Consider the following 57,671-nt stretch of genomic DNA (forward strand, 5'->3'; position numbering starts at 1 on the left):
CCGCACGGTGCCCTTGTCCGTCAGCAGACATTTGCTCCAGACGGGGGCCGAACGGTCTTCCAACTGTGTCCCAAGCCACAGAAGCATCTGCTCCACAGTGGGCTTCGCAGCGGCCGTGACAACGCCGAGCGCCGCCTGAAGTCCGGCCCGCAATTCCGCTTCCTTGCGAGGCTTACAGATCAACCCTTCCAGATCAGACGCCGCCTCCTGCCCGGCTTCCAGGGCTCCCCGATAGGCGCTCAGCACAGCGTCCGGCAGCATCTGCCAACGATCCAGCAGGGGACGGACGCGACTTTCTTCCATGTTCAGGGCGCGGATCCGCTGGAAGAACCGGTCGATCCCGATAGTCCCCGCCACTTCCGCCACGATTTTTGGAGCCTTGGCGAGTTCGTCTTCCATCGCCTCACGCAACGCCAGCGTCGTATCCGTATCTTCCATCAGGGTGAAATGCGGATCAACGGAGGCTTCAAGGGGGAAACGACGCAGGAGCGACTGACAGAACGCATGGATCGTTTCGATCCGCAAACCGCCCGGCAGATCCAGAACTTTCAGGAACAGCGCACGAGCCGCACGACGTGTCTCATCCGTATTGGGGACACGTAATTTCTCAAGTTCCCGACCCAGACGCTCATCCGGGAGCGACACCCATTCGCCGAGCCGGGACTGGAGACGATTGGCCATCTCGGCGGCGGCGGCTTTGGTGTAGGTCAAGCAAAGGATGCGGGACGGATTTGCCCCTTCGGCCAACACAATCGACCCATCATCCGCGTCCACTTCAAGGGGCAGCATCAGACGAAGCAGACGATCAATCAGCAGCTTGGTCTTGCCCGATCCAGCAGACGCAGACACGAACACCGATGCCATCGGATCAGACGCGGCAAGCTGTGTGCGATCAGCTTCAGCAATAACGTCAGCGCGGTTGCGGGTCTCGCTCATGAGTCGTCTCCTTCCGCATAGGCCGCGCGCCATTCATCCACCCGTGCCAACTGGGCGTAATCCGTGTAGCGCGGCACATGCCCGGCCCAGGGCTGGGAGCGATAGGGTTGATCGGGATGGTCATACTCCTCAATGAGACCGCGTAGTTTTTCCATGGCCTCGCCAATCAGGGCCGCCGCATCAAGGCTGGATTTCCGGCTCGGGACTTCGCTCTCTTTCCCCGGATCATCGCCGCCCGTCAGATGCCAGTACAGAAGCTGTTTCGTCTCGGCAGCCGGAACGCCTTCGAAAGCCCCCTTGGCCAGCAATGCCCCTTCCAGAACAAGCTGAACGGACCACCCACCTTCCACGGCTTTCCCGGTAGGCGGCGAACCGGTTTTGTAATCGAAGATCGTCGCCTTGCCGTCTTCATCAACGTCAATGCGGTCTGCCCTACCGCGCAGTTCGAACGGTGCACGTGCAGCTTCGATCTTGAACGACGCAGACACTTCCATATGCCGCGCGATGGCGTGTTCCTGTTCTCGCCGGGTGCGCTCCTGTATGGCAACCCAGTCTGCAATACGCTCCAGTCTTGGGCTCCACCAGCTGACCAGCGCAGGTCGCATATTGGCCTTGGCCAGTTCTTCTGCGAACGCACGCTTTAGGGATGCGGCCACATTCTGCGGCCAGCGATCCGGATAATCTTTGAGAACGCGATCCATGGCCTCATGCACAATCATGCCGAAATCCGCGTGTTCTGCACCTTCTTCAAGCGGCTTAAGCGCCTTCAGCTTCAGGACATGCTTGGCGTAAATGGCATACGGGTCCTGCATCCACGTCTCGATCTCCGTGATGCTCAGACGACGCGGCCGGAGTGCCACAGGAGGCCTTGGCTCTGGGGGAGCCACGGTTTCTGCACCATCCAGCGGCTGATCCATCGCCTTTTGCCATTCGAGCGCGGGATGCACAGGCAGTTTCTGCCCACGGCCACCCAGGAACGCTTCCATTCGCACCATCCAGCGGGCAGGCACACCCGGTGCACCGTCACGCCGGGCGGAACTGGAGAACACGACCTCCCCAGCGGCCAGAGCCGTTGAGACGAAATCATGAGCGCTGATGCCGATCTGCCGCTCAGGAGACGGCAGACCAACACGCGTTCGCATAGGTCGGCTCAACCATGGCCCCGGATCTGTTGCAGGTGGCCAGACCGTTTCGTTTAATCCACCCAGAACAACCACATCGAACGCCAGCAGACGTGCTTCGAGCACACCGAGAATGGTGACACGCGGATGGGCCAGTTCCACACCGCCACGATGCGCGCGCAGGCCCGTCAGCATCTGCCCGGCCATAGATGTATTCAAAAAGGAATCCAGATGCGCCAACCTTTGCGGTGGCAGGATGCCGGTATGCTGGATCAAAGCGGCCAAGTGGCGGGAGAGCGCCTCACCATCATCCCCCATCCAGAGACGCCCGCCCGGATGCAGTCCTTCTTCGGGCTCTGCAGTCAGTTCTGTTTCGGTCGCCGCTAAGGCTTCGGCGGTATGAATTAAGGCTTCCAGCAATTCAGGGAGTGGAACCGCGCCAGACAGGCCAAGCAAAGGCTCGAAAGCGGCTTCAATCCGGGCGATGAACGCTGCTGGCCCTTCCGGCTCATCAGGAGCATCCGCGCTTGCCCCATTGTCCGGGTCACGCTGGTTCTGGATATACGTCTCAAGCGCCGCCTTAAGGCCTGCGATACCGGGTGCAGGAGCGGGTCCACGCAACAACAAACGCTCCAGCCGACGGGCCGAGGCGTGACAGTTACCCGGTGTTCGCCCAAGAGATGCCAAAGGGTGTTTCAGAACAGAAAGCAGAGCCACCGGGGAAAGCTGCGCCTCGGCTGCCGTGGCGATCAGGCGCAGGAACACGGCGGTTGGCGTCTGCGCCAGAGGCTCACCGGCACTGTCATCAGCATAAATCCCGAACCGCAACAGCTCGGTTCCAACGCGCTGGGCAAGGCTACGATCTGGCGTCACAAGCGCGCAGGTCTGGCCAGGAACGGACACCACATTTCTAAGAATCAATGCGATGGACTGCGCTTCCTGCTGCTGATCCTGTGCAGGCAGCAGAGACAGGCCAGAAATATTCCGCGGTTTCAGATCCCGCCCCCAAGCCGTAATCCCCTGTTCCGGCAGCATGACGCCACGCATCAGGCGTTCTCTGGCCCGGTCCCTGCCGCCGTCCCAGTCCGTCAGATCGTCGCGTGTCAGCCCCAGATCCGTAAGAATTTCCTTGAGACCAGCCTGTGGGTGTGACGCAGGCAGCGCGTCCCACATCGCCTGAGGCAGGTCCAGATCAACCCCCGGAAGGATCACCAGTCCGGCCGGTAACGTCGCAACCGCCCCCAGCACATCTGAAACCGCTGCAGACCCATCTGCGAACCCGACCGCCCAGACAGGCGTGTGGGGAGGAACATGCTGCCACGCTGCCGCCTGCGCTTTCAGACGCGCAACCTGACGGGCGACGGGGTTCGACAAACCTTCTTCTTCTAGCCATTTCGGCCAGATCGTTGTAACGATTTCCAGAAATTTCAGCGTCTGCTGCCAGTGTTCTGAAAAGCGTTCTTCCACAGCGTCTGGCAGGCTTTTTGCCAGATCGACGCCACTGCGTTCGGCCTCATCCATCAGGTCCGCCAGTGCTTTGGCGAGAGGCCATGCCCGATCAATGCCTTTGGTTTTGTCCACTCCGACACTGACAATGGGCGTTTGCAGAATCAGCATGGACAGAACAGCCAGCCGTCTTTGTGGTTCAACAGCCGGGGGCAACGAGACATCAATCCCGATGGACGCCAGCGCCTCTTCATCTACGTCATTGATCGCAACGATGCGCGGCAGGAGGGATGCCTTGCCATCCAGCACGCGCAGAAATGCTTCCATCAACGCACGTCCGGCACGACGGCTCGGCACGAGCAGCAGGCCCGGACCGTCCGTTCCGGCAGCGGGGTCCTGTTTCAGCCATTCATGAGCGACCCGATCCAGAAACGGCTCGGTGCCAGCAATCGTCACAACGGTCATAGCGCAATCCCGCTCAAGCGCTCGTCCGGCCAGCCGGTCAGCTCCGCAAACCGTTCGTCTTCTGTCGCGCCCGAGGTGAGCGTCAGATGCAGTGCATTGGCAGGGAGGAGATCTTCGGCGCGCTCTGGCCATTCCACCAGCATAATGCCTTCACAGGCTTCATCCCAAGCCAGTTCATACAGCGCATCCGGCCCATCCAGCCGCCATAGGTCATAGTGGAAAACAGGCCCGGCAGACGTGTCATAGGGCTGAACCAGTGCAAAGCTCGGGCTTGGAACTTCCATCTGCGGATCACGGGCCAAAACCCGCAGAAATGCCCGCGCAAAGGTAGTTTTCCCGGCCCCCAGACCGCCTGACAGGGCAATGCAATCGCCCGGAGCGCACAGCCCAGCGATTCGGGCGGCAAGATGTTCGGTCGAGGACTGATCGGGAAGACGTATCTGCATCCCCGCAATGTGACGCCGCACGCCTCATCCATCAAGCGGTGGATGTTCTGCTTTCTGACAACAGGGCATTGCTCGTCACAAGCATAAGACATGACACAAAACGAAATAAAGTGAACGTTTTGTGATTATTTGAAAAATTCAAACAATCCTTATTGACTCTTTATTACATACACAGAGAAATGGTTTTTAACTTTTCAGTAACCATTCTGAACAAGACCATTCCAATCAGGGTATTTACCGATGACGTCCAACCTTCTGATCAATGAATTCATGTTCAATCCAAGTACATCGGGAGATCCAAACGAATTTATTGAAGTCAAAGGGGACGCCGACACAGATTACAGTGAATGGTCACTGATCGTTGTTGATGGTGACGGCAGCGTCGCGGGCAAAATTGACAACGTTTTTCAGCTCGGGACGACCAACAGCGCTGGCTACTGGGTGACGCCATACCAGACGAATGCTTTGCAGAACGGCACGCAAACTGTCCTTTTGGTCAAGAATTTCACCGGCAAGGCTGGCGATGATCTCGATACCGCCAATGGTGGGACGTTCACGTCCACGCCCTGGTCTGAGATTGGAGATACCATTGCCGTTTCAGACGGTGGCAGCGGTGATCCGACCTATGCTGGCGCTCCGGTTCTGACGGGTAAGCTGATTGCCGGCGCCTCCCGCATTCCAGATGGAACGGACACAAACAGCGCCTCCGACTGGGCAATTGATGACCCCTCACTGGCTGGTATCGAAGGCTACGGAACCACTGCCGCTGCGGGAACGGTTCTGGTTACACCGGGAGCCGCCAATGACGGGAGCGCTACAGGCGGTTCAGGAACAGGCACCAACACAGGTGGTTCTGATACCGGCACGGGAGGCTCTTCGGGCTCCGATACCGGGAGTGGAACGGGCACTGGCACCGGATCGGAAACAGGCGGAAGCTCGTCTGGCGGAACCAGCACCACGCCCCAGACTCTGACAATCCAGCAGATCAATGGCGTCGGCTATTACAGCCCGTATGCGGGCGCCAGCGTCACAACCACTGGCGTCGTCACAGCAATCGATACGAATGGCAGCATCGGCTTTTGGGTTCAGCAGGCCAGCAAAGACAAGGACAGCATCGGTAGCACAGGCATCTTTGTCTATGCGGGCAAGACAGCCACCCTTCCGACCGTGGGCGAAACCGTTACCATTACCGGAACCGTCACGAACTATTCCGGCACCTCCTGGAGCAAGTCCCTCACGCTGCCGGAGATCAATCTGGTCTCTTACACCGATACGGGCGCGACCTACGCAGAGATTGCTCCGACGGTCATTGGTCAGGGTGGCCTGACGGTTCCAGCCGCATCTTACCTTGGTGACCTTGAGCAGGCGATCGATCTTAACAAGAGCACGGCGTCTCTCAGCCCGGACACGAACGCTCTTGATTTCTACCGCAACCTCATCGGTCAGGTCATTACCCTGCATGATGTCGTAGCGACCGGCGCCACCGCGTCCAATGCCACATGGGTCGTGCCTGATAATGGTAATGGCCTCCTGACACCCACCGGTGCGCTTCAAAGCACCGAGAGCAGCATCAACACCCAGCGCGTCGAAATCTATTACGACAGCGGTGTCACGCCTGGTTCGGCCATCAGTGCCGAAGTCGGTGACAAGCTTGGCGATATCACGGGCGTGCTGACCTATTACAACGGCGTCTATGAACTGATCCCAACCACACAGGTCACCGTCATTCACACGGAAACGCCTGCACCGGTTACGACCTTCCACAAGGACGAGCAGAATCTTCTCGTCAGTGACTATAACATCGAGAATTTCAACGCTCTTGATCCGGCCAATGCAGACCGTCTGGCGCAGGTTGCCAAGATCATCGTACAGAACCTCGATAATCCTGACGTTTTAGCCATTCAAGAAATCCAAGACGACAGCGGCACAACCAGCGATGGTACGGTCAGCGCCGAGCAAAACCTCGCAGCGCTGGTCAAGGCAATCGCAGATGCCGGTGGCCCGACCTACTCGTGGGCGCAGGTTGATCCTGCCAATAACACGCAGGGCGGCGTCACGGGCGGCAACATCCGTAGCGTGTTCCTGTACAACGCAGACCGCGTCACGCTGAAAGAGCCCGTTACCACCATTGGCAGTGAGGAACTGAGCGGCACGTTCAAGAATACCCGCCTGCCACTGGTTGGAACCTTCGAGTTCAACGGCAAGGACGTCACGCTCATCAACGTGCATCTGTCCTCCCAGGCTGGAAGTTCGGAGCTTTATGGCGCGACCCAGCCACCGGTAAACCATGGCGGCACGACAGCGACGGTTAACAACCGTATCGCGCAGGCCCAGTACATCACGAACTACGTCCAGAACCAGCTTTCGAGCGATCCAACCGCCAAGATCGGCATCCTCGGAGACTTCAATGACGTGGCGTGGAGCGACGCCAATCAGGTCTATGCCAACGCTGGCCTGACAGACATGGAAACCAAGGAAGACGCGAGCAACCGCTACACCTACATCTACGAAGGTAACGCTCAGTCCCTTGATCACACCATCGGCACAGACGGGTTCGCCAATGCAGGCCAGTTCCAGACCCTGCATATCAACACAGGGCAGCTGGATGGTGAATCGGATCACGATCCGTCCCTGACCCTGCTGGAAATGACGGACTACAGCGCCACAAGCGGCGCAGCTCTGTCCGACGTTGCTCTAACGAATAGTCAGACCGCTGCCGTTCACAGCGGAAGCACAGCCTCGAACATCAGCGTTGGTGATGGCAGCCGCCTGGCACTTTATGCCGGCAGCACGACCAAGAATATCCATCTTGCCAGTGGTGCAAAAGTGGATCTGCCGGAACTCGCCTGGTCCAGCAGCACAACAGCAACCCTGACAGACCCTTCCACGCTGGAAATTTCCAACGGCACAGACACCTATACAATAGCCCTAGACAGCGATTACGCCGCCGATTTCTTCACAGTTCAGTCTGACAGTACAGGCGGCACCCTGCTCCTCGCCGAAGGGACGCCATGCTATTGCCGCGGCACGCTCATCCTGACGAACCGCGGGGAAATTCCCGTCGAGCAGCTTGAAATCGGTGATCTGGTTCAAACCCGCTCGAACGGTCTGCGGGCTATTCACTGGATCGGTCGCCGCAGCTATTCGGGTACGTTCGCCAATGGCAACCGCGACATCCTGCCAGTCATTTTCCGGAGCGGTTCTCTGGGCAACAATCTGCCCCAGCAGGATCTGTCCGTTTCGCCGCTCCACGCCATGTATCTGGACGGGGTCCTGATCCCTGCAGTCGCTCTGGTCAATGGCACGAGCATCCTTCAGGCAGAACGCATGGATGAGGTGGCTTATTTCCACATTGAGCTGGAAAGCCACGACGTTATCTTCGCGAACGGTGCAGAATCTGAAACCTTTGTAGACGACAGCTCTCGCGGCATGTTCCACAATGCCTCTGAGTATGATGCGCTCTATCCTGCAGCAGCGCAGGCTCAGGCCCGCTATTGCGCACCGCGTGTTGAAGAAGGCGCTCAACTAGCCACTATCCGGACGCGCCTGAACGCTCTTTCGACGAAAACACGTGTGGCAACGGGCGCTCTGGAAGGCTTCCTAGACGTCGTAACCCACACCCATATTGAAGGATGGGCACGCATTCCGGGCAGCACTGACGCCGTTCGTCTTCAGATCCTTGATAATGGGGTTGTTCTCGGCGAAGTCACTACGTCAACGGCAAGGCCAGATGTTGGTGGAGCCTGTGGCTTCCGATTTGACATTCCAGGCGGTCTGTCTCCGCTGGATCGTCACGTTCTGGAAGTGCGTCGCGCCACCGATCATGCTCCCCTGGGCAACACGCCCTGGATGATGGACCAGATGGAGCAAAAAATTCCACAGGCTGTTCTATCACCGTCGCCAGTGGCCCCTCTGGATGGCTTCATCGACATCGCTACACGCAATCGCATCTCCGGCTGGGCGACGAACCCTGCTGACTCCGAAGATGTCGTGACGCTGCAGATTGTCGATAACGGTGTGGTTCTCGCTTCCATCGTGGCGAACGGTCGTCGCCCCGATGTTGCCAAGAGCGGACGGCCCCTGCTCTGCGGCTTCGATGTGATCCTGCCCGGCGGCCTCTCCCCCCTCACACGCCATGTTCTGGAAGTGCGTCGGGAAGAGGACGGCGCACTTCTGGGCACACCACAGGTTCTGGAACCCGTAACGGCCTTCGACGCGGATATGGAGCAGACTGTAGCCCGCGCTGTGTCTGCCGCCGCTGACGAACAGTCCGGCGATCAGGTTCTGTCCTTCCTCCTTGGACAGGTGGAAAAACTCCGACAGTCCCGTGCTCTGGCCGTGAGTGGTCTGGCAGAACAGTCGCTTCATGCCACGCGCCGTCGCCGGGGAATGCCCACGAAGGCCACCACGCAACGCAAGCGCGCGCTCGTCATTGACAGCCTTCGCCCCGATGCCAAGCGGGATGCAGGGTCGCAGGCGATCCTGTCTCACATGATGGCCCTCGAAACTCTGGGTTATGACGTCTGTTTCGTAGCCGCTGACCAAATGGACATGACCGCTCCTCTGGACTCACTGCCGAGTGTAAAGGTGCAGGGGCTACCGTTCTTTGCGTCCGTCGAAGACGTTCTGCGCCGCCAGTTGAACAGCTTCGACGTCGTGTATCTGCACCGTGAAGATATCGCGACGCGCTACATGGCACTCGTCCGCCGTAACCAACAAAGAGCCTACGTCCTCTACAGCGTAGCAGACCTTCACTTCCTGCGTCTGGCACGTCAGGCCGCAGTGCAGGGCCGACCGGAACTGATGGCGAAAGCCAATCAGATTCGCGTGGCGGAATACCGTGCAGCTCTCCAGGCGGATGCTGTCCTGACGCACTCTGAAGCAGAAGCGGCCCAGCTTCGGAAAGATCTGCCGCAAGCCATCGTGCATGTGGTTCCATGGGCAACACCTGCGGCCAACAGATCGTCCACAAGCCACGACAGAAACGGCGTACTGTTCATTGGCAATTACGCACATGCCCCAAACAGTGATGCCGTGCAGTGGCTGGTGCATGACATCATGCCCGCAGTGTGGGCCATGGATCCGACCATTACCTGCACACTGGTTGGGGCAGAGATGCCAGACAGCATCCATGCTCTGGCCAGCGATCGCATCCGGGTTCTTGGTCATGTCCAGAACCTGGACAGCGTGCTGAATCAGGCGCGCCTCAGTGTCGCTCCTCTCCGGTTCGGGGCAGGCATCAAGGGCAAGGTTCTGGAAAGCCTCTCTGCGGGCGTACCCTGCATCATGACGCCCGTGGCCGCAGAAGGACTGGCGCTTCCGGAAAGCCTGCGTGGCCTTGTCCAGTCCACCAGCCAAGACATGGCCCAACAGATTGTGGCGCTGCATTCCGCCAAAACTCTGTCTGGCACCATTGAAGCCGGACAGACATACACCAGCGTCACATTCTCTGAAGGCGCTGTGACAACAGCACTAGGTATGGCACTTGAGCGGAAAGTAACGCTTCAGGCAGCAGGCTGAAGAAAAAGTCAGGACTGACCCAGGAGAGCCATCCATCGATCCATGATGGGGCCTTCCTGAAATTCCAGCGCTTTAAGGCGGCCCATGTCAGACATGGCCCGCCTTTTTTCATTCTGCTCCATCAGAGCCAGAAGAGCTTCAGCAAGTCCGATATAATCCTCTGGTGGCACGAGAATTCCTGTTTCCTCCGGCACAACCACTTCCGCCGGGCCGGTTTCGCAATCGAAAGCCACCACCGGCACTCCCGCAGAGGCAGCCTCCAGCAGAACCATCGGCAGTCCTTCGTAGCGCGATGAACACACATAGAGCGCGGCCTGCCGGTAATCGTCGTCAAGATGAGGGGTCGCGGGGGCAATCGTCACCCGCTTCAGGCACCCCGCCTGTTGCAGAAGCATGAGCCGTTCCGGTCCGTCTCCACGAATAAGCAGACACCAGCCTGCTCCGCGTTGATCGGCTTCTATAATCGCCCAGGCTTTCAGAAGGAGATCATAGCCTTTCTGAGCGGTCAGCCGACCTGCCGTCAAAACAAAACGAGAAGTCTGCGCATAAGCTGTCTGCCAGACCCGGGGGGCCATATTCGGAATAACTGACAGAGACGCTTTGAGGGATAGTCCTGCCTGCCAGAGCGCTTTGTCACGCGCCGTCAGGACCACCACATCATCAGCCCATCGTGCCGCAATCTGCCGCCCCCAGACCCGTTTGCGACGCCCCAGCGCAATGTTGAAATTGAAGTGCTCCCACACGATGCACCGACACCCGGCCAGACGGGCCGCAGCCACGCCATACAGAGCATGTGTGGCTTCCACGACAATTAGTGTGTCGATGCGGTGACGCTTCAGATAGCGCACCAATTTCCCAACAATTCGTGGCCAGGAGCTGAAAATTTTTACCGGCTTTTCAAACAGGGATTTTACGGGAATTCTGTCATCCAGCGGAAAGACGGGCGGGCCGTTTCCCACCAGTTCCAGCAGATGAACCGTCACATCCCGCTGAACAAGCCCGTTCATCACCGCGCAGGCAGAGCGTTCGGTTCCGCCTGTTGCATTAATATGTTGGATGACAAAGGCGCACCGCATGCGGGATGGTCTACCCCATTCAACTCAAAACGCCTAAGAAACAGATATGACGATTTCACCTCAAACCCTCTCCACCGACGTCGCAATTGTTGGCGCTGGTCCGACCGCCCTCTTCGCAGCCTTTGAATGCGGAATGCTCAAACTGAGCTGCGTCCTGATTGACGCGCTCGACAGTATTGGCGGTCAGTGCGCGGCGCTGTATCCGGAAAAGCCGATCTATGACATTCCGGCGCACCCTTCCATTGAGGGCGGCGCACTCATCGAAGCGCTGGATCAGCAGATTGCACCGTTCGACGTTCCCCGTCTGCTCGGCTCCCGCGTGGAAACCCTGACGGGCCACCGTGGGGACTTCACGCTCACCACAGCGCGTGGCGACACCGTGAAAGCCAAGGCTGTCATCATCGCGGCTGGAGCTGGCGCATTCGGTCCGAACCGTCCACCACTAGACGGACTGGAAGCGTACGAGCGCACAGGGGCAGTTCAGTACTACGTCAAGAAGCGTGCTGATTTTGCCGGTAAGAAAATTGTCGTTGCCGGTGGCGGCGATTCTGCTCTGGATTGGGCGCTGTCACTTTCAGAGGTCGCGGAGCACATTTATCTGCTGCATCGCCGAGACCGCTTCCGCGGTGCCCCGGAAACACTGTCCCGCATCGACGATCAGATCAAAGCGGGCCGTATTGAGAAGGTTGTCCCTTACCAGCTCCACGCCCTGCACGGTGCGGACGGCCAGCTTTCTGCCGTGGAAGTCACTACTCTAGCTGGCGAATCCCGCCATCTGGACGCTGATACGCTCCTGCCATTCTATGGCCTTTCCACGGATCTCGGCCCGATCGCGCTTTGGGGCCTGGACACGCATCGCAACACGGTTCCGGTCACCCCGGCGACCTTGGAAAGCAGCACACCTGGCATTTTCGCCATCGGCGATGTGGCAACCTATCCTGGTAAGCTTAAATTAATTCTTCAGGGATTTTCTGAAGGTGCGATGGCAGTTCATGCCATTCACGCCATAGTTCATCCGGATACAGCCCTGCACTTCGAATATTCCACCAGCAAGGGCGTTCCGGGCTGAAAAGCCGGGGGTAGACAACCGTTTCCGCTGGTGCTGATCTGATCGGTACCAAATCGAAAATACGGTTTTCTACCAATCGGAAAGCAGCAGAACTGTCATGAAAATCATCGTCATGGGCGCCGGCGTCATCGGCGTGACAACCGCCTGGTATCTTGCTCAGGAAGGTCATGAAGTTGAGGTTATTGACCGGCAGCCTGGCGTAGGGCTTGAAACGTCCTTCGCCAACGCCGGTCAGGTCTCCCCTGGTTACTCGACACCATGGGCCATGCCGGGTCTGCCGTTCAAAGTCGCCAAATGGATGACCAGCAAACACAGTCCGCTGATCATCCGCCCGCGCTTCGACACGGCCATGTTCCGCTTCATGGGCGAGCTGCTCGCGAACTGTTCGGAAAAAGCATACGACATTAACAAGAGCCGTATGCTTCGAATTGCGGAGTATGCCCGCGATAAAATCGACGCCCTGCGCGACGAAACCGGCATCACATATGACGGAGACCAAAAGGGTCTGATCCAGCTTTTCCGGACGGATGCCCAGGTCGAACACGCAGCCGAGGACATGCGTCTTCTGGCAGAAAGCGGCGTGGATCATCAGCTTCTGAACGTCGATGAAATCATTGCGCATGAACCAGGTCTGGCCCATGCACGCCATCGTCTGCGTGGTGGCTTGCGCCTTCCGGGCGATCAGACAGGTGATGCGCATCTCTTCACACGTCGTCTCGCTGCCATGGCAGAGCAGAAGGGTGTGAAGTTCCGTCTTGGCACCACGATTGAAGCCATCGAAGCGGCTGACAAATCCATCGTAAGCATTCGTACCAGCGCTGGCCGCCTGACAGCAGATGCGTATGTGCTGGCTCTTGGCAGCTACTCCCCACGCCTGATGAAGCCACTGGAGCTGCGTCTGCCGATCTATCCGGTCAAGGGATACTCCCTGACCATGCCAATCACAGACGAGAGCCGTGCGCCGGTATCCACGGTGAATGATGAAACCTACAAGGTTGCCATCACGCGCCTCGGGGATCGCATCCGCATTGGCGGCACGGCCGAACTGACTGGCTTCAGCTTACGCCTGAGCCCGGACCGTCGTGAAACGCTGGAACTGTCGTTCAACGAGATGTACGGCGGCGGCGACCTCTCCGCCGCCCGTTACTGGACCGGCCTGCGCCCCTGCACTCCAGATGGCACACCCATCGTCGGGCCAGCTCCGCGCTACGGCAATCTATGGCTTAACACCGGTCACGGCACGCTGGGCTGGACGATGGCAGCGGGCTCCGGCCAGATCGTTGCAGACCAGATCTCTGGCCGACAGACGGCCATTCCGTCACTGGATCTCTCTCTCGATCGCTACCTGTAAAACGATGCTGCTATCGGCTTTATAAAGCTGATAGCAGCATTCTTTCTCTGGCAGACCGATCTGACGTGATCTGCCAAAATCGGTTTTTAGCTATACTCTTCCGCTCAAGCGGACAGAAAAGCCTGAACGTCCTCTGCGGACACTGTGCCTTCGTGCTCAAGCAGCTCCTGCTTACCACCAACATGATGGGGCATCACCATCAACGGCGTTCCGTCATCCATAAAGCGAATACGCAACGTCTCCCAATCTGGTGCTACAAACTGCTTGTAAGCCTGCACTAAAGCGCATTGGTCGATACACCAGTTGGTCGGATTATCCGGATTGTAGGCAATTTGAAGATAATTATGCAGGAAACGGGCGATGTCGGGCACTTTCTCCGCATTCCCAAAGTAGGAGATGCCAGCCCCAAAACCCCACGGCTCTCCAAAAAACTGATGCCCGGCTTTATCGTATGCATAAAGGCGGAAGCCATAATCTGCCGTGGCTTTCATCTCTTCCCAGAGTGTCAAGAAATCTGACGGAAAGTAGCCATCACAGTCTGCGGTAATGACCGGACAGCTCCAGCGCTCGGCAATTTCCGGAAAAATCAGATATCGAATGGCCGTGTAGGTTGCACCGTCACGGTAGGTCAGCGGGCCATGCGCAAAGGTGAAATCAAGCCCATAGTCATGCACCGACAAGGCACTGGCTATTTCTTCCAACCAGTCCAACTGTTCACTCGTCGGGCTATCGATACCCAGACAGAGGCGGATGCGGCCCCCCTTCGATCGGGCCATGCACACTTTCAGCAAAGACAGCACTAGCTTGGGAATGAACTGGAAGTATCCAGTATCACATCCGAAAACTAGACAAAGCTCTGGCTGAACGTCCTCCTGCCCTGGAAGAACACTGGACTTCCAAGTCCACGCCGACGTTCCAAGACGGTCTTCCACGACTTTGTCTTCAAGGCCTGCAACTTCATTTTCAGGCAGCCACGAAAACACACCGCAATTATAGTGAATTGGCATGATCCCGGTTTCGATGGCTTGGGTCTTGGCCTCGCTATAATGCTTGTCTGCGGCAGCTCGATCCCCGGACAGCCACGCGTCATGCCCTAAACAAATCTCGCTCCAGTAACGGATGCCATTACATGTCTGCTCATGCCGCAAAAGCGCCAGGCCACGGTCTCGGCCTTTACTGAAACAGGACTGCTCAAACATCAGACTGTAGGCCTGCACCACATCCTGATTATTTGTTGTGGCCAACTTCTGGGAGAGCATCAGGGAATCAAAAAGAGGATCGAAGCCACTTCCTGAAACCTGTTGCATCAGTTCTGGGAGAAGAAGAAGCATGTTCTCTCCTTCTGCCATTCTGGTCTCAAGATACCCAAATTGCCTGATTATGCTCGGATCAGGGAACTGCTGTGCAAGCGCCTGAGACAGGTGCGCTGTCGCGGCAGCATGATCTCCCATCCGCTCCGACAGAATGGCCTGAAAGTAGATGAGATCAGGACGCTCATCATACAGTCGGGCACATTTCAAAAATTCCTGGGCAAAATCCAATCGCCCCTGCTCTGCGCACATCAACGCCAGATACAGAATATGAATGATTTCATGCGGAGCGACGGAAACTTTGAGAATTTGCCTGTTCAGCCATTCAGTTTCGGACGTTGAATCAATACCCATGAGACTCTCAGACAGGGCATTCAACAGTTGAGATAAGACTTTGGGCGGGCAAGATTCCAAGATCCAGACGGTCTCTTCGCCTTCAGTTTCCAAGAGAACGATATCATCTTCTCTCGTGGCCATCAGAGTTTCGAGAGGCCATGCTTGCTCCCCAATTACGAGAGAAAATTCACGAATATATGGGAGGTGCAAAGGCCCTTTCCCCATAGACCATCTGCGCGACAGCAGAGCATGAAGGACAGGAATGAGAGATGCCCGGATTGGAAGAAAGCTCTCCCAGTCCATGTGATGCCCCGTCCAGTCCAGATCCATGGAATTCCGGCTGGAGAGAAACTCTGTCCCCATCCTCAGAACGCACAAAGGACGTGTTGTGTCAGGCAGTTCGCGAAGCACGAGCCCAGACCGGGCAGGTGTCACTTCATAGCCGTCCTCTAACAGAACTGGTGTGACCACTTTTAGCAAGACGTCTGCAAAGGATGCTGTGCAGAGGCAGGCTTCCCTGCTGGCAAGCAGTGTTCCATGCCAGGACAGAAGATAAGAAGTCATGAAATCCAAATCCGGAAAATTGACGGGACGATAATCTTGAACGCAACAAGTCTGGGGTAACCGTACAGTAAAAACAAAAAAAGCGGGACCAGCCTGCGCCGATCCCGCTTTCCTCTACTTACCACCCGGTAAAACCGGGTAAGCCGCCATTAGTTGGACGGTGCTGCTTCATCCGTCGTGGAGGCAGCAGCGGCAGCCTTCTTGTGCTTCTTGTGGTGGTGCTTCTTGTGATGATGCTTCTTCGTGGTGCTCGTCTTGTCAGACATTGCGGCATCCGTGGATGCTGCTTCCGGAGCGGCGGCAGGCGCAGCCGGCTCTGCTGGCGCGGCAGGAGCCGTAGGAGCAGGCGTTGCTTCGACCGGAGCAGACACTGGATCAGCGAAAGCCGGAGCAGCTGTCAGGGCCAGAGCAGAAACGGCGGCGATTAGGGAACGATTGAAAAGGCGCATCTGAGAACGAAGCTCCAGAGAACTGAAAAACGGACCACATTTCAGAAAATTTGAAGTGGCCATGCTTTGAAATTAGCACCAGTGCGCGTCTTCGTCGTGCATTAACTTTATGAAATTTCAGGGGGATAGAGGTTCCTCTTCGCAAAGACGCCTCAATTCCGCCAAAGTCCCGTCGAGGACTTTCTGATTTCTTGCCTCTCGACTCTCAGCCATAAAAAAACGCGCACCGGAAACCCGGTGCGCGTTCTTTAAAATCTATTCCCTGATGGGAAAGATCAGCTTTCGCGGCTCTTGGAAGCGCGCTTACGCTCGTTCGGATCCAGGTAACGCTTACGGATACGAATGGCGGACGGCGTCACTTCAACCAGCTCATCGTCTTCAATGTAGGCGATGGCCTGCTCAAGGCTCATACGGCGCGGCGGCGTCAGAAGCAGGGCTTCGTCCTTGCCGGATGCACGCATGTTGGTCAGCTTCTTTTCACGGACCGCATTGATGTCCAGATCGTTCTCGCGGGAGTGCTCACCCAGGATCATGCCTGTGTAAATCTTCTCGCCAGCGTCCACGAACATCGTGCCACGATCTTGAAGGGCGAACAGCGCGTACTGCGTTGTCTGACCGTCTTCAGCGGAGATCAGCGAGCCGTTACGACGGCCTTCGATCGTGCCGACATACGGCAGGTAACCATGGAACAGACGGTTCATGAGGCCGGTGCCGCGCGTGTCGGTCAGGAACTCACCGTGATAGCCGATCAGGCCACGGGACGGGATCAGGAACGTCAAACGAACCTTGCCACCACCGGACGGACGCATGTCCTGCATCACACCCTTACGCAGGGACATCTTCTCGACGACAACACCCGAATACGGCTCGTCAACGTCGACCAGAACTTCTTCGAACGGCTCTTCACGATCGCCGGTCTCTTCGTTTTCACGGAAGAGAACGCGCGGACGACCGATCGTCAGCTCAAAGCCTTCACGACGCATCTGCTCGATCAGAACGCCAAGCTGAAGTTCACCACGACCGGCAACTTCAAAAGCTTCGCTTTCCGGGCTTTCCGTAACCTTAATGGCCACGTTGCCTTCGGTTTCCTTGAAAAGACGGTCACGGATCTGACGGGACGTAACCTTCTTGCCTTCACGGCCACCCAGTGGACCATCGTTGATACGGAAGGTCATGGACAGGGTCGGCGGATCAACCGGGCGGGACGGCAGCGGCTCGCTGATGGACGGATCAGCAATCGTGTCCGGAATCGTTGCTTCGGACAGACCAGCAACGGCCACGATGTCACCGGCTTCGGCTTCATCAACCGGCACACGGTCCAGGCCACGGAAAGACAGCAGCTTGGTCAGACGGCCTGTTTCGACAACCGTTCCGTCCGGACGCAGCACGCGAACAGGCATGTTCACCTTCGCACGGCCCTGATCGATACGACCCGTCAGGATACGGCCAAGGAAGTTGTCGCTCTCAAGGATGGTTGCAACCATGCCGAAAGGCGCATCCTTGTCGACGTTTGGCGTCGGGACGTGGCGCAGAACCAGATCGAACAGCGGGGACAGGTCCTTCTTCGGTCCTTCCAGCTCAAGATCAGCCCAGCCCTGACGGCCGGAAGCGTACAGCATCGGGAAGTCGAGCTGGTGCTCGTCAGCGCCCAGGGATGCGAACAGATCGAAGATTTCTTCGTGCACTTCGTCCGGACGCGCGTCGCTACGGTCGATCTTGTTCACGACCACGATCGGGCGGATGCCACGGGCCAGAGCCTTGCCCAGAACGAACTTCGTCTGCGGCAGAGCACCTTCAGCGGCGTCAACGAGGATGATCGCGCCATCTACCATGCTCAGGATACGCTCGACTTCGCCACCGAAGTCAGCATGGCCCGGCGTATCAATGATGTTGATACGCGAGTCTTTCCAGACAACGGACGTGCACTTGGCAAGAATGGTGATGCCACGCTCGCGTTCGAGGTCATTGCTGTCCATCGCGCGATCAGCAACGTGCTGGTTCTCGCGGAAAGAGCCGGACTGCTTGAGGAGCGCGTCAACCAGCGTGGTTTTGCCATGATCGACGTGCGCGATGATGGCGATGTTACGGATTTCCATTTGGTCTTCCAGACGGTGCATCGAAGATGAGAATTTGCGCCGTCTTCTGCACCGAATCCCGCGAATATGCAAACTCTGTCGCAGTCTTTTCGTAAAGGGGCCGGGTTGAGTGAGGCGCAAAGCTGGTCCACATCTTCGGAAAACACAGTCTTTCCGCGAGAAGAATCCACCATGTCCGACCATCATCCAACGGGGCCTTCCGCCCCGGGAACTGACGCCCTGAGCCAGCTTGGCCGTAACACGCCTGCCGCAAACAGCCCGGAAGAAGCCGTTCTGGAGCGTGTGCCCTCCCCTCATCAGGGTCGCAAATACGTTGTGCGCTTCACGGCACCGGAGTTCACATCTCTTTGCCCCGTGACAGGCCAGCCGGACTTCGCGCACATCGTCATCGATTATATCCCGAGCAAATGGATCGTGGAGAGCAAGTCTCTCAAGCTGTACCTGACCAGCTTCCGCAATCACGGCGCTTTCCACGAGGATTGCTCCGTTGCGATTGCCGAACGCCTTGTCGAACTGCTCGATCCGGAATGGCTGCGCATCGGAGCCTACTGGTACCCCCGCGGCGGCATTCCAATCGATGTCTTCTGGCAGACAGGTGAACCGCCAGTAGGCGTCTGGATTCCCTCACAGGACGTTCCCGGCTATCGGGGCCGTGGCTGAGACATGACTGAAGCGGCTGCCATTGCCCGTGCCCGCGGGCCTATCACCCAGGCACGGCTGGCGGTTGATTTCAGACGGATTGGCCTTGAACCCGGTATGACGGTTCTGGTTCATACGGCCATGAGCCGTATTGGCTGGATCTGTGGCGGGGCAAGAAGTGTTATTGAGGCTCTTCTTCAGGTTGTGGGGCCGGAAGGCACGATCGTCATGCCTGCGCAGTCTTCGGACCTGAGCGATCCCGCCGGATGGTGTGATCCACCCGTTCCACAGACCTGGTGGGACACGATCCGGGCCAGCATGCCAGCGTTCGATCCCCGCACAACCTCCACGCGGGGCGTTGGCACCGTTGCCGAGACCTTCCGCACGTGGCCTGGAACGCTCCGAAGCCTGCATCCGCAGGTTTCCTTTACAGCCCGGGGGCCACGGGCTGCAGACATCCTCTCCAGCCAGCCTCTCGAAGACCCGTTTGGCGTTGTTTCCCCTCTCGCGGTTCTGAACCAGTGCGGCGCTTACGTGCTGATGATCGGCACAGGCTGGGAAACCTGTACGGCGCTTCATCTGGCGGAACGCCTCTCAGATCCGCACGGCCCCACGTTTGAAGACGGAACTGCTCTGCTGGTGGATGAGGAACGTCGTTGGGTCCGGTTCCGCATGCCGCAAACGAATGTGGAGCGCTTTCCGGCCATCGGGGCAAAGCTAGATGGGCAGGCCATGCTGCAACATGGCCATGTCGGGGCGGCCCCCTCGCGGCTGTTTCCAGTTGCGCAGGCGGTTGATACGGCCGTGGAAATATGGAGCTTACCGTCCCCCTTATGATGTAACCGGGATGCGTATTTCAGTCCGCCTGTGCGGGCTCTTTCTGAGGGCCAGCACAATGAGAACCACTCCATAAACAAGCGCCACACCATCCACACTCGCAGCCAAGGACGTAACCTCTCCCGACGTCAGAGATCGTGTCATGTCCGTCAGGGGGATCAGCAGGGTCAGCACGCCAGCCGCAGTTATAAGGGGACGAAGACTTCTCGTTCCGCCCCAACACGCAGCGACAGTGAGGCAGATGAAAAAGACCGCGTAAAACAGGGCCTCAGCTGCCTGGTAGTGGCCTCCTTCTGGCAAGAAAGGCGCGGCAGCAAGAACTGCGGATACACCGCTGATGCAGCCAATCATGCAGCCTGTTGTCAAAGCCGAAAGGCAGCGCGTTCCAAAGCTGTCTTCCGCCAGACCAGCCGAACGGTCACGGCGCCTGCGTGATGAGATCCAGAGCTGATTGCCTGAGTAAAACAGGAATGCTCCACCAAACCCCAAAACGGCATAGCCCCATCGGATCAGCCACCCTCCGTAAGTCCCGAAATGCAGAGCGTAGATCAACGTGAGGGCCTGGAATGCCGGCTTCTGATGGTTGGGCAGAAAATCAGTTGAGATCAGGCGCCCTGTGTAAGGATTGACCTCGCCATACCCCCCATCCGGCCGACGGCTGATCTGTGCCGCATCCTGTACCGTCACGTGCAAAGACAGCTTCCCGCCCCGGCTGGAATAGGCCAGCGTGTCCGGCTCAAGCCCCGGAACCTGCTTTCGAAAGGCATCGACAATCGCCAGTGGCTCAAGAAGTGCCTGAGGCCGGTCACCTTGGTGCGAGTGATTTTTCTGAGGCAGATGCGTAGACACTGCTGGCAGAAACAGGGTTTTCTCCAACGCCATGATGGGCTGATGAAATGCAAACCCAGCAGCCGTTGCAGCCATCACGATGTGAAACGGCAGCGAGCAAACACCCAGCAATGTATGAAAATCGAGCCACATGCGGCGCAGATTTTCGGTCAGTCTGACGGCAAAGAGATTACGGACCAGAGAGGGCAGCAGAACAATCGTGCCCGACACAAGCGCCACAGCATACAAAAGCGCCACAATCCCCATGATAAGGCGCCCATATTCCCGGTTCAGAGGAAGGCCTATTCTTTGATGCAGGATGTTGAGGAAATACCCGACCTGCGAGGGTGTTCTCGTCTGGGTAACGAGTGTGCCATCTGCGGCCAGACCTGCATAAACTGTCCGTGCAGGCCCATGGTCCCTGTCTGATGAGACAACCCACATGAGGCTCGATGGACTGGTCTCATCCGGATGCAAAACCACAGTATGGTTGGCAATCATGGACGGATCTGCCGTCTCGGCCTTCTGCACCAGTTCGGACAGGCGATCAGCCGGAACCGGGGCTGGCAACGTAGCTGTGCGAGAGGCCCAGTTCCCCAGCGGCAATTCAAACATCGTCATGCCGCCTGCGTAAAAGGCGATGAACAGGAACAGCCCTGCCATAATGCCCACCCAGCTATGAACATTCCGGTAAAGCCGAACGACATCTCCGCGAATCTTCATGCCATGACACCATGCAGCAGGAAAAACAGGACCCACACCACGGCGTTGACGAGAACCAGCGTCAGCCATGCATGACGGGGGGAGCGGAACAGGAAAGAAAATGCCACCACAAGCCCCCAGACAGGCCCGGGAAACCAGCGCAAAATCTGGGATGCTGCGGTTTTAAGCTGGGCATCGGCGTGAAACAGCAGCCCCAGGATGCCCATCAGACCGATCGCCAGCGTGGCGCCGAGTATCAGTCCAGCCAACACCTTCCCGATCCATCCTGTGCCATCCAATGGCTTGGGCTGCGTCGTACCACTCACAATGTGCGCCCCTGAGGCCTGAAAATCGCCAGTGTAAGAGGCAGCAGAATACACGCCAGCATCAGCACGGTTCCGACGATCAGCAGTGCGGTCAGAAAATGCATTCTCAGGCTCATCCCCCCCACAGCAGCCAACAGGCTGAGCAGCCCCGGCAATAAGCCCTCACGCGGCGAAAGAGAGCGGCGCAGCAGACACTGAGACGGTACAGACAGGTAAAACAGTCCAGCCGCGAGACTTGTCAGGACTACAGAAAGGAGTTCGAACACCACCGGTCGCTCACCAACGATAGGACAGAGTGACGAAGACTGCCCGCCCTGGCGCCCACGCACAAGCAACCGAGCGCGTACATGCGGCGACGTAGTGGCGGTTTGCAATATTGGTGCCGTTGAACTGAATTCCGAAGCGCCGATAATCGATGTGCGCCTGCAAATCCCAGACAAGCTGGCTTGGAACCGTGAAGGTCGCAGGCAGTGCGCCTGCCGTATTGCCCGTATAGCGCACACCAGCGCCCAGACCCGTCACCCAGTTTCGGGCCAGATGGAAATCACGCTTCAGGAACAGGGATGCCATGTGAGATGGGATGGCCACGGGGCGCTGGTTTTTCTGGGCCGCGACGGTCGTCTTCGTGATGCGAGGGTCCTGATAGGTGAACGACGCCAGCATATCGATCTTGTAAGGAAGTCGACCCACGCCTTCCGCCTCGAAGCCCCGTGTTCTCTGTTCGCCCGTCTGAATGTCATAGGTCGAATCAGCTGGGTCAGTCGTCAGAACATTGCTTTCGACCAGATTGAAGAAGTCAGCCGTTAACATGAAATCTTCGCCCCAGGGCGTGCCATGTGGGGGCTTGTATTTCAGACCAGCTTCGATCTGCCGTCCGCGTGTCGGCAGAAAAGGCGTGTTCTCACGTGTCGTTCCAACCTGCGGCTGAAAAGACGTTGCATAAGACACATACGGCGCCAGACCGATGGCGGATTTGTAAAGCAATCCAACACGCCCGGTGAAGGCATTGTTCTGCTGAGGGGTCTGCTCCCCCGTCCGATTATTGACCGTCAGGCTTTGCGTGAAATCCTCACGGCCAGAAAGCGTCAGGTAGAAACGATGCCAGTCTGCCTGCTCCTGCGCGTACAGGCCGGTTTGTGTTTCTGTCTCGTTTGTATTGGTAGTCGTACCGTAGGTCGGCCAGGAAATCGGATTGTAAACGGGATTGTACAGATCAAGAGAGGGCGCTGTCTTTTGCCCGCGACGGAACGCCATGAAGTCACTGCGAAAATCCACACCGACCAGTAACTCATGGTGAACAGGCCCCGTCCTGAGCTTCAGGTTTGAGCGCGTATCCAGCGTGACATTGTTATAGTTTGAGGATTGCAGCAGAGCCTGACGCGTCAGAGTTCTCTGGTCAGCAGACAGGGCAACAGCCGTCACATATCGATATGACGCGTCAATATGCGCGTAACGCATGTTCTGACTGATGGTCCAGTTGGGCGTCAGATGACGTGTGAAGCTGTAGCCGATGGAAGCCTGGCGCTTTGAGTAAACATCATAGTCTGCATCGCTATTCAGGAAATTGCGCGCAATATAGCCGTATGGGCTCGCATAAAGCGTTCCGTTTGCGGGAAGAAACTGGGACGTGGACCCGCCATCGACCTGCTCATAACTGGCAAGGATCGTAAAATCCGTCTTGCTGTCCGGACGCCAGCTGACGGAAGGCGCGACATAAATCTCATTGTTCTTGATGTTCTTGGCATACGTGTCGGATTTTCGGATCAATCCGTTGAAGCGCCACAGGAGTGTCTTGGAGGCGTTCAACGCTCCACCCACATCTGCTGCGCCCTGAACACGACTGTAAGACCCGGTCTGGAATGTCACCTGATTCTGCTGATTCAACCGCGGGCGTTTGCTGACAGCATTGATAATGCCGCCAAGCTGTCCCGACCCATACAGCGCGGACGAGGCACCACGCAGCACGTCCATCTCCTCAAGGCCCCACGGCTCAATGCTGTAGGAAAAAGACGTCGTCGCGTCCGGCGTCCGTGTGCCATCAAGGTAAATATCCGGCGAAAATCCACGGATTGTTCCGAAATAGCCGCGTGGATCATCCTTTGAGCCATAATCGGAAACACCAGCCGCATAGCGAACTGCTTCGGAAATACTCCGGGCGTTCAGCATCGTCATGCGGGCCTGCGTAATGACGGTCAGGTTCTGGGGCACGTCTTCAAGTGGCGTGAATGTCTTGGTCGCAGCATTTCCGCCAGCCGCTAGCAACCCGACATGACTGCCCTTCACTTCCAGACGCTCTTCCCGTGACAGTTCAGGGGAATGATCCGCATGCCTGGAATGTTCAGCGGCTTTTTCGCGTCCAGAAGGAGGGTGCTGATAATGCCTCGGACGTTCCTTCTCCGGCTCCTGCGCAAGCACCAGACCCGAAGGCAGCCCCAGCAACATCGTTGCACAGGGAATAAGACACGACCGTACCCGCATCACAAAATCTCCGAAAAGCGAGCGCGGAGATAACACTAATGATAATTATTCTCAACAACGAAAAATGAGGAATTTCGAAAAAAACTTCGAAATTTCCATCACTTTTTCAGATCATGACCTACAGGTCATATCCCTGTAACCAAAGCAGGCGAATGGTTACGCTTCAATTCCCAACTGACCCTGGAAGTACAGTAACGGGGCTTCATCACGAACGGTGATGGACGTGGGCTTCGCCATGAACAGCGCATGCGTGCCACCCTGAAACGTCTCGACGAGTTCGCAATGCATCTGCACCAGTGCGCCATCGATGAAGGCCGTGCCGTCTTCCGCCCGCACCACAACGTCTGACCCGAATTTGTCCGCCGTTCTGCTAGCAAACAGCATAGCCACATCCTTGTGGCTGTTGTTCAGGATGCTCAAACCAAAACGTCCGGCTTCAGCAATCGCTTTATAAGTCGAGCTGCCACGATGCAGGCAGATCAGAAGCAGGAGCGGATCAAGGGAAACAGATGTCAGGGCGCTGATGGTTGCACCCTGTTCGCCTTCGCTTCCCTTGGCGGTCACAACTGCGACACCCGTTGCGAAATGGGACATCGCCCGGCGAAAGTCCTGCTCATTCAGTGTCGTCATGACAACTCTCCTGCCATCGTCGGAATTTTTGGTTCCGGCACCATTACAGGAGAACTCTGACCGTCACCAGAAGCCAAGGAACCGCTGGACGCTCTCTTTTTTCAGAAACGGGCAGTCATCGGATGCGCGCCCATACGGCCATCTTCGCGATCAAGTTTCTCAATCGCGGCCATGTCACTCTCCGTGAGGGTGAAATCGAAGACGTCCAGATTTTCAGCCAGTCTCTTTGGGTTCGCTGATTTCGGGATCACGATCAGACCGTTCTGAAGATGCCAGCGGATAATGACCTGAGCGGGCGTCCGACCAACACTCCGGGCAACCTCCCCAATCGTCGCGTTCTCCAGCACCTGCCCTTTCCCGAGCGGGCGCCATGATTCCGTGCGGATATTGTGCTGTTCGTTAAAGGCCCGCAGCGCCTTCTGCTGGAAAAACGGATGAAGCTCGATCTGGTTGACCGCCGGAACGACGCCAGTTGCATCCATAATACGCGACAGATGGTCTGGCTCGAAGTTGGACACTCCAATGGACTTCACGCGCCCCTCTCTTTGCAAGGTCACGAGTGCCTTCCATGTTTCCACATACTGGCCCTGCTCCGGCATCGGCCAGTGAATGAGATACATATCCAGAACCGGACGACGCAGCAGCCGGCAGCTCTCCTCATAGGCACGAAGCGTATTGTCGTAGCCCTGCTCGTCATTCCAGACCTTCGTCGTCACGAACACATCAGGATAATCCGCCAGAGCTTCACCAACGCCATCTTCGTTCCGATAAAGACGCGCTGTATCGACAGAATGATATCCGAGCTTCACAGCCTCCCGCACAACCGTTGCTGTTTCTTCAGGGGGCGTCTTCCAGACGCCCAGCCCGAGCTGCGGAATGACCCGGCCATCATTCAGTGTAATTCTTGTCTGGTTATCCAGATATGGCACCTCATCGTTCATCAGAAATTCCTTTTCAAATCTTGTTCTTACATATCAAACGCCTGATCGGTCGGCTGAGTTCAGGCTGGCACCACGAGCTGTGAAAGCTTGCGGGCCAGAGCTTCTGTGCTGAACGGTTTCACAAGCAAAGCACAGCCGGGTTCAAGCAGTCCTTCATCCAGAATATTCTGCTCCGCATAGCCCGTAATGAACAGAATTTTCAGATCGGGAAATCTGTCTCTCATGCGCGCAGCGAGTTGCCGCCCATTCATGCCCCCTGGCATACCAATATCCGTAATCATCACGCTTGGCTGAACGCCATTCGAAAAACGATCTGACAATTCCAGAGCTGAAATACCGTCCTCTGCCGTCAGAACTCTTGCACCCAGATCTCCGACAACGTCACTCACAATGAGGCGTACGGCTTCCTCGTCATCCACAATCAGCACCAGCTTTCCAGACAACCGTACTGACGCCGTTTTCGTCAGAATATCACCGTCCGGAACATCTGCTGGTAACACAGTGGCAGGCCCGTTGTAGCGGGGGAGCCAGAGGCTGACAGACGTTCCGTCTCCCGGCCGGGACCTGATCTGGGCTTGCCCACCAGACTGACGGGCAAAACCGTAAATCATGCTCAACCCCAGGCCTGTCCCTTTCCCTAGAGGCTTGGTCGTAAAAAACGGATCAAACGCCCGTTGCAGCGTTTCTTCCGCCATCCCACAGCCGTTGTCCTCCACCTTCAAAAGCACGTAGTCACCAACAGGCACCCCGGCTTCGTGGCTGGCTACAGACCCCAAAGTTGTATTAGCGCTCACGATCCGTATGGTCCCGCCGCTCTCCCGCATCGCATCACGTGCATTGATACAGAGATTGAGCACAGCGTTCTCAAGCTGGTTAGCATCAACCCGTGTCGTCCAGATTCCTGGCTGCAGATCAAACTGAATAGACACCAGTGGGCCAACGCTTCCGCGAAGAAGGGTCTCAAGACCACTGACCAGACCATTCACATCTGTCGGCACGGGGTCCAAAGGCTGCCGACGCGAGAACGCCAACAGACGGTGCGTCAGTGAGGCCGCACGTCGCACCGCGTCCTGCGACGCCGTGATATAACGATCAAGACCAATAGTGCGGCCTTGCGTCAGTCGGGTTTCAAGCAGCTCAAGACTTCCGCCTATTCCCGCAAGCAGATTGTTAAAGTCATGAGCGAGACCACCCGTTAGCTGGCCAACAGCTTCCATTTTCTGGGACTGGCGCAACTGCTCTTCCAGATCATTGCGCTCGGTGACATCACGGCCAACACCGTAAATGGTGTCCCCTTCATTATTGAAGTTCCAATTATAGAGCCGCCATGTGCCGTTCCGGTGCTTCATCCGCACGTCCAGCGCGACATCGGACCAGGGCGTGCTGTGTCGAACCCGATCGAACGCCTCACAAACCGCAGCCTGATCATCCGGATGACACAGGGCTTCAATCCTCAGCCCGATCAGACCTTCCTGTGTATAACCCAACGCCCGCAACCAGGAGGGACTGACAGCCATGTAGTGACCACTTCGGCTGATGATAACGAACAGGTCCTTGGCGATGGTCCAGAGGCGGTCACGTTCCCGCGTTCGCTGGCGGATCCGTTCCTCCAGCATGACGTTCATTTCACGCAATTCCTGCTGGGTCTTGGCCTGGCGCATGGCGGCATGGGTGCGATCCGCCACAGCACGGGTGAAGACGATTTCTTCTTCGGTCCAGACATGCGGAACAGTGGAATACACGCACATCACACCCACGAGCCTGCCAAACTTGAACAGGGGCACATTCAAAAGCGCGCGAATGTTGAGGGTTTCAAAGCGTTCGACACGCTTAAGCGTCAAAGTGTCCAGACGCACATCTGAAATTGCGACAGTACGCCCGCGAGCCAACAGAGGCCCATAATCGCCATAGTCACGGAACGCGTGGAATCCACGGATAGACGCCTGACGTTGGACATGACTGCCTGACCCCAGCGTCACTGTCCGCATTGCACCAATCAGCAGACCCGTTCCCGCCTCATCGACGGTTCCGTAGGCGGCGCAGCTTACGGAAAGTTCGCGACACAGGATCTGCGCGGCGACGCCTTCCATCTCATCAGCATTTTCCAGTGCCCTCAGGCGATCTCCAAGCTCCACCAGGGCTGCCTGACGGAGGGCCTGTCTCTTGCTGTGATCAATATCCAGCACGATGCCGGGAAAACGGAGCGGTCGCCCGTCTTCAGTCAGATCGCAACGACCATTCCCTTCAAACCATCGCGGGCCGGCCGGTGTGTGGACACGGAATTCGAAATCACATCGCCCCCCTGTGTGGAGGGCGTTTGTGATTGCGGCCGCTACACGCCCCTGATCTTCCTGCTCGATAGCAGCATAGAACGCTGTAACAGGAACGCCCTGCTCCAGTGCTTTTGCATCAAGGCCCAGCGTTTCAGCCAGACGCGTATCCCCGATCACGAGAGAAGAATTGTCATCCCACATCCATGTTCCGGCAATGGCGCCTGCATCCAGTGCAAGCTGAAGCCGAAGACTGGACTGATTGACTTCCGTCAGATCACGCCCCGTCGCCAGAAGCCGCTGGACGTCCCCGTCTTCTCCAAAAATCGGGGTAACGGCCACATCCCAGAAGCGGCGGTTTCCCCGCATGGTATTGGCATAACCCTGAAAGCGTCCCGCCTCTCCACTCAGTGCCGTTTTGACGGCCTGAGTCGCCATGATGCGGGCCTGCCCCCGCCACAGATCAACCCAGGGAACACCATGCAGGATAATCGGGCTATCGAGTTCCATTGCCTCGATGCCACCTGCATTGATGAACCGGATGCACCCATCCATGTCCAGAATATGAATGCAATCTGGTGAACTGGAGAGAAGAAGATGGGTAAAGGCTTCGCTGGATCTGAGCGCCTCAGCCACGGCAGAGGCGTTTGAAACGTCCATAACCACGCCGACAGAGCACAGATCATCGTGACCCGGCCGATCATCATCCCGCCAGCCACGAATAAGCAGATGCCGCACCATTGTCGGACCCTGCGCATGTGAGACCACGATGCGGAAACGGAATTCGAAAGTGCCTTCTTCCCGCAATTCGTCTTCTGCAACACTTTCATATGCGGCGCGGTCATCTGGGTGGAGGCAGGCATATGCATCTTCCAGCGAAAGCCCCTGCATCAGCAGTTCGGGAGAAAGCCCCCAGATCTGGGCAAAGCGCTCATCTCCAAACAGAAGCCGACGCGTCAGATTACAGCGGAAAAAACCCATCTCCGCGGCTTCGGCCATTCTTCTGATACGCCGATCCAGCCGATGAAGCTGACTGGCCACTCCGGAGCCGTCTGCCACCGGAAATGACCTGGCAATATGGCGCGCGCAAAGGGCCTGGACATTCTCCAGACCTGGCGTTTTCTGCCTGACACACAGCCAGACTTCAGGAGAGCTTTCATAAACGGGAAGACGGCAAACAGCCTCAGGATTTTGACCCTCAAGCTCGGCAAGAAAGTGGCTGTCTCCACCAGAGACAATAACCCACTCCCGATCATGGTCACGGAGAACCAGAGCAGCAGCTCCACCACCCAGACTGACTGCCAAAGCCAGTAGATGCTCCGAGAAGTCTTCAAGGGCTGTTCTGATCTGATGCACGATCGAAGGAGGAAGAGCGTTGCCGCTGGCTTGCGCTACTTCTGAACCGGCCATCATGCTGTCTCTCCCGGTCACGCCGCTTTTCCCGGATGGACGAGGGCCGACCTCACACTAACAGATCTTCACAGGAGCGCAGCCTCCCGCCAGAGTTCTTTTCCATAAAACCTTTGCGACCATCAAGAGCGTGCTGCGTTTCCTTCGCCATGTGCCATCCGATGAAGAAGGAAACCCGCCATGCTTGGAATTGATCTGAGTGGTCGTACAGCCCTTGTCACAGGGTCCACTGGCGGGATCGGGCTCGCCATAGCGCGGCGCCTGGCAGAAGCTGGCGCAACCGTCATCATCAACGGCCGCAAACAGGAAAGCGTAGACAAAGCGCTGGACGTTCTGCGGGAACGTATTCCTGGTGGCACTTTCCGCAGTGTGGTGGCGGATGTTGGCACTGCCGAAGGGTGTGACACGCTTGTGAACACTGAAGGCGCTGTTGATATTCTGATCAACAATGCCGGAATTTTCGGCCCCAATGACTTCTTCAAGACCACGGATGAAAGCTGGCAGAAGCTGTTCGAGGTCAACCTCTTTTCCGGTGTCAGGCTGGCCCGCGCCTACATGCCAGGCATGAAAGAGCGTAACTGGGGCCGTGTTCTTTTTATTGCGTCGGAATCTGCAATCAACATTCCGGTGGAAATGATCGACTACGGTGTCAGCAAAACGGCCATGCTGGGTCTTGCCCGCGGTCTGGCCAAGGATATGGCGGGAACGAATGTCACGGTAAACTCCATCCTGCCAGGACCGACACTTTCCGAGGGTGTGGAAGACATGCTCAAGGCCCAGAACCCTGACAGCACTCAGCCTGTGGAAGAGCTTGCGGCGGATTTCGTCCTGAAGCACCGCCCAAGCAATATCCTTCAGCGCATGGCAACAGTTGATGAAGTCGCGAATATCGTTGTTTACGCAGCATCGCCCCTCGCCTCTGCCACGACGGGTGCAGCTTTGCGGGTTGATGGTGGAACGGTCGATACGATCTAAAGACCCGAATTGAGAATAATAAAAAAGCCCCGGCGCCTTTCGACGTCGGGGCTTTTTTATGGGCCGTTACAGGCTCAGCCGCGACGTGCAGCGGCCAGCTTCTGATCGGTGCGATACTGGCTCAACGCATACACGGACCAGATTGCAGCCGGAATCCAGCCAATGACAGTCACCTGAAGGAACAGGCAGATAATGCCTGCAAACGGGCGACCAATGGTGAAGAACTGAAGCCACGGCAGAAGCAGGGCAAGAATGAGACGCATAAGATAGTCCTTTCCTAAAACAGGGTCCGTCATTCTTCGTCAGCTCTGACATGGATGCAATGTTTCATCCGCCATGTCCGCCCTCAGGCACACTCACCAGCTTCACGACAAATCAGTTCCAGCAGCAGCAGAGACCGACCGGTGACGGTGTATTCATGCTTCTGGTCAAAGACTTCTTTCTCGATCTCGCTACCAGCGTCTGGCTGGTTTGTGTCCAACAGAAGCTTCCACCGGCCTTCTCCTGTCTCTGGCAGTATGAATGGAACGGCGTCTTTCCATCCATTAAATACAAGCAGCACAGTCGCATCTGACCCGCGTCGCATGATGCCACTCCGCTGGCTGCGGCCGTCGATCATCAGACCAAAACACTGATCGTGCCCCCAGTCTTCCGGCATCATCTGATTGCCACCAGCAGTCAGCCAGGTGAGTTCCTGAACATCCAGCTCTTTATTGTAAGCCTCCGTCAGAAAGCGCCCGCGCCGGAGAATGGGATACCGGCGCCTCAATCCCGTTAAGCGGCGAACAAAATTCTGAAGTTGGGCGCCTTCTTTGCCGATCTCCCAGTTCAGCCATGAAATCTCACTGTCCTGACAGTAGGCATTGTTGTTCCCCTGTTGCGTCCGGCCAAATTCGTCACCGGCCAGAAGCATCGGCGTTCCCTGTGACAGCAGCAGAGTGGACAGCATGTTCCTGCATTGGCGCCAGCGAGTAGCATTAATATCCGGGTCTCCTGTCGGTCCTTCCACGCCATAATTGAAGGATCGGTTATCGGGAGAGCCATCCTTACCCTCCTCCCCGTTCGCATCGTTATGGCGCTCGTTGTAGGAGACGCAGTCCATGAGCGTGAAACCGTCATGAGCCGTGACAAAATTCACGCTGGCCCATGTCTGACGTCCACTGTGATTGAAACGGTCCGGGCTGGCCAGAAGCTTGGGCGCCAGCGCGCCAGACTTGGCCTCGCCACGCCAGAAATCACGAACAGTATCCCGAAACGTGTCATTCCACTCCGCCCAGCCCGGCGGAAAATTCCCAACCTGATAACCACCCGGACCAACGTCCCAGGGCTCGGCAATCAGTTTCACATGCGACAACACAGGGTCCTGCCGGCAGACGCGCAGAAACGTTGCATCATTATGGAAACCATCTTCCTCGCGCGCAAGTATTGTTCCGAGATCAAACCGAAATCCATCAACACCCATTTCCTTGACCCAATATCTTAAACTGTCCGCAACAAAGCGGATGCAGTTCAGATGCGTCAGGCTGAATGTATTTCCGGTTCCCGTTTCGTTTATGTAATGTCTCTTGCTGTCCGGCATAAGCCGGTAATAGGAAACATTATCCAAGCCCCTGAATGAAAGCGTAGGACCAAGCTCGTTACCCTCCGCTGTATGGTTGTAAACAACGTCGAGAATAACTTCGAGGCCCGCTTCATGGCAGGCACGCACCAGAGCCCGGAACTCCTGAGCCGCATTATCAGGCTCTGCTGCGTAATGGCTTTCGGGGGCAAAAAAACCAATCGTATTATAGCCCCAGTAATTTCTAAGGCCCTTATCCGCCAGAAATTTGCTGTTGACGAAGCTTTGAACCGGCAGGAATTCCACCGCCGTCACGCCCATATCCCGAATACTTTTCAGCAGTTTCGGGTCTGACAGTCCGGCATAGGTTCCCCGCAGTTTCTCGGGCACGGCAGAGTTCTGACGGGTATACCCTTTCACATGCATCTCGTAGATGACCGTATCTGTCCAGGGTGTATCGGGATGGTCAAAATGCTGCGGCGTCGGGTCAATGATGATGGCTTTAGGGACGAATGCAGCACTGTCTGCCGTGCTGAAACTCAAATCCTTGTCCGGGCTGTCCAGCTCATAGCCAAACAGGGAAGGATCCCATTTAAGATCCCCATGAAATGCTCTGGCATATGGATCCAGGAGCAATTTATTCGGATTGAACCGGTGCCCTTCGTCGGGCTCATAAGGCCCATGAACACGGTAACCATATAACTGCCCCGGCTTCAGATCCGGGATCCATCCATGAAAAACATGATCGGTATATTCAGGCAGACGGATCCGATCTGTCTCGCGTGTTCCGTCTTCATCGAACAGGCAGACTTCAACAGCTTTGGCGTGGGCAGAAAAAACGGCGAAATTTACCCCGGAATCGTCATAGGTAGCTCCGAGATTATTAGGATTTCCTTCCTGTAATCCCTTCTGACGCGAACCGCTCATTTTGATTGTTCCAGCAAAAACGCAAGTCGGTTTTCCTGCCCCATGGCAGAGCCGTGCAGCTTTTGGGGCGATAACGCTGGAAGGGCTTCTGACACGACTATAAATTATTTGTGAAGGCGTTTCCAACAGCATCCATCAGGCGTTGTTTCATCGACAAAGCCAAAAAATATCCAACTCCGCAGGATAGCGAGAGGTGTGTGTGTGATGACGCAGAATACGCCCGCATCAGCTGTGAGAGAGCTGCAGCTTCTTTCCGTAGCGGCGGAGATTTATCCGCTGATCAAAACCGGGGGACTGGGAGATGTCGTTGGCTCACTGCCAGCGGCACTTGAGCCTCACGGGATCAGCACACGCACCATTGTGCCCGGCTATCCGGCAGTTCTGCATGCACTGTGCAACCGCAAAGAAACAATCCGGATCGATAATGTTCTCGGATATTCCGTTATCCTTTGGGAAGGCCGCACCGATGGAGGCACGCTTTATGCCGTGGACGTGCCGGATCTCTACAATCGTCCCGGAAATCCATATCTTTCGCCAGACGGTCAGCCCTGGAGCGACAACGGCATCCGTTATGCGGTGTTATGCCGAACGGCCGCATTAATTGCTTCCGGATTACTACCGGACTGGAAACCAGACGCAGTTCTGAGCCACGACTGGCATGCCGGGCTGGTTCCCGCCTATCTGCGCTATATGGAGGGCCCGACGCCGCCGGTCGCCCATGTCGTACATAACCTGGCGTTCCAGGGGCTCTTCCCCCGCGAAATGCTACACGCGTTCGGTTTGCCGGAGTGGTCTTTTACCTTCGACCAACTCGAATATTACGGCCAGATCAGCTTCATGAAAGCCGCTCTTCAGTTTTCAGACCGTCTGATCAGTGTGTCACCAACCTATGCAGAAGAAATTCAGACTCCTGAGGAAGGAATGGGGCTGGATACCGTCCTGCGGGCACGTTCCAACGCCCTAACCGGCATTCTGAATGGCGTGGATCTTCGGGAATGGAACCCCATGACCGATCCCTCCGTCTTCTTTCCTTACGCGGTTGGAGACATCATCGCGCGCCGTGCGAACAAGCGTGTGTTTCAGGCTGAGTTTGGCCTTCCCCAGAAATCGGATGCTCTGCTTCTCGGGATGGTCAGTCGTCTGACCACACAAAAAGGGGCTGACCTTCTCGCAAAGCTGGCCCCTCGCCTCTTTCAGGAGAATATCCAGCTCGCAGTTGTCGGTGTGGGTGATGAAGGCATCATGCAGGAGTTTGCGACCCTACGTAGCCGGTATCCGCAAAATTTCGTCTGCCATCTGCGGTACAGCGAGACACTTGGCCACAGACTGCACTCTGCGGTCGATGCATCCCTGATCCCTTCCCGTTTTGAACCCTGCGGCCTGACGCAGTTTCATGCCCTGCGTTACGGATCAATCCCGATTGCAGCCCGTGTGGGCGGGCTGAGCGACACCATTATTGATGCCAATTCAGCCGCTGTATCAGAGGGCGTCGCAAACGGAATTCTGTTCTCCCCCACAACAGAGGACATGCTCTATCTGGCAATCCGCCGCGCGCAGGCACTGTTTCGTCAAAAGGCTGTCTGGGCACGAATGCAGCGGAATGGTGCCCTGCACGATGTGTCCTGGAATGGCAAAGCCGCCCAATACGCCCGCCTGCTGCAGGACATGACCGGCCATGAAACAGTCATGACAGAGCCGGGCAGTGATATCGCCCCACGCCGCGCCGATCCGGCATCTGCACGTCCACGGCTGTCACGGCAGGTCGCACGGATGCCGCGCACCGCAGGTGACACAGCGACGTCTTCACTTGTTCCATTCACGCCCCGTACGGGCACCCGTTCCTGAAGGTATTTTTGCATGATGGCTCGTCCGGTCGATCCCGTTCTTCAATCCATGACAGACGCACTTATGGCCGGGCAGTGCAGTGACCCCTTCGCACTCCTGGGCCGCCACCGGGATCATCGCCAGGATATTGTGAGAGTCTTTTACCCCGATGCTGTGGAAGTCCATCTCATGGTGGAACAGGCATCAGGGCAGGTTTTGGAAAAGACCATGCGTCGGATCGATGATCGCGGCCTGTATTCCGCCACGCTCCCCCGCTCCGCCCGCTATCGCCTGCGTATCCGCTGGGCCGACGCCTGGCAGGATACCCATGATCCATACAGCTTCGGACTACTTCTGGGCGACATGGATCTGTACCTTTTTTCGGAAGGGAAACATCAGCAGATCGACCGGATGATGGGCGCCATTCCCATGGCCGTTGAGGGTGTAAATGGCGTCCGCTTCGCAGTGTGGGCACCAAATGCCAAACGTGTCTCCGTCGTTGGCGACTTCAATATCTGGGATGGCCGCCGGCACTGCATGCGCCTGCGTCATGGGTCTGGCGTGTGGGAATTATTTATTCCTGGAGTGCACGCCGGAGAGCGTTACAAATACGAAATAGTCTCTCAGGATGGACACGTTCTTCCTGCCAAAGCCGATCCCTATGCCAAAGCCGCAGAACTGCCGCCTGCCAATGCCTCTGTTATTGCGGCACCAGATGACTTTGTCTGGCACGACGCGGAATGGATGAGCACGCGCGCGGCCAGACATGCCAGTCAGGCTCCCATTTCAATTTACGAAATTCATGCCCCCTCATGGCGTCATCCCCAGCATGGCAATGACATCATGACGTGGGAGGAGCTTGGTGATGTGCTCATTCCGTATCTTCAGAATCTGGGATTTACTCATCTCGAGCTGCTCCCAATCGCGGAGTATCCTTATTCCGGGTCGTGGGGATACCAACCGCTCAGCCTCTATGCACCTACTGTGCGCCATGGTTCACGCGCCCAGTTTGCCAACTTCGTTGACCGTTGCCATCAAGCCGGTCTCGGCGTCATCATCGACTGGGTTCCTGCCCATTTCCCTGCCGATCAGCATGGGCTGAGCCAGTTCGATGGCACACACCTGTATGAACATGCAGACCCGCAGGAAGGCTATCATCAGGACTGGCACACCCTGATTTATAATTACGGACGCAACGAAGTCTGTGGTTTTCTGGCGGGGAGCGCCCTGCACTGGCTGGAACAGTTCCACGTCGACGGTCTGCGCGTCGATGCTGTCGCGTCCATGCTGTACCGGGATTACAGCCGCAAGGAAGGAGAATGGCGCCCCAACATTCATGGAGGGCGCGAAAATCTGGAAGCGGTCAATTTCCTGCGCCATCTGTCAGAAACTCTGGAAGACCTCCACCCTGACACAATGCTGATCGCGGAAGAATCAACGTCCTGGCCAGGCGTGACAGCGCCCGCCAGAACAGGCGGCCTGGGCTTTACCTACAAATGGAATATGGGCTGGATGCATGACACGCTGCGGTACATGGAGCTTGATCCGCTCTGGCGCAGTTACCACGCAAACGACATCACTTTCGGCATGATCTATGCTTATTCGGAACGTTTTATCCTGCCACTTTCCCATGATGAGGTTGTTCACGGCAAAGGGTCTCTCCTGACCAAAATGCCGGGAGATGAGTGGCAGAAACATGCCAATCTGCGCGTACTCTATGCCCTGATGTGGGCCTATCCGGGCCGAAAACTTCTCTTCATGGGCGGAGAGCTGGCTCAACCGCACGAATGGAATCATGAAGGTGAGTTGGCGTGGTATCGGCTGTGGGACGGGTATGGCCGCGGCATGCATGAGACGGTTCGTTCCATCAACACGCTGTATCGCTCCTACCCTGCCCTACATGCTTCCGATGATGAGCATGAAGGGTTTCAGTGGCTCGTTGCCGATGATATCGCCAACACCGTTTTTGCCTGGCTCAGACAGTCTCCAGATGCACGCCCTGTTCTTGTTGTGAGCAACATGACGCCTGTTCCGCGCATGAACTACCGCATCGGCGTTCCATGGCGCGGTGAATGGCGAGAGCTCCTCAATACAGACGCAGCCCATCTGGGTGGAAGCAATCTCGGCAATCATGGGCAGGTGTATGCCGAGGATATTCCTGCCCACGGCATGCCACACTCTGTCGAACTGATCCTCCCCCCTCTTGCCGTGCTTTATCTTTCTCCAGCTCCCTGAGACAAAGGACGCAGCGCATGTCTTCCTTCAGGTTTAAAAACCGCTTGGGTGCAGAACTCATCGCTCCCGATCGGACACGGTTCACGCTCTGGGCTCCCTCCTGTGAGAGAGTCTTCGTGGAAGTAGAAGACCTTCCGCCCATCGCCATGAGGCGACACGCAGATGGAACATTCGTCGCTGAAGCACCTTGTGGTGCCGGGGCACGATACCTCTACCGCGTCCGCGACAACGTCACGGTTCCTGACCCGGCCAGCCGCTTTCAGCCTGATGGCGTACATGGGCGAAGCGAAATTCTCGACCCCGATTTTTATGATTGGAAAACACCCGACTGGAAGGGGCGCCCGTGGGAAGAAACGATAATTTATGAGACTCATCTGGGTCTTGAAGGCAATTATGAGGGCATGAAAGCCCGCCTTCAGGAACTGGCGGATCTGGGCATCACAACGGTTCAGTTCATGCCGGTCAACAGTTTCAGCGGTCACTGGAACTGGGGATATGATGGCGTTCTGGTTTATGCCCCAACGCCAGCTTATGGACGGCCTGAAGCCCTGAAAGACCTGATCGACCATGCTCATTCACTGGGTCTGATGGTCTTTCTGGATGTTGTGTACAATCACTTCGGCCCAGATGGGAATTACCTGCTGGAATATGCAAAGGGCTTCTTCGACCCGCGCTACGACACGCCCTGGGGTGATGGTATCGACTTCCATAACCCAATCGTAGCGGATTTCTTTATCGACAATGCGCTTTACTGGCTGATGGAATATCGCTTCGACGGCCTCCGCATCGATGCCGCATGGGCCATTACGGATCGACAATGGTTTTATAAACTTCGGAGCCGCATTCACAAAACCGTCGAAAAGGGCCGCCATGTTCATTTAATTCTTGAAAACGAGAATAATGACGCGGGCCTTCTCCGCGATGGTTATTCTGGACAATGGAGCGAAGACTGGCACCACACCCTGACCGTCATGCTCAGCGGAGAGGACAAAGGATTTTTCCTGCCGTTTCATCACGAAACAACCGGCCTTCTTAAACGTGTCCTGACAGAGGGGCTTGCGTGGCAGGGCGAATTTTTTCCGCCGCGCCAGAAAACGCGTGGCAGTCCGAGCAGCGATTTACCTCCAACAAAATTCGTAACGTTTTTACAAAACCACGATCAGATCGGTAATCGCCCTCTGGGGGAAAGATTGATCACCCTTTCTGACCCCGACGCCTTCAAAGCCGCCTATGCGCTGCTTCTTCTTTGCCCCATGACGCCAATGCTGTTCCTTGGGGAAGAGTGGGGCTCAAAAACGCCGTTCTATTTCTTTTCGGATTTTCACGGGGCCATTGGCGAGAAGGTCCGCCGTGGGCGCGAAGAACAGTTTGCCGAATACTGCAACCTGACGGACCCGGACATTCTTGCGACACTTCCGAGCCCCACTGACCCGAAAACATTTCGAATTTCTCGCCCGGACCGAGCCGAACGGGACACACCGGAAGGTCAGACATGGCTTGCCAGAACAAAAGAACTTTTGGCCTTACGCCATTCCAAAATTACGCCGCACCTGAAAGGAGCTTACAGCGCGGGAGCCGATATTCTGGGAGAGAAAGCTGTCATTGCCTCCTGGACTCTTGAGGACGGCAGCCTGCTGACCATCGCCGTTAATCTGGGGACAGACACTGTATCGGTCCCCGAGCCAGAAAACATCTTTTACGAAACTAGCCCTAAACGAGCATCCCAGACACTTCCGCCCGGAACGCTCGTTGCGGCACTTGGTCGCGCCTTTTAACGAGGACGACCTACAAAATTACAGCGGACGGTCGCCCTGGCTGGACGCTGTTTTTTCGTTCAGCCAGCCGCCTTGGAATCCCGCGCGCTTTAAGCCATCACGCAGATAAGGATTCTTTTTCATCGTGTTCCACACGAAGCCACTGCGCCAGTTTTCCAGCATTAGCAGAATAGGTCCCTGATCAATGCCAAGCTGCTGCCCGTCGACCCAGTAATCATTCTTGTCTTTGAATGACGGGTTGAAGGAGTCCAGGAAGCCATACTGATTGTAAATCCGGCTTCCGTAGCGCTTACGCATCTCTTCCAGTGCAGGAAGAGCAATTTCAGGCGCGAAGGCAATCGATCCACCCGCGGCTGTTGGTGCAATGGTGCCATCGTCGAGAATGTAATCCCGGCCAGCACCACGTGCACTGTAAGCAAGGTAATGGCGATGCTTTCCGTCATAATCCTGCTGAATGTCCCCGGGGCCATCACAGGCGGTCAGACCCCAGATATTGGCACCGTAGTCCTTCCAGTCTCCGGGATTCGCCTGTGCGTAAGCGCGCTGCGCGTACACGGCTTCACGCCCGTTCTGGAAATAGTCATCATCATGCTTGCGATTGAAATCGTCCTGAATGCCACGGAAATCAATCCAGGATTCGCTGTACTGGTGACCAAAGAGTGGTGCGAAATTCAGCAGCTTATGGCCCTGAAAATCTCCCCATTGTCCGTCGTAGGTTGCCGTCCAGGTCTTCCATGTTTCTGCTGGAAGGGGATGCGTTGGCGATGCAATGGCCAGAAGATAAATGATCAGGCCTTCGTTATAGCCCTTCCAGTCCGTCGTGATGAACGTGTTGGGCGGCGACCATCCCATGCTCAGCCAAGGGCCATGCGCTTTCATCCACGTCCAGTCGATACGGCGATACAGGCGATCGGCAATGTCGCGGATTTCTTTTTCCTGCGCAGTATCCCGGTCATAATAAGACTGGGAAAACAGAACGCCGCCCATAAGAAGTGTTGTGTCTACACTGGAAAGTTCAGACCAGTCCGCGACGCGCAAGCCGGTATTGGGGTCCAAAAAATGGTAGAAAAAGCCTTTGTACCCTGCCGCCCCTGAAACCTTGTCGTTCTGCGGCAGACCAATCAGAAATCTCAGGGTGGTCAGCGTGCGGTCCGCAGCCTGTTGGCGGGTTATGTATCCGCGCTCCGCTCCAATTCCATAAGCCGTCAAACCGAAGCCCACACCCGCAATGCTCGCAGCGCCATTCGGCAGCGGAGAGCGATCAGGGATCAGCCCATTCTTGGGGTTGGCCGTATCCCAGAACCAGCGGAACGTCCGATGTTCCAGATCTTCCACAAAAGTCTGATCGGCCGCCGTGAGGGATGGTGGTTTGTCGGCCTGCGGTATCGCCGCACCTGCTGCGATGGCAGATCCTGAAAAGAGGGCAAGGTGCACAACCCCTGCCGCTACTCCAGTCCGGAGAAAACGGGAGGATGAAGCACAGAACTTTTGTCCTGCACGTCGTGCTGTCGAGAGAAACCTGCTGCCTGGCGCAGGCTGCATCCGAAAGTCAGTGCTCATAGGCTCACCATAAGCGCAGAAGATGCATCACTTGAACGTGGTGTTACATCACAACGGCGTGATGTCTGCGAGGCTTGGAAAACTGCCAGAAATATCGAAAATTATCCACTTGGAAATTACGAATCCCGTACGATTTTGCAAGCTTCCGTTACATGGCCGAGTCCCGGATTCCTACTGCCGTCAAACTTCCAGCAAACGAGCCGCAATTTCTGCCGTAACGAAAGCTGCAATCATTTCAGGACGCTTGTCCCGGACGCCGAAATCTCCAATCGGGCAGACCAGTTTATCAATCTGCTGTTGCGGGATGTCGATTGCCCGGAACGCACTCTCAAAGCGTTTGCGTTTCGTACGAGAGCCGATCATCCCAACGTATCGCAGATCATTTCGTGCCAACGCTGCACCTGTAATGAGGGCATCCAGAGTGTGACTTTGTGTCAGTACCAGAACGCCCGAACCAGCAGGCGCTGCATTCAAGGTGCTTTCCCAGTCTGATGTGACCTGTGCTTCGACTGTTGGCGGAACAGGCCCGAACTCATCTTGCCGCGCATCAACCCAGACAAGCCTGAGGGGCAGAAGCGCCAATGATTTCGCCAGCGCTCTCCCAACATGTCCTGCCCCGAACAGAATCAACTGAGGCAGCGTCTCCCGCTCTTTCCAGGCCTGACTCTCAATGTCATCCAGGTTTCGTATGCGCTCGATGCTCACCGTCACAGCGCCGCCACAGCACTGGTTGATGGCAGGCCCCAGCGGGATATGACGTTCCAGATGATCGTCACCATTGGTGAGGAGGGCCCGGGCATCCGCCATGCAGTCCCACTCCAGACGTCCCCCGCCGATGGTCCCAACCTGCTCGCGTTGTGTGAGGAGCATATAAGCCCCGGCCTCACGCGGCGTGGACCCTTTGGCGACCAGAACCGTGATTCTGGCCACCGCCTCCCCCGCATCACGCCAGCGGCGGATGGCTTCCAGCATGATCAGTCGATCTCGCCACGCAGGCTCATGGCAGTCCGCAGAACCCGTTCCGGTGTGGCGGGGGCATCAAGCTTCGGGCAGGTCTTGTAATCATTCAGGCTGGCGAGAGCGTCCGAAATGGCCTGAAGAACTGCCACGCCATGCACAAAAGGAGGCTCCCCAACGGCCTTGGACCGGAAAATCGTCTCTTCCTGGTTCGGGGCATTTTCCAGCAGTTCCACATTGAAAATCCGTGGCCGATCGGAACAGGCCGGGATCTTGTAAGTGCTGGGCGCATGGGTCCGTAGACGACCCGCAGTATCCCAGACCAGCTCTTCCATCGTCAGCCAACCCGCGCCCTGCACGAAACCACCTTCGATCTGCCCGACATCAATTTCTGGATTCAGAGATTGCCCGGCGTCATGGAGAATATCCACGCGGTCCATGGTGTTCTCACCCGTCAGCAGATCAACGGACACTTCCGCACACGCCGCACCATAGGCGAAGTAAAAAAATGGACGTCCCCGCCCCGTTGCCGGATCCCAGGAGATCTTGGGCGTCTTGTAGAACCCGTTGGAAGACAGGGAGATACGGGCGAAATAGACCTGCCATGCCAGTTGCTGGAAGGTCATGACGTCTGACCCGACATGCACGCCATCTGGCAGGAACTGCACGTCTTCTTCTGCGACATTCCACTTTTCGGCAGCAAACGCGATCATGCGGCGCTTGATCTTGGTGATGGCATCCAGGACTGCCATGCCGTTCAAATCTGCCCCGGAAGACGCCGCCGTTGCAGACGTGTTGGGGACCTTGCCGGTTGTAGTGGCTGTGATGCGGACCCGGTCGGACGTCAGACCAAACTCACGCATGGCAATCTGCACCATTTTCGTGTGCAGACCCTGCCCCATTTCGGTCCCGCCATGGTTCACCTGCACGGAACCATCCGTATAGACATGAACCAGCGCACCAGCCTGATTGTAATGTGTCGCCGTGAAGGAAATGCCGAATTTTACCGGCGTCAGGGCAATCCCGCGCTTGATGTAACGGCTGGTTTTATTGAAAGCGCGGATCTCTTCCTTGCGCTTTGCATAATCGCAGCGCCGTACCAGTTCCGTGACGATTTCCCGACTGATCGAGTCTTCCACCGTCATGTGATACGGCGTGATGTTCCGATCTGTCGTTCCGTAGAAATTGCGCAGCCGCACCGTCACAGGATCAAGCCCCGTCGCAAATGCGACTTCCTCGATCACGCGTTCTGCCGCGACAATACCCTGCGGGCCACCAAACCCTCGATAAGCCGTGTTGGACTGCGTGTTGGTGCGCAGTGGTTCGGAACGGAACCGTACATCCGGATAAAAATACGCGTTGTCCGCATGAAACAGCGCACGATCCACAACAGGGCCGGACAGATCGGCGGACCAGCCACAGCGAGCGGCCAGAACCATATCGACTGCCAGAATGTCCCCGTCATCCGTAAAGCCGACATCATAATCCACAACGAAATCATGCCGCTTGCCGGTCATCATCATATCGTCGTCACGATCCAGACGCATCTTGGCAGCCTGGCCGGTCAGATCAGCCGCAATGGCCGCCAAACAGGCCGCAGCATTGGCCTGCGTTTCCTTGCCCCCAAAGCCCCCGCCCATCCGGCGCACTTCAGTCGTGACCAGATGATGCGGCCGGCCCAGAACACATGCCACCAGATGCTGCGTTTCAGACGGATGCTGCGTGGAAGACCAGACGCGCATTTCCCCAGCCTCACCTGGCTGAGCCAGAGCGGCCTGCCCTTCGAGGTAGAAATGCTCCTGCCCGCCCATCGTGATATTGCCGGACAGACGGCGCGGCGCGGCAGCCAGTCCGGCATCCACATCACCGCGCTTCATGACCAGTGGACGCCAAACCAGATCGCCGCCAGCTTCACGCGCCTGAGCAACGTTCAGGATAGCGGGCTTTTCTTCATACTCGATCTTCGCAAGCCGCACGGCCTGACGGGCAGCCTGCCGGGACGTCGCCACTACGGCAAACATCGGCTGGCCCCAGTAATAGACATGATCCGTGGCCAATAGGGGCTCATCATGCGCATGAACCGGGCTGATCTCGTTCTCGCCCGGAACATCCTCTGCCGTCAGAACCCGCACCACACCGGGCGCAGACCGCACCGCGCTCAGATCCATGGACACGATCCGCGCATGAGCCTTGGTGCTCAGCCCCGGAACGACATGCAACATGCCTTTCGGCTCCGGCATATCGTCGATGTAGTTCGCACGCCCTGTCACATGCAGGATCGCACTTTCATGCTTCATGCTGGTGGAAGCCGCGCCCTGAACCATCGGCATCTTGCGAGCTTCAGACATGGGCCAGCCCTCCCGTACGGGCCAGACGCGCCTGTGGGCCGCCCGTTGTTTCCTCAAAGAAGCGCGTCAGCAGATTCGCGGCGACTGTCCGGCGATACCAGTCTGTGGCGCGCATATCCGTCAAAGGCGTGAAGTCCTGTGCAATCGCGGCTCTTGCGGCATCCAGCGTCGCTTCATCCCACCGGCGGCCAAGCAGCGCTGCTTCAGCATTCGCTGCGCGCTTCGGCGTTGCTGCCATCCCACCATAGGCCAATCGGACGGACGTAATGATTCCGTCTGCATTCCGGCGCATGAAAAAAGCCCCCAGAACCGCTGAGATATCCTGATCGAACCGTTTGGAAATCTTGTAAGCGCGGAACTGAACGTCCTTTTCAGGAACCGGAAGGGTAACGGCCTCCACAAACTCCCCGGGCCGCCGATCCTGCTTTCCATAAGCAATGAAATAGGCTTCCAGAGGCATGGAGCGACGTTCATTGCCCAGTCGCAAATGCAGGGTCGCACCAGCGGCAATAAACATCGGCGGCCCGTCACCAATTGGCGAACCATTGGCGATATTTCCACAGACTGTTGCGCTGTTCCGCACCTGCGTTGAACCCAGACGACGGATCATCTCTGCTGCATCGGGAAGGAGGTCTGCGATAAACGGCTTGGCTTCCTGATAAGTCACGGCAGCACTGATCGTCAGGCCTTCATCAGTGCGCTCAATCTTCCGTAACTCAGGGACACGGCCGATCGAGACGACATGCCGCAGTTGCTTCATGCCTTTGGTCACCCACAGACCCACATCCGTTGCCCCGGCGACAATCGTGGCCTCGGGATGCTGCACCAATGTGTCGGCCAGAACATCTACAGTCGCCGGAATTGTAAGGGTGCCTTCTGCGCCAGACACCTGAACGGTTTCACCGTCATTCAGGGTTGTGAGACGCTCCGTAATCGTCGCAACTTGCGCATCGAAACGGTCAGGGCCGGCCGACATGGACTGTTTCATGGCGCGCACGATCGGCGCATACCCGGTGCAGCGACAAAGATTTCCAGCCAGAGCATCGTCAATCTGGGCATCATCAACAGTTGCACCAGGCGTCTTGCGATACGCGGCCATGGACATGACAAAACCTGGCGTACAGAAACCGCACTGCGAACCGTGCTGTTCCACCATAGCAGCCTGCACGGGATGCGGTGCATCAGGCGTACCGAGGTCCTCAATCGTATAAACCTGCGCACCATCCAGCATGCTGACAAACTGAATACATGCATTCACAGCGCGCCAAACGAGCCGATCCTGATCCAATCGTACGACCAGCACGGTGCAGGCGCCACAGTCGCCTTCGTTACAGCCCTCTTTCGTTCCGGTTTTGCCACGATCTCGTAGCCAGTCCAGAAGAGTCAGGGTCGGGTTCAGGCCACTCAGAGTGCAGTGCTCATCGCCCAGATAGAATTGTACAGCCTGTCTCATGATCCTTGCCCTCCATGAGGCAACACGCGCAAAGCAAAACGGAAGAAGGCTGGCTGGACTGTCAAAGTTCGACCCTGGTGAAGATGGGGAAACCCCGAATATGAAAATGGGAGACTAGCAGAGTCCTGCACTGAAGAGGGTGTTGCCGTCCATATCCAAGATACGCATAACGCGTTGCTTTTTCGAGAGCACAAATAACGCCTACTGACACACAAGACCGAGCTCACTTTTCACTTCGCTATGCAGCAGCTTTAAGCAAGCCATTATGGCTGTTGCAGCGCGCCGCCTCAGAGAAGACCTTTCAGAACAGACCAGAGTTCGGGCTGCTCCACAGCACTGACGGTAAACCTCAACATGCTCGACGGTGCCTGCGTTGGAGAAAATAATGTTCCAGGCGCCAGAAGCATCCCTTTTGCAGATGCCGCCCGCGCAACGGCCTCAGAATCCTGCCCACAATCCGCCCAGACGAAAATACCCGCAGGCGGAAGATACGGCAGCGTAAGACCACATCCGATGAGCGCATCCGCACATTTCTGGCGCGCCTGATTGACCCTCTGCCGGAGCCGGGAAAGATGCCGACCGTAGTGTCCATCTTTCAGAAGACGCGCCATGACGTTTTCTCCCAGTTGCGGCGTACATAAACCAGCCAGAAGTTTTAGGTCCGTCAACCGCGCCACAATATCCGGACGGGCCGCCAGCACACCTACCCTTAGACCGGCCGCCATCGTCTTGGCATAGCCTGTGACGAGAATAACCCGTTGCAGGCGGTCCATGGATGCAAGACGAATAGCAGTTCCATCATGGAAATCCGCGTAGGTATCGTCTTCCAGAACCATGAAGTCATATTTCTCGGCCAAACGCAGGATATCATGCGCCGCTGCGGCTCCGAGAGTATATCCCGTGGGGTTGTGAACAACGCTGTTAATCAGGAAAAGCTTCGGTTTATGCTCCGCAGCCAGACGCTCCAGAACCTCCAGATCCGGCCCTTCCCGTCCCCGCGGCACACTGATGATTCTCGCCTCGTAAGCCGCCAAACGACCAAAAATCAGAGGCCAGCCCGGCTCCTCAACCAGCACCGTATCTCCCCGCTGGACCATCAATCTCAGCACAAGATCAATTCCATGCGTGACACCCGCCGTCATCAGCAGATGATGATCCGGATGCGCAGCGATGCCTTGGCCGCCCAGCATGGCCGCAATATGTCGGCGTAACTGCGGGCTCCCCTGCGGATGGCCGTACTGCAGTAACCCCGCAGAATCTTCCCGTGCGGCAGCCCGAATGGCGCTGGCGATCAGATCCGCATCCAGCCAGTGAGGTGGAAGAACACCAGATGCCGCAGTCAGACGATTAGACTGCCCGGTGCCGAACATTTCGCGCAAAAGCCATGTCACATCGAGCTTTGACTGCTCCGGGGGCGCCTGCGTTATGGCTTCCGCAAAGACTGGCGGCTCGACGGGTGAGCGCACGAAATATCCCGCGCCCGGCCGTGACAAAACTAGCCCGCGCGCCAGAAGACGCTCATACGCTTCCATCACCGTATAGCGACTGAGCCCTGCGCTTTCGGCCATTTTGCGAACTGACGGCAGGCGGCTGCCGGGCCTGAGCCTGTGTGTCTCTATACGCTCGGCGAATTCAGTTTCGAGTTGCTCAACGAGCGTTGTGTCACCACCACGGACGGGCTTCCAGAGGGGAAATGTCCCATGCTGAGCTGGCATTACTGTCATGGTCAAACCTCCGGAACAGTCTGAAAGAATCCTGTTCAACTGTACCGGTACTGTTCCGGTAATCCTTGTCATAGTGATCAGGATAATCCCGTCTGCAACAGGAAATTCCGTCATGCCGACTTACTGGCAGGCTTTTGCGCCTCTCGTTCTTTTCACGTTTGTCGCATCCGTTACGCCCGGTCCCAACAATATGATGCTGGCGTCTTCCGGGCTGACACACGGTTTCCGCCGAACGATCCCACACATGCTTGGGGTTGCGTTGGGGTTTGTCCTGATGGTGGTCATTCTCGGCCTTGGTTTGGGAAGCCTGTTCGAGCATGCACCCTGGTTTTACGTTGGCCTGAAATATGCCAGCGCGGCTTATCTGCTCTGGCTGGCTTGGAAAATTGCCACATCCTCAGCAACGCCCGAAGCCAATGGGAAAGGAAAACCCATCAGCTTCCTGCAGGCTGCTGGTTTCCAGTGGGTCAACCCGAAAGCCTGGGTCATGGCCGTCGGTATTGTTGCGGCCTATGTTCCGAAGGAAGGGTTCTTCTTCAACCTTGCCATCGCCGGCGTCATCTGTGGGTTGGTGAATTGCCCTTCCGTCGCGCTCTGGGCTGGCTTTGGCGCAGGCATGAGACGGTGGCTTCATCGGCCGCTTCTGTTACGGAGCTTCAACTATGCGATGGCTCTGTTACTGGTCGCTTCCCTTTACCCACTGGCTTTCGAAACGGCCTCTCGCTGAGTTTCAACGTCAAAGAGGGTAATGGCAGGCGACCTGCCGTCCCTCACCGGACGGCTGAAGTACAGGACGTTCTGTTGCACAACGCGGCTGGGCAATCGGGCAGCGGGTATGAAAACGACACCCTGATGGCGGATTGACCGGGCTAGGCACGTCGCCTTGCAAAGGCGGCGGCAAGGCCCGATCCGGGCGCGGAACCGCATCCAGCAATGCTTTGGTATAGGGGTGTGCCGGCCGGTCCAGCACATTCAGGCCGTTTCCCTCTTCCACAATACTGCCCAGATACATGACAGCAATCCGATCTGCCATTTGCCGGACAACGGACAGATCATGAGAGATAAAGATGCATGCCACGCCGAGAGAAGCCCGCAGATCCCCAAACAGATTGACGATCTGAGCCTGAACAGAAACATCCAGTGCGGAAACGGGCTCGTCTGCGACAAGAAGCTCCGGCCCTAACGCCAAAGCGCGGGCAATGTTCAACCTCTGTCTCTGCCCCCCGGAGAACTCATGCGGGAAACGCCCGGCGACTGACTGTGAAAGACCCACCTGATCAAGCAGTTCCGCAACGCGCTCCCTAACCCCATGCCGACGATGAATGCGAAGGGGCTCGGCCAGAGACTCCCCCACCGTTCGACGTGGATTGAAGGCAGCAGAAGAATCCTGAAAGACCATCTGCATTCGCGCGCGCCAGGGGCGCATTGCGCGATCGGACAGCCCGGAAATTTCCTGCCCGTCGAACAGAACCTTGCCAGATGTCGGCTGTGTCAGACCAATCAGAGTACGTCCCAGGGTCGACTTTCCGCATCCGGATTCCCCGACGAGCGCCAGAGCTTCTCCTTTCCGCACCTGCAGGGAAACACCCGAGACAGCATGCAGCACACGTCCCCGGCCAAGACGGTAAGATTTCTCCAGATTGCGCGCTTCAAGCAGAACACTCATGCCGCATACAGGACACACGCCACGCGTCGTCCCTCCTCGATTTCAGTCAGCGGCGGACGCACGGCACATTCTGACCGAACGAAGCTGCATCTGGGAGCAAACACACACCCAGTTGGACGATTATCAGGTGTCGGCGGCTGACCTGAAATAGTTGGAAGCCGTTCGGGTCTGGGACCGTCCAGGGGTGGAATGGCCGCTAGCAACGCCTGAGTGTAGGGATGCAAGGGACGATCCAGAACATCCCGAACCGGGCCATTTTCAACCACCAGTCCCGAATACATAACTGCCACGTGCGTGCAGGCCTGCGCGACAACACCCATATCGTGCGTAATCAGCATGACCCCGGCGCCTTCTTCCCGGATTTCGCGCAGCAATGTCAGGATCTGAGCCTGCACGGTAACGTCAAGCGCTGTCGTGGGCTCATCGGCAATCAGCAGGGCCGGTGTGCAGGAGAGTGCCATCGCAATCATAGCACGCTGGCGCAGACCGCCTGACAATTGATGAGGGTAACGCTTTGCGGCCATGGCCGGATCGGGCACACCCATCCGTTCCAGCAGCTGCACCGTCCGTGCACGGGCCTCACGTCTGCTGACGCGATGATGCAAACGGATCTGCTCGTCAATCTGCGCCCCGATAGACCTTACTGGCAAAAAAGCCGTCATCGGGTCCTGAAAGATCATCGCAATCCGCGCGCCCCGAAGTTTACGCATAACCTTATCCGGGAGGTTGACCAGTTCCTGTCCAGAAAAGAGGATGCTCCCTGATGCTTTCAAACCGGGAAGAAGCCCCATGACGCTCATGGCCGTGAGGCTCTTGCCCGACCCGGATTCCCCCACGACCCCCAAAGCCTCGCCAGCATTCAGACGTAATGAAACACCTTCAAGGAGCCGCGTACCATCGGGCAGGTTCAGCTTCAGGCCCTGAATATCGAGCAACTGTTCAGCGTCCATGCTGACCATCCCTGATACGCGGATCGAGGAGCGCATACAGTCCATCCACCAGAGCATTCGCGATGACAACGAACACGGCTGCATACATGACCGTCGCCATGATCAGAGGCAGATCCAGGGTGGCCAGAGCCTGATAGGTCAGACGTCCCACGCCCGGCAAAGCAAACACGACCTCTGTCAGCAACGCTCCGCCGCCTAGCAACTGGGCAAAATCCAGACCGAAGAGCGAGACATAGCTTAACCATGACAGTCGCAATCCATGCCAGAGCCACACACGTGCCGGCCCTGCGCCTTTCGCTCTTGCCGTGCGGATAGAGTCTTCTCCCATCGCACTCAGAAGTTCGGATCGCAGGATGCGGGCATATAGTCCCATGAAGGAGACCGAGAGCGTCAGCGATGGAAGAAGCAGGGATTTTGCCCAGCCGATCGGACTTTGAGAGAGCGGCACATATCCCAGCGGAGGCACCCATCGAAACAGCCACGTATCGTGCCAGCGACTCTGGGTGAACAGATTGATCACCTCCCCGAGCCAGAAAACCGGCATGGACAGCCCGATCAGACCCAGCACCATCAGGAGCCGGTCCACCCAGCTATCCCTCAGCACCGCGGACGCAACACCAATCACCAGAGATCCCACAACCCAGAAGAAGGCAGCCCATACAACGAGGGACAGCGTTACCGGCGCCGCAGACACCACTTCGGGCACGACTTTCTGACCATGATTAACGAAAGACGTGAGATCTCTGGTGACGAACAATTTCTCCATCATGCGCACGTACTGAACAGGCAACGGGCGGTCGAACCCATATTCGGCGCGGATCCGCGCCATGACCTGCGGGCTAGCGCCTCTCCCTGCGATACGTGCAGTCGGGTCTGCTCCGGGAGTGGCGAAGAAAATGCAGAATACCAGAACAGAAATACCGAAAATCACCAGCGCCATCTGTCCGGTGCGCGACAGGAAACTGCGTATCATCGACCAGTTCCCTTCGGATCCAGATGATCTCGAAGGGCATTCCCCAGAACATTCAGGGCCAGCACTGTCACGACAATCGCTATGCCCGGCGCTATGGCGACAATTGGCCTCGTATAGAGAAGGCCTTCTCCATCCTGAATGAGCGTTCCCCATGACGCTGCGGGGGCTTGCACACCAAGAGACAGAAAGGACAACGCCGATTCCGCCAGAAGGCAAAGAGCCATGACGAGAGGCCCGAGAACGACCATCGAAGGCGCAAGACTGGGCAGAATTTCACGTCGGAGAATACGAAAATCCGAGGCTCCCATCCCCCGGGCAGCCATGACGAATTCTGCTCGTGACAGACTCAGGACACGGGCTCGCAATGGGCGGGCGGCATACGGCACATAAACCAGCGCAATAATGCCTATGGGAATCAGAAAGCTATCGGCAGCAAGCGTTATAAACCCCAGATGAAGACCGTGCCCTACCGTTACAACCGACAGTGAAATGGCAAACAGGTAAACCGGGATAGCCCACAGGATATCGAGTAACCGGGACAGGACGACATCCACCCAGCCCCCGAAATATCCGGCACAAATACCGATACTTCCCGAGAGGCACAGACACAGCACTGCGGCCGATGCCGCGATCAATAGAGAGCTTCGACCGCCATACAACAGGCGAGACGCAACATCCCGTCCCTGGGAATCAGAACCCAGCATATAGGCGCCCGGTGACCAGTCCGGCCCCAGAGGCGTCAAACCCAGATGCAGAGGATTATCATTCGGCTGCATCAGGTCCAGTGACTGGCCGTGACGTGTGGTGGTCCCAGCAATGTTGGAAGAAAACGGGTCCACTCCCACCATTTGGGCGTAGAGCGGAGCACATAAGCTCGCCAGAATGACGAACCCCAACGCCGCGACCGCAAGAGCAACGCCTTTCTTGACGGAAAGCGCGCGGATCATTCGCAGAAAACCGTCTCCTCCCACACACACTCCCATCTGCCGATCTGTTCAGCCTACCGTTCTAGCGGACCGACAGGGGAAGAGAAGAGGTGTAAAGGAAGAAACGTAAATCGTTTATTTCAGATCGGCCTCAGAACGGACCGTGCATGCTGTGAGACCAGGCGGCGCAGGGCGGACAAATCTGTCAGGGTCTGGTTATGCAGCCCGCGAACGCTGTCATGGGCGGCATAGAAGCGGCGCGCACCCGTTGCGCTGACCAGAATGGCAACGCCGAGAAAAATACCATTGATTTCGATAACTGTGGAACCAAGCATGACGTCGAACCTTAAAAGCGCCCGACATCTATGTGCTGTCGGGAAATTACGAATGAGAAGAGAAAGAATTCCGGCTCGCGGAAAGTCGGCAACACGGGGGTTGCCAGCAGCACATTCGACACATCATCAGGATGCCCTTCCGGTGGATCAGTTCATGCTCTCATAACGGATGAAACGTCAGATCGTCAATATATTACGATAAACAATAAGTGATTCGTAAAATTATATATTATATTACTTTTATATTTAGTTTTTTAAGATCAAATTCCGTCCTGCCCTTTTCCACGTCCTGTGATACAGAAACGATATGAACAAAAAGGCCTTGTCTTCCCCCGCTCCCTTCGAAGGTTATGCCGCTCCGCGCGGTAAGGTTTACAACTCATTCCTGGAGACAGTGGGGGGCACGCCGCTCGTTGCACTGCCCCGCCTGACGGAACAGGAAAAGCTGCAGGGGCGCCTCCTGCTGAAGCTCGAGTTCTTCAACCCGCTAGGCTCCGTCAAGGACCGTATTGGCGTTGCCATGCTCCGCGATGCCGAGGCCCGCGGGCTGATCACGCCAGGACGGACAGCCCTCATTGAGCCGACATCCGGCAATACAGGCATTTCGCTTGCATTTGCGGCTGTTGCGCTAGGCTATCGCCTGATCGTCACCATGCCGGAAAGTGCCTCCATTGAGCGGCGCAAGATGCTGCGTCTCATGGGTGCGACAACCGAGCTGACACCTGCAAATGATGGAATGGCCGGTGCCATCCGTCGGGCAGAAGAACTGATGGAAACGCTGCCTGACGCGTGGATGCCAAGTCAGTTTGAAAACGACGCCAATCCGGCAGTTCATGAGCAGACAACCGCGTTGGAAATCTGGAACGACACTGCCGGGCAAGTGGATATGGTTGTAGCCGGCCTGGGCACTGGCGGCACGGCTTCCGGAATTGCGCACGGCCTCAAGAAACACAACAAGGCGATCAAGGTCTTTGGTGTAGAACCACGGGAAAGCGCCGTTCTACATGGTGATGAACCTGGCCCCCACGGTATTCAGGGTATTGGCCCCGGATTCCAGCCGGATACGCTGGATCTGCGGGCACTGGATAGCGTGATTGAGGTTTCAGAGCAGGAATCGCTTACAACAGCGCGTCTTTGTGCCGCCGTCGAAGGCATTCCCATCGGAATTTCCTCTGGCGCCGCACTCTATGCTGGCATGACTTTGGCCAAGAAAACCGCCAATCGCGGCAAGACGATTGTTGTTATCGCCCCGTCTTTTGCGGAGCGTTATCTCTCCACACAGCTTTTCGACGGGCTGGCCTAAGAATGTTCAATAAAATAACTTTATAATATAGTTATTTTATTGAACTCTGATTTATGTTCGTTATTAATCCAGATCACAAATCCTGATCGGGAATTGTCTCCCGGTCAGGTTTCTGGAGGCTTTGGGCATGAACCTTTTCTCTGGCCGCGCAACTGCTCTGGACCTAGCAGCGAGTGCTCGAGCGCTTTCCTTTCAGCACTCGTCTGAAGAGACGGTTCTTGCCGCCGAATTCCATCACATCAAAACACAGTTCACGCCTTTGCTCGTGCCAGGACTTTTCGGTTCCGGACAGCACCACTGGCAGACCCGATGGGAAACTGCCTTTGGCCTGCCTCGCCTGCATCAGGCAGACTGGGAAAATCCAACACCGGAAGAGTGGGACGCTGCACTGACGCAGGCCATTCAGCAGGCTGAAAAACCTGTCCTTCTGATCGCCCATAGCCTTGGTGCGGTCCTGACCATGCGGTGGCTCACACAGCATGAGTCATCCAATGTCGCTGGTGCGTTCCTCGTTGCGCCAGCGGATATTGAACATACGACGCACCCGGAAGCATCTCGCATCAACGCGTTTGCTCCACTCTCAGAGGCTCCCTCTCCGGTTCCCGTCGCCATGATGGCCAGCCGGAACGATCAGTGGCTTTCCAACGATCGTGCCCGGCTACTGGCACAACGGTGGCAAGCCGAATTTACGGATGCCGGTCTGACAGGACATGTGGGGAGTAATGATTTTCTGGGGCTCTGGAGCCATGGCGCCAGAACGCTTATCTCCTTTGTTCAGCGCCGCCTCACGACGCCGGCTCAGTGAGAGTGTGGTTTCCAGCGGTTCAGAAGCAGGGAATTACTAACGACCGAGACTGAACTCATGGCCATGGCTGCACCCGCGACAATCGGGTTCAGCATGCCCAGTGCGGCCAGTGGCAGACCCAGAACGTTGTAGATAAATGCAAAGAACAAATTCTGCCGGATCTTCGAAAGCGTAGCCCTGGATAGGGAAATGGCATCAAGAACAGCCGCCAATTCACTCTTCATAAGCACGACATCTGCCGTATCCAACGCAACGGCAGAACCGGCCCCGACGGCAAAGCCCACGTCCGCTGCGGCCAGGGCCGGTGCATCATTGATGCCATCCCCGACCATCCCCACAACGGCACCTTCAGCGCGATATTTCGCCACGCTTTCAGCCTTGTGCTGCGGTAAAACGCCAGCGAGGTAATCATCCACGCCAACCTGCCGCGCAACAACAGCTGCGGCACGCTCATTATCGCCCGTCAGCATGACAACCTTGATTCCACGCGCCTTCAGTGCGGTGACCGTTGAAATGGCATCCGGGCGAAGACCATCCCCCAACGCGACGATGCCAAGCAGGTGTCCTCCCGTGGCGACCGCAATTACGGTCTGCCCTTCATTTTCGAGCGCCGCCACCGGAAGAGCATCCAGGCTGTAGCCGGCCTGCGTGAGATAGCGCGGAGATCCGAGCAAGGCTGCCTCTCCGTCAATCTGTGCCTCAACGCCCAGACCTGGGATGGCCTTGAACCCATCCACACTCAAAATCGTCGCATGGTGAGTTGAGGCATAGTCCACGATAGCCCGAGCCAGAGGATGCTCGGAATTCTGCTCCAGAGAGGTGGCTACGGCCAGCAGACGGTCGGCCGAAACCCCGTCAGCAGGATGCAAACGGGTGACAGTCGGACGACCTTGCGTCAGGGTTCCAGTCTTATCGAGAATGATTGTCGTAAGTTTCTCGGCTTGCTCCAGCGCATCTGCATTCCGGAACAGAATACCATTCTGGGCCCCTCGCCCTGTCCCGACCATGATGGCCGTCGGTGTAGCCAGACCAAGCGAGCAGGGACAGGCAATGACGAGCACAGAAACCGCTGAAATCAGGCTCCATGTCATGGAACCCGTCACCAGCCATCCGATCAGGAAAGTCGCGACAGCGAATGCGACAACGGCGGGAACAAAGATACCGGAAACACGGTCTGCCAGTCTCTGGACATTTGCTTTCGATCCCTGCGCCTGCTCGACCATGCGAACAATCCGCGCCAGAGCGGTATCCGAGCCAACACCTGTTGCCTTCACCCGGAGCATACCGTTGGCGTTGATCGTACCGCCGAAAACTTCACTCCCGGCCTGCTTCAGAACCGGTAAGCTTTCGCCCGTCAGCATGGCTTCGTTCACATCGGACGCACCATCCAGCACTTCGCCATCCACCGGGACACTCTCGCCGGGCCGGACGACAAAGATATCTCCGGTGTGCATATCAGCTACCGCACGATCAACCAGAACACCGTCCCGCTCGACATGTGCGGTTTGCGGCTGAAGCTGCAACAGGCTTTCAATCCCCGCACTGGTACGCACTTTGGCACGCGTTTCCATCAGCTTGCCGAGTGAAATCAGAGTGATGATTGCACCGCTGGCTTCAAAATAAACTGGCTGGGGCAAGTGCAGGATCGCGACGACGGCACTAAATAGATACGCGATGCTCGTTCCCAGAACGACCAGCACATCCATGTTCGCCGATCCGCCCCGAACTGCATTCCAGGCCCGGCGATAAAGATGAGCGCCACAGACGAACTGAACCAGCGTCGCACTTACAAACTGAACAGCAAGCGGGACTGTCTCCATACGCCCCAGCAACATGCCGAACATCTCAATGAAAAGCGGTAGTGCAAGTACGAATGTCAGCAAAAAGCGGTTTCGCTCCCGACGCCACACAGCTTCACGCTTTGCCTTCGGATCTTCGCGCTTGCCTTCATCCAGACGAGATGCCCCAAACCCAGCCTTGGTGATTTTGGTCGCAAGATCGTCAGGCGTCACAATGCCTGGAACATAAGTGACATGCGCACGCTCGGCAGCGTAATTTACGCTTCCCTGCACGGACGGCATCCGGTTCAGAACCTTTTCAATCCGCGCAGCGCAGGCAGCGCAGGTCATGCCCGTGATTGCGAAGTCTACACTCTGCTCATCCACCGAGAAGCCGGCTTTGCGCACTGCGGCAATAACGTCCCCGACTGTGGTGCCCGAGCCTTCCAGTTCGACCTGCGCACGCTCAGACGCAAAATTGACGGCTGCCTGAACACCATCCTTGCGGTTCAGAACTTTCTCGATCCGCGCAGCGCAGGCCGCACAGGTCATTCCACCAACTGGAAAACTGACCGTTTGTGACATCTGGGACTCTCCTGAGCGGACCGAATTCGCGAAGCCACAGGCTCCAAAACAAAGGGGAATAATATACCCCCATATGGTATTATAAAAGACGCTGAACAGTTACGCTTTTTTCGCGAAGAATCATTTCCTGGCCATGAAATGCTTTAAGGGCTGCGTGATGCGCAACACTGATGAGGGTGATGTGAGGCAGGCGTTCAAGGAGGCGCGCATAAAGATCAGCCTCGTTCTTCTCATCCAAAGCAGACGTTGCTTCATCGAGGAACAGCGTGGACGGTCGAGCAAGAAAAACCCGAGCAAATGCCAGTCGTTGCTGCTCTCCCGGAGATAACACGTCTCCCCAGGCCGCTTCATTCTCCAGATCTGGCATAAGGACCGCCAGATTTGCCGCCAGAAGCGCCTCTTCACAGGCGTCACGGGCATAGCGATCCGGGGTTGCTGGATAGCTAAGGGCTTGAAGCAAAGAGCCAGCCGGAACATAACTGCGCTGAGGCAGGAACATGGCATCGCGCATGTTAAAAGAAATATGCCCTGTCCCCTGCGTCCATAGTCCGGCGAGGGCCCGTAGCATGGTGCTCTTCCCTGCCCCGGATGGCCCGCTAATGAACCACCGCTCTCCCGCAGGAATATGGAGGCTTCCTATATCCGCGATGCGAGAGCCATCAGAGCGATCGAGAGCCAGAGCTTTGATTTCAATCCCGTCTGCATCCGTCGGCGTCCGCACGATACCACCGGCCGGAAGGCTCACGACAACACGCTCAAATTCCCCCAGACGCTGAAGGATGGAGCGAAGGGTTGCCAGATCCGTGTAATTTTCGATGAACCATTGCAGGCTTCGGCGGACATTCATGAATGCTGAATTGATTCGCGAATACAGACCAAACGTCAGAGCATGTGCCAGAAGCTTCGGCACAAGCAGCGCCCACAAAACGATATTAACGCCACCCGTATAGAGTTCGACCACAGTATTGGCGCGCCACGTGTAGGTCATGACGCCGCGCCAGTTTTTGGCAATACGGTTCAGGCATTCGGACAAACGGAAGTGCTCCGCAGCCTCTCCACCATAGAACGCGATCTGTTCAGCGTTGCGGCGAACATCCAGCAAGGTCGCGCGTAAATCAGCATCGTAATGCTGCTGACGATAATTAGCGCTGACAAGGGGGCCACCTGCTTTTTCAAGCACGAACGAGACCAAAAGAATGGAAATCGTCGTTCCGAAAAACATGTATCCGGGGATGACGATGTGCCAACCATGCCAGACAAATGAGAGTGTTCCACCGATCGTCCAAAGCACGACTGCAAAGGACAAAAAGGTTGTGACAGCCTGAATGGCTTCCAGCCCGAGACGGAGCGTCCAGACGGTCATCTGGGCCAGATCATCGGCAATACGCTGATCCGGGTTATCAGCCCGGTTCTGACCATGTTCCAGATGATAATACGCGTCATCGGAGAGGTATTTGCGCAGATAAACCCGTGTATTCCACAGGCGCCAGCGCATGGAGAGCACCTGTGTCATATATTGCTGGATAACTCTCATTCCGGCGCTAAGCGACGTCATCAGAATATAAATGGGCAGTAACGCAATGCAGGCTGCAACACGGTATGCGAACATCGTGTCGAAAAAGGTCTGGTCCCATTTCCCAAACCACACCGCGACCTGAACATCCAGAAAGGACAAGCCGATAATACTGCCCAGAAGGCCCAGCGCCTTCCAGCGATCTTCCGACCGCCAGTAGGGGAGCAGAACCTTCCAGTCAGAAAGAGAATGCGG

At 56.8% G+C, this 57,671-nt stretch carries 40 protein-coding genes (2 of these 40 cut by a window edge); 12 read left to right on the top strand and 28 right to left on the bottom strand.

The features are described from left to right. The 3 genes in view from addA to tsaE are tightly spaced (each overlapping or abutting the next) and all read right to left on the bottom strand, a layout consistent with a single transcriptional unit that may run on beyond the window. A protein-coding gene (gene addA, locus GCE01_RS03685) for a double-strand break repair helicase AddA (protein ID WP_099210989.1) crosses the window boundary here: on the bottom strand, window positions 1-936 show its 5' portion. 2,622 nt of this gene lie to the left of the window's left edge; only the first 936 of its 3,558 coding nucleotides appear in the window; the start codon lies at window positions 934-936; its stop codon lies beyond the left edge, outside the window. Further along, window positions 933-3,968, bottom strand: coding sequence for a double-strand break repair protein AddB (gene addB / locus GCE01_RS03690; RefSeq protein ID WP_099210991.1), 3,036 nt, complete (start codon window positions 3,966-3,968; stop codon window positions 933-935). The genes addA and addB overlap by 4 nt, the downstream gene beginning before the upstream one ends. Continuing rightward, window positions 3,965-4,414: a tRNA (adenosine(37)-N6)-threonylcarbamoyltransferase complex ATPase subunit type 1 TsaE gene (gene tsaE / locus GCE01_RS03695; protein WP_099211143.1), complete on the bottom strand. Its 450-nt coding sequence runs from the start codon at window positions 4,412-4,414 to the stop codon at window positions 3,965-3,967. Before tsaE ends, addB begins: the two co-directional genes overlap by 4 nt. 240 nt (window positions 4,415-4,654) lie before the next feature. On the opposite strand from tsaE, the gene GCE01_RS03700 reads away from it, so the two are divergent. Then, the gene (locus GCE01_RS03700) at window positions 4,655-9,934 is read left to right on the top strand and encodes a Hint domain-containing protein (protein ID WP_099210993.1); all 5,280 of its coding nucleotides are present in this window, start codon (window positions 4,655-4,657) and stop codon (window positions 9,932-9,934) included. An 8-nt stretch (window positions 9,935-9,942) separates the two neighbouring features. Here the strand turns inward: GCE01_RS03700 and GCE01_RS03705 are convergent, their stop codons facing one another. Then, window positions 9,943-11,010, bottom strand: a complete 1,068-nt coding sequence (locus tag GCE01_RS03705) for a glycosyltransferase family 4 protein (protein WP_099210995.1) — start codon at window positions 11,008-11,010, stop codon at window positions 9,943-9,945. 46 nt (window positions 11,011-11,056) lie between these two features. On the opposite strand from GCE01_RS03705, the gene GCE01_RS03710 reads away from it, so the two are divergent. Further along, window positions 11,057-12,079, top strand: a complete 1,023-nt coding sequence (locus GCE01_RS03710; RefSeq protein WP_099210997.1) for an NAD(P)/FAD-dependent oxidoreductase — start codon at window positions 11,057-11,059, stop codon at window positions 12,077-12,079. A 97-nt stretch (window positions 12,080-12,176) separates the two neighbouring features. Further along, window positions 12,177-13,430 (top strand): D-amino acid dehydrogenase, encoded by a 1,254-nt coding sequence (locus tag GCE01_RS03715; RefSeq protein ID WP_046900180.1) that lies wholly within the window; start codon window positions 12,177-12,179, stop codon window positions 13,428-13,430. 104 nt (window positions 13,431-13,534) lie between these two features. On the opposite strand, the gene GCE01_RS03720 is transcribed toward GCE01_RS03715, so the two are convergent. The 3 genes from GCE01_RS03720 to typA all read right to left on the bottom strand — a co-directional run bounded on the left by GCE01_RS03720 (window position 13,535) and on the right by typA (window position 18,185). After that, window positions 13,535-15,640, bottom strand: coding sequence for a tetratricopeptide repeat protein (locus tag GCE01_RS03720; protein ID WP_099210999.1), 2,106 nt, complete (start codon window positions 15,638-15,640; stop codon window positions 13,535-13,537). Window positions 15,641-15,789: 149 nt separating this feature from the next. Next, a complete protein-coding gene (locus GCE01_RS03725; protein ID WP_244591067.1) occupies window positions 15,790-16,089 on the bottom strand; it encodes a hypothetical protein in 300 nt (99 codons plus the stop codon). A gap of 275 nt (window positions 16,090-16,364) precedes the next feature. Beyond that, window positions 16,365-18,185, bottom strand: coding sequence for a translational GTPase TypA (typA, locus tag GCE01_RS03730; RefSeq protein ID WP_099211145.1), 1,821 nt, complete (start codon window positions 18,183-18,185; stop codon window positions 16,365-16,367). A 171-nt stretch (window positions 18,186-18,356) separates the two neighbouring features. On the opposite strand from typA, the gene queF reads away from it, so the two are divergent. Then, window positions 18,357-18,845 (top strand): preQ(1) synthase, encoded by a 489-nt coding sequence (gene queF / locus GCE01_RS03735; protein WP_099211147.1) that lies wholly within the window; start codon window positions 18,357-18,359, stop codon window positions 18,843-18,845. Window positions 18,846-18,848: 3 nt separating this feature from the next. After that, window positions 18,849-19,661, top strand: coding sequence for an aminoglycoside N(3)-acetyltransferase (locus GCE01_RS03740; protein WP_099211003.1), 813 nt, complete (start codon window positions 18,849-18,851; stop codon window positions 19,659-19,661). On the opposite strand, the gene GCE01_RS03745 is transcribed toward GCE01_RS03740, so the two are convergent. From GCE01_RS03745 to GCE01_RS03775, 7 genes are all read right to left on the bottom strand, one after another. Then, window positions 19,656-21,212 (bottom strand): PepSY-associated TM helix domain-containing protein, encoded by a 1,557-nt coding sequence (locus GCE01_RS03745; RefSeq protein ID WP_099211005.1) that lies wholly within the window; start codon window positions 21,210-21,212, stop codon window positions 19,656-19,658. The genes GCE01_RS03740 and GCE01_RS03745 overlap by 6 nt on opposite strands. Next, window positions 21,209-21,517 (bottom strand): hypothetical protein, encoded by a 309-nt coding sequence (locus GCE01_RS03750; RefSeq protein ID WP_099211007.1) that lies wholly within the window; start codon window positions 21,515-21,517, stop codon window positions 21,209-21,211. Before GCE01_RS03750 ends, GCE01_RS03745 begins: the two co-directional genes overlap by 4 nt. After that, window positions 21,514-21,786, bottom strand: coding sequence for a hypothetical protein (locus GCE01_RS03755; protein ID WP_244591068.1), 273 nt, complete (start codon window positions 21,784-21,786; stop codon window positions 21,514-21,516). The genes GCE01_RS03750 and GCE01_RS03755 overlap by 4 nt, the downstream gene beginning before the upstream one ends. A gap of 7 nt (window positions 21,787-21,793) precedes the next feature. After that, window positions 21,794-23,995, bottom strand: coding sequence for a TonB-dependent siderophore receptor (locus GCE01_RS03760; protein ID WP_244591069.1), 2,202 nt, complete (start codon window positions 23,993-23,995; stop codon window positions 21,794-21,796). Window positions 23,996-24,151: 156 nt separating this feature from the next. Then, window positions 24,152-24,625, bottom strand: a complete 474-nt coding sequence (locus tag GCE01_RS03765) for a flavin reductase family protein (protein WP_046900185.1) — start codon at window positions 24,623-24,625, stop codon at window positions 24,152-24,154. Between the two features lie 101 nt (window positions 24,626-24,726). Further along, window positions 24,727-25,566, bottom strand: a complete 840-nt coding sequence (locus GCE01_RS03770; RefSeq protein WP_099211011.1) for an aldo/keto reductase — start codon at window positions 25,564-25,566, stop codon at window positions 24,727-24,729. Window positions 25,567-25,625: 59 nt separating this feature from the next. Further along, on the bottom strand, window positions 25,626-29,249 hold the full coding sequence (locus GCE01_RS03775) for a PAS domain-containing protein (protein ID WP_099211013.1): 3,624 nt from the start codon (window positions 29,247-29,249) through the stop codon (window positions 25,626-25,628). A gap of 177 nt (window positions 29,250-29,426) precedes the next feature. On the opposite strand from GCE01_RS03775, the gene GCE01_RS03780 reads away from it, so the two are divergent. Continuing rightward, window positions 29,427-30,221 carry an SDR family NAD(P)-dependent oxidoreductase gene (locus GCE01_RS03780; RefSeq protein ID WP_099211014.1) on the top strand — a complete coding sequence of 265 codons (795 nt, stop codon included), beginning with the start codon at window positions 29,427-29,429 and terminating at the stop codon, window positions 30,219-30,221. A gap of 74 nt (window positions 30,222-30,295) precedes the next feature. Here the strand turns inward: GCE01_RS03780 and GCE01_RS03785 are convergent, their stop codons facing one another. Beyond that, the gene (locus GCE01_RS03785) at window positions 30,296-30,484 is read right to left on the bottom strand and encodes a YqaE/Pmp3 family membrane protein (RefSeq protein ID WP_086634214.1); all 189 of its coding nucleotides are present in this window, start codon (window positions 30,482-30,484) and stop codon (window positions 30,296-30,298) included. A gap of 83 nt (window positions 30,485-30,567) precedes the next feature. Next, window positions 30,568-32,706, bottom strand: coding sequence for a glycogen debranching protein GlgX (gene glgX / locus GCE01_RS03790; RefSeq protein WP_099211016.1), 2,139 nt, complete (start codon window positions 32,704-32,706; stop codon window positions 30,568-30,570). 204 nt (window positions 32,707-32,910) lie between these two features. On the opposite strand from glgX, the gene glgA reads away from it, so the two are divergent. From glgA to treZ, 3 genes are read left to right on the top strand one after another with little or no spacing between them, the layout of a single operon-like run. After that, window positions 32,911-34,551, top strand: a complete 1,641-nt coding sequence (gene glgA / locus GCE01_RS03795) for a glycogen synthase GlgA (protein ID WP_099211018.1) — start codon at window positions 32,911-32,913, stop codon at window positions 34,549-34,551. Window positions 34,552-34,563: 12 nt separating this feature from the next. Next, complete coding sequence (gene glgB / locus GCE01_RS03800) at window positions 34,564-36,765, top strand: 1,4-alpha-glucan branching protein GlgB (RefSeq protein WP_099211020.1); 2,202 nt, start codon at window positions 34,564-34,566, stop codon at window positions 36,763-36,765. A 17-nt stretch (window positions 36,766-36,782) separates the two neighbouring features. Next, complete coding sequence (treZ, locus tag GCE01_RS03805) at window positions 36,783-38,540, top strand: malto-oligosyltrehalose trehalohydrolase (protein WP_099211022.1); 1,758 nt, start codon at window positions 36,783-36,785, stop codon at window positions 38,538-38,540. Window positions 38,541-38,558: 18 nt separating this feature from the next. Here treZ and GCE01_RS03810 read toward each other — a convergent pair whose 3' ends face one another. From GCE01_RS03810 to GCE01_RS03830, 5 genes are all read right to left on the bottom strand, one after another. Next, window positions 38,559-40,100 (bottom strand): glucoamylase family protein, encoded by a 1,542-nt coding sequence (locus GCE01_RS03810; RefSeq protein ID WP_235271728.1) that lies wholly within the window; start codon window positions 40,098-40,100, stop codon window positions 38,559-38,561. A gap of 180 nt (window positions 40,101-40,280) precedes the next feature. Then, a complete protein-coding gene (gene xdhC, locus GCE01_RS03815) occupies window positions 40,281-41,072 on the bottom strand; it encodes a xanthine dehydrogenase accessory protein XdhC (protein WP_099211024.1) in 792 nt (263 codons plus the stop codon). A gap of 2 nt (window positions 41,073-41,074) precedes the next feature. Further along, window positions 41,075-43,405, bottom strand: coding sequence for a xanthine dehydrogenase molybdopterin binding subunit (gene xdhB / locus GCE01_RS03820; RefSeq protein ID WP_099211026.1), 2,331 nt, complete (start codon window positions 43,403-43,405; stop codon window positions 41,075-41,077). After that, complete coding sequence (gene xdhA / locus GCE01_RS03825; protein ID WP_099211028.1) at window positions 43,398-44,858, bottom strand: xanthine dehydrogenase small subunit; 1,461 nt, start codon at window positions 44,856-44,858, stop codon at window positions 43,398-43,400. Before xdhA ends, xdhB begins: the two co-directional genes overlap by 8 nt. A 287-nt stretch (window positions 44,859-45,145) precedes the next feature. Beyond that, entirely contained in the window at window positions 45,146-46,582 is a 1,437-nt protein-coding gene (locus GCE01_RS03830) for an aminotransferase-like domain-containing protein (protein ID WP_099211150.1), read from the bottom strand. 112 nt (window positions 46,583-46,694) lie between these two features. Here GCE01_RS03830 and GCE01_RS03835 point away from each other — a divergent pair, with 112 nt between their 5' ends. After that, the gene (locus GCE01_RS03835; RefSeq protein WP_086634204.1) at window positions 46,695-47,309 is read left to right on the top strand and encodes a LysE family translocator; all 615 of its coding nucleotides are present in this window, start codon (window positions 46,695-46,697) and stop codon (window positions 47,307-47,309) included. A 9-nt stretch (window positions 47,310-47,318) separates the two neighbouring features. Here the strand turns inward: GCE01_RS03835 and GCE01_RS03840 are convergent, their stop codons facing one another. The 5 genes from GCE01_RS03840 to GCE01_RS03860 all read right to left on the bottom strand — a co-directional run bounded on the left by GCE01_RS03840 (window position 47,319) and on the right by GCE01_RS03860 (window position 51,432). Further along, window positions 47,319-48,248: an ABC transporter ATP-binding protein gene (locus GCE01_RS03840; RefSeq protein WP_099211030.1), complete on the bottom strand. Its 930-nt coding sequence runs from the start codon at window positions 48,246-48,248 to the stop codon at window positions 47,319-47,321. Further along, entirely contained in the window at window positions 48,245-49,198 is a 954-nt protein-coding gene (locus GCE01_RS03845) for an ABC transporter ATP-binding protein (RefSeq protein ID WP_099211032.1), read from the bottom strand. The genes GCE01_RS03840 and GCE01_RS03845 overlap by 4 nt, the downstream gene beginning before the upstream one ends. After that, window positions 49,188-50,171: an ABC transporter permease gene (locus tag GCE01_RS03850; protein ID WP_099211034.1), complete on the bottom strand. Its 984-nt coding sequence runs from the start codon at window positions 50,169-50,171 to the stop codon at window positions 49,188-49,190. Before GCE01_RS03850 ends, GCE01_RS03845 begins: the two co-directional genes overlap by 11 nt. Next, complete coding sequence (locus GCE01_RS03855; RefSeq protein WP_099211036.1) at window positions 50,168-51,118, bottom strand: ABC transporter permease; 951 nt, start codon at window positions 51,116-51,118, stop codon at window positions 50,168-50,170. The genes GCE01_RS03850 and GCE01_RS03855 overlap by 4 nt, the downstream gene beginning before the upstream one ends. A 119-nt stretch (window positions 51,119-51,237) precedes the next feature. Beyond that, window positions 51,238-51,432, bottom strand: a complete 195-nt coding sequence (locus tag GCE01_RS03860) for a hypothetical protein (RefSeq protein WP_046900203.1) — start codon at window positions 51,430-51,432, stop codon at window positions 51,238-51,240. A gap of 307 nt (window positions 51,433-51,739) precedes the next feature. Between GCE01_RS03860 and cysK the strand changes: the two genes are divergently transcribed. Continuing rightward, the gene (cysK, locus tag GCE01_RS03865; RefSeq protein WP_046900204.1) at window positions 51,740-52,735 is read left to right on the top strand and encodes a cysteine synthase A; all 996 of its coding nucleotides are present in this window, start codon (window positions 51,740-51,742) and stop codon (window positions 52,733-52,735) included. Between the two features lie 127 nt (window positions 52,736-52,862). Continuing rightward, window positions 52,863-53,540 carry an RBBP9/YdeN family alpha/beta hydrolase gene (locus GCE01_RS03870; protein WP_099211037.1) on the top strand — a complete coding sequence of 226 codons (678 nt, stop codon included), beginning with the start codon at window positions 52,863-52,865 and terminating at the stop codon, window positions 53,538-53,540. Here GCE01_RS03870 and GCE01_RS03875 read toward each other — a convergent pair. Both GCE01_RS03875 and GCE01_RS03880 read right to left on the bottom strand, forming a co-directional pair. Beyond that, window positions 53,534-55,903, bottom strand: a complete 2,370-nt coding sequence (locus tag GCE01_RS03875) for a heavy metal translocating P-type ATPase (RefSeq protein ID WP_099211039.1) — start codon at window positions 55,901-55,903, stop codon at window positions 53,534-53,536. The two genes, GCE01_RS03870 and GCE01_RS03875, sit on opposite strands and share 7 nt — an antisense overlap. A 79-nt stretch (window positions 55,904-55,982) precedes the next feature. After that, window positions 55,983-57,671 carry the 3' portion of an ABC transporter ATP-binding protein/permease gene (locus tag GCE01_RS03880; RefSeq protein ID WP_099211041.1) on the bottom strand. It continues 27 nt past the right edge of the window, so the window shows 1,689 of its 1,716 coding nt (coding positions 28-1,716); its start codon lies off the right edge, out of view; the stop codon is at window positions 55,983-55,985.

It is taken from the genome of Gluconobacter cerinus, from assembly GCF_002723935.1.
In the GTDB taxonomy this organism is placed as follows: Bacteria; Pseudomonadota; Alphaproteobacteria; order Acetobacterales; family Acetobacteraceae; genus Gluconobacter; species Gluconobacter cerinus.

Bases quoted from the DNA above. Each gene is read 5' to 3' on its own strand.
- GCE01_RS03765 (WP_046900185.1), bottom strand. From the start codon at position 24,625: ATGACGACACTGAATGAGCAGGACTTTCGCCGGGCGATGTCCCATTTC.
- GCE01_RS03775 (WP_099211013.1), bottom strand. From the start codon at position 29,249: ATGATGGCCGGTTCAGAAGTAGCGCAAGCCAGCGGCAACGCTCTTCCT.
- glgB (WP_099211020.1), top strand. From the start codon at position 34,564: ATGATGGCTCGTCCGGTCGATCCCGTTCTTCAATCCATGACAGACGCA.
- GCE01_RS03760 (WP_244591069.1), bottom strand. From the start codon at position 23,995: ATGCGGGTACGGTCGTGTCTTATTCCCTGTGCAACGATGTTGCTGGGG.
- GCE01_RS03745 (WP_099211005.1), bottom strand. From the start codon at position 21,212: ATGAAGATTCGCGGAGATGTCGTTCGGCTTTACCGGAATGTTCATAGC.
- GCE01_RS03845 (WP_099211032.1), bottom strand. From the start codon at position 49,198: ATGGACGCTGAACAGTTGCTCGATATTCAGGGCCTGAAGCTGAACCTG.
- cysK (WP_046900204.1), top strand. From the start codon at position 51,740: ATGAACAAAAAGGCCTTGTCTTCCCCCGCTCCCTTCGAAGGTTATGCC.
- tsaE (WP_099211143.1), bottom strand. From the start codon at position 4,414: ATGCAGATACGTCTTCCCGATCAGTCCTCGACCGAACATCTTGCCGCC.
- GCE01_RS03715 (WP_046900180.1), top strand. From the start codon at position 12,177: ATGAAAATCATCGTCATGGGCGCCGGCGTCATCGGCGTGACAACCGCC.
- xdhC (WP_099211024.1), bottom strand. From the start codon at position 41,072: ATGCTGGAAGCCATCCGCCGCTGGCGTGATGCGGGGGAGGCGGTGGCC.
- GCE01_RS03725 (WP_244591067.1), bottom strand. From the start codon at position 16,089: ATGCGCCTTTTCAATCGTTCCCTAATCGCCGCCGTTTCTGCTCTGGCC.
- GCE01_RS03875 (WP_099211039.1), bottom strand. From the start codon at position 55,903: ATGTCACAAACGGTCAGTTTTCCAGTTGGTGGAATGACCTGTGCGGCC.
- addB (WP_099210991.1), bottom strand. From the start codon at position 3,968: ATGACCGTTGTGACGATTGCTGGCACCGAGCCGTTTCTGGATCGGGTC.
- GCE01_RS03870 (WP_099211037.1), top strand. From the start codon at position 52,863: ATGAACCTTTTCTCTGGCCGCGCAACTGCTCTGGACCTAGCAGCGAGT.
- GCE01_RS03710 (WP_099210997.1), top strand. From the start codon at position 11,057: ATGACGATTTCACCTCAAACCCTCTCCACCGACGTCGCAATTGTTGGC.
- GCE01_RS03850 (WP_099211034.1), bottom strand. From the start codon at position 50,171: ATGATACGCAGTTTCCTGTCGCGCACCGGACAGATGGCGCTGGTGATT.
- GCE01_RS03770 (WP_099211011.1), bottom strand. From the start codon at position 25,566: ATGAACGATGAGGTGCCATATCTGGATAACCAGACAAGAATTACACTG.
- GCE01_RS03740 (WP_099211003.1), top strand. From the start codon at position 18,849: ATGACTGAAGCGGCTGCCATTGCCCGTGCCCGCGGGCCTATCACCCAG.
- GCE01_RS03855 (WP_099211036.1), bottom strand. From the start codon at position 51,118: ATGATCCGCGCGCTTTCCGTCAAGAAAGGCGTTGCTCTTGCGGTCGCG.
- queF (WP_099211147.1), top strand. From the start codon at position 18,357: ATGTCCGACCATCATCCAACGGGGCCTTCCGCCCCGGGAACTGACGCC.
- GCE01_RS03785 (WP_086634214.1), bottom strand. From the start codon at position 30,484: ATGCGTCTCATTCTTGCCCTGCTTCTGCCGTGGCTTCAGTTCTTCACC.
- xdhA (WP_099211028.1), bottom strand. From the start codon at position 44,858: ATGAGACAGGCTGTACAATTCTATCTGGGCGATGAGCACTGCACTCTG.
- typA (WP_099211145.1), bottom strand. From the start codon at position 18,185: ATGGAAATCCGTAACATCGCCATCATCGCGCACGTCGATCATGGCAAA.
- glgX (WP_099211016.1), bottom strand. From the start codon at position 32,706: ATGAGCGGTTCGCGTCAGAAGGGATTACAGGAAGGAAATCCTAATAAT.
- GCE01_RS03840 (WP_099211030.1), bottom strand. From the start codon at position 48,248: ATGAGTGTTCTGCTTGAAGCGCGCAATCTGGAGAAATCTTACCGTCTT.
- glgA (WP_099211018.1), top strand. From the start codon at position 32,911: ATGACGCAGAATACGCCCGCATCAGCTGTGAGAGAGCTGCAGCTTCTT.
- GCE01_RS03830 (WP_099211150.1), bottom strand. From the start codon at position 46,582: ATGACAGTAATGCCAGCTCAGCATGGGACATTTCCCCTCTGGAAGCCC.
- treZ (WP_099211022.1), top strand. From the start codon at position 36,783: ATGTCTTCCTTCAGGTTTAAAAACCGCTTGGGTGCAGAACTCATCGCT.
- xdhB (WP_099211026.1), bottom strand. From the start codon at position 43,405: ATGTCTGAAGCTCGCAAGATGCCGATGGTTCAGGGCGCGGCTTCCACC.
- GCE01_RS03835 (WP_086634204.1), top strand. From the start codon at position 46,695: ATGCCGACTTACTGGCAGGCTTTTGCGCCTCTCGTTCTTTTCACGTTT.
- GCE01_RS03700 (WP_099210993.1), top strand. From the start codon at position 4,655: ATGACGTCCAACCTTCTGATCAATGAATTCATGTTCAATCCAAGTACA.
- GCE01_RS03810 (WP_235271728.1), bottom strand. From the start codon at position 40,100: ATGAGCACTGACTTTCGGATGCAGCCTGCGCCAGGCAGCAGGTTTCTC.
- GCE01_RS03780 (WP_099211014.1), top strand. From the start codon at position 29,427: ATGCTTGGAATTGATCTGAGTGGTCGTACAGCCCTTGTCACAGGGTCC.
- GCE01_RS03860 (WP_046900203.1), bottom strand. From the start codon at position 51,432: ATGCTTGGTTCCACAGTTATCGAAATCAATGGTATTTTTCTCGGCGTT.
- GCE01_RS03705 (WP_099210995.1), bottom strand. From the start codon at position 11,010: ATGCGGTGCGCCTTTGTCATCCAACATATTAATGCAACAGGCGGAACC.
- GCE01_RS03720 (WP_099210999.1), bottom strand. From the start codon at position 15,640: ATGACTTCTTATCTTCTGTCCTGGCATGGAACACTGCTTGCCAGCAGG.